The following is a 57,671-nucleotide window of genomic DNA, read 5'->3' as shown; positions in this document are numbered from 1 at the left end:
ATTCCCTGCGGTAATCATGCGCTGAATTCCCACTTCTGACTCAGTCAGGCTTTGGTATTCGGAATAATAAAAGATACTGACCTCGGTGACGATGCCGATCACCATGGTCATGCCCATCATCGCGGTGATGTTTAACTCGGTACTGGTCAGCCATAAGCCGACAAACACGGCCGCTACCGCCGACAAGGTAGTCAGCATCATCGACAGTGCCACATGAAAATGTTCATACAAATACAGTAACAAAACAAAAACCAGCGCCACCGCCGCGATAAACACGATAATCAGGTCATGAAACGCAATGCGTTGTTGTTCATATAAACCGCCCAGAACATAATAAACATCATGCGGCAACATGCCGGGTTGATCGAGTGTTTTAATGACGTCGGCAACGGTAGATCCCATGTCCCGTCCGCTAATACGCGCAGTGACGGCCACCATACGTTTTAAATTATCCCGAGCGATTTGCGCCTGCCCGGTCTCAGTGCTGATTTTTGCAATCCGTTTAAGAGGTACCCAATGGCCGTCTGGCGAGCGCATACGCAGATTGTCTAATGCCCGAATTGTTGAGCGCTCGGCCCGGGGGATCCAAACGCGCAGGTTGACCATCTTGGGGCCTTCCTGCAATTGCGTGGTAATGGTACCCTTCAGATAATTATTAAGCGTCTGTGTTACGGCATCCGGACTGAGTCCTTCCAGTGCGGCTTTATCACGCAATACACGGATATTCAACGCATCGCCGGCCGGAATGACGCCATTGTTAAGGTCAACGACGCCCGGTATTTTTTCCAGCTTTAGTGCGACTTTCGTCGCCAGTTCTTTTAATAACTGCCCATCATTAGAATACAGTTTGACTTCGATAGGTTGTGGAACCGCCGTTAAATCGCCGATGATATCTTCCATCAGTTTGGCCAGTTCAATGCTCAGTCCCGGGACTTGAATACCAACCTGTTCTCGAACGCTGTCCATCACTTCATCCAGACTGCGCCTGGGCAAAGGTTTTAAGCGCACGAAAAAGTCGCCTTCATTGGCTTCGGTCAGGAAGCCCCCCAAACTGTTGCCGGTGCGGCGAGAATACGTCTCCACCTCAGGCGTATTGTGTAGAACCTTTTCAACTTGTTTTAACAAGCGGTCCGTTTCCGATACCGACGTACCGGGCGCGGCCCGGTAATCGAGAATAAAGCCACCTTCATCCATCGACGGCATAAATCCTGAGCCGGTCTGCTGCCAGCCAAAGAAACCGGCGGCCAGCAGCGGAAGCAGTGCGGTCAATATCAGCCAAGGCCTTGACAACATCACTTGTAACAGCCCTTGATAGCGTTGATGAGACCAGCGGGTCAACGGGCCGTTTTCTTCCTGTTCGGTATCTTTTTGCGTCAGGGTATGAGAGGCCAGCAAGGGCACAGCCAGCCAGGCTATTATAAAAGAGATAAGCAGTGCTGAAGCCATGGTGATCGACAAGGCTTTGAAAAAACTGCCGCTGACGCCGGATAAAAAAGCCAACGGCGCAAAAATGATAATCGTCGATGCCGATGAGCCTGTTAGCGGTTTGCTGAATTCGTTGACGGCCAGATGAATCCGTTCCAGATAGGTCCCAGACGCTTCACGCATGCGGCGAATAATATGCTCAATCATGACAATCGAGTCATCGATAATCAACGCCACGGCGGCGGCCATGCCGCCCAAGGTCATGATATTAAAGCCAATCCCCAATAAATGAATGATTAATACGGTCGCGGATAAAGTCATGGGTACGGTAATGGCGGCAATCAAGGTGACCTTGATATTTCGTAAAAACACCAGCAAAGTAACAATGGCCAGCCCTAAGCCAATCAACAAGGCTTCTTTGACGCTCTGGGCAGAGGCTACAATCAAATCGCTTTGGTCGTACCATTTGGCGATTTTAATACCTGCAGGGAGCTTCTGTCTGATGAGTTCCAGTTGAGATTGTGCGTTGCGGGCAATTTCAACGGTGCTGCTGCCGGGTTGTTGATTAATTTGAAACAGGACGGCATCGCGACCCTCGGCGGTGATTCGTTGCCATTGCGGTGCGGTCGTTTTAACCACTTGTGCGACATCTTCAAGAAAGACCAGGCCATTTTGACCACTGCGTAAAATAGTCTGCGCAATCTGTTCCGAACTCTGCAACTGGGTATTGGCTAGTATCAAATAAAGCTTATAGTTTTGTTCCAGCCGGCCTACCGCCTGGATAACATTGGCTGTCGATAAGGCTTTGGCAATATCATCCAGACTTAAACCTAAGGCATTGATTCGCGCGGGATCGACCAGCACCTGGTATTCCGCAATTGCACCACCCAATACCGCCACTTTTGACACGCCGGGAATGGCCGACAGGATCGGTCTGATTTGATAGAGCGCCATATCCCGAAGTTCGACCAGGCTATGCTTGGTGGATGTCAGACTGTAACCCAGCACGGGGAATACCGTCGGATCCATGCGTCTGACGCCAAATGACAAGGTTGCAGGCAGCGTTGAACGAATTTGATTAATGGCCGACGCAACTTGCAGCGTGGCCGACACCATATCCACGCTCCAGCTAAAATTGATGGCGATATTAGCGCTGCCGCGACTGGTCGCAGAACGGACATTCAGTACACCCGGTACTGCGCGCACCGCTTCTTCCACCGGCCAGGTAACCTGAACGGCCATACGCTCGGCAGGCATGTCGCCGGCATCGAGATTGATGACCACTCGTGGGAAGGTCACCTGAGGAAACAAACTGACCGGCGTACTGCCAATGACAAAGAATCCGGCGATGGCGAATAGACCGAGTGCAAACAGAATGGAGCGACGGTGACAATGGCTCCATTCCGTCATGGTGAGACTCCTTTGTCGGGTTGGGTGCCCGGCACTACGGACACCGCCATGCCAGGTTCGAGTTCGTAGTTGCCTAACACAACGACGTCATCCTGATCCTTTAAATCCGTCGCAATCACTTCAACCTGCCTATCGTTTTCCAGGCCCACTTGTACCGGATGCTTAACGGCATGACCGTTTTCGACCGTAAACAGACTGTAGCCGCCATCATCGGGCAACACCGCCTGACGGGGAGCCAGTAAGGTATTGACCGTGGAGATAATAATCTGACCTTCAACAAAGTCGTTGATCAGCAAGGTCTGATTTAACGCTGGCCTGACAAAGACATTGAGCAAGCGGGTGGTCGGATCGATCTGATGGGTGATAATTTCAATACGGCCCTTAACCGGTTCTGAAACGGGCGTATTGACCGGCGTAATCAATACCTGTTGATCGACTTGCAGATGCTCGTAATCCTCCGGTTCGATGCCTAAGCGAACCATCCACTGGTTCTGGTCAACAAGTTGCAGCAACGGCATACCGGCAGAAACGATTTGTCCTTGTTGCACATTAACCAGATAGATAATACCGGCGTTTTCCGCCCTGATTTGCTGTTCTTTACCGATACCCTGGTCAAGCAGATTTTTGAGCATGACCTTAGCCTGTCCGACACGCAATCGGGAGCCCACCAAATCCTGTTTAGTCGCCAATTTCAGGCGTATGCGTTCTTGCAGCAGTTGATTTTCGCGTAATGCTGCCGCCAGTTCTCTTCGCGCCTGTTCAAGTTGCAACATAGCGCTCGCGCCCGGCTTTAAGGTCAGTAACAGATCGCCTTGCCGGACAATTTGGCCCTGATTGACCTGCATTTTATCGACCTGACTGGTATAGGGCACGCTAACCGTCTTCAACTTGTCCGGTAAAGGCAAAACCACGCCATAGGCGGTAAAGGTTTCTTTGATTTCTCCTTTTTCTAGTTTGACCGTTTCAACCTGGGCAACCGGCTCCGGTTCGGAAACCGGCGCGTCCGATCCGGTTAAATCGTGCGGCTTTGCCAACCCATAAAGCACAGCACTACCGATAACAAAAGTCAGCAATAAAACCGTCACGACGGTTATTTTAGAATAGGATTTCATCATTCTTTTTCATTAAAATCAGTGGCAACATGATAAAGCCCACTCGCTACCTCCAAAGCAATTCCCGCCTGCACTAACTGCAATTCCAAGGTCAGCAGGTCAATTTTCTTATCCGTCAGACTATTCCAGGCCACATAATAATTAAATACGTCAACCTGGCCGTTTTTGATACCTGTCTGATAGGCGTTAACCAGATTGGCCAAATCGGGAATGGCATGACGAACGGATTGAATTTGCTTGTTTATCGATGCGATAGTGACCAACAATTCGGCAATATCGGCCCTGGCTTGAAACAGCCGACTGGTATATTGATCGAACAGTTGTTGCCGCGTCGCCCGGCCAAGCGCGATTTGACCCTGATTCCGGTCGAATATGGGCACTGTCATCGAGACGCCAAAGCCCATGGTATATAAGTTGCTATTATCCCGGGCAGAATCAAAGCCGATACTGATTTTCGGAAATTGCTGCATTACCGCGATATGCAAGCGTTCTTCCTGGCTTTCATAGCCCCGTTTCAAGGCCATTAAATCCAGCCGACGGTTTTCGACGTTATATATTAAAGCGTCATAAGCCGGAGCGTTCATAGCGGAAACGAGTTCAATATCTTGCTGCAAATTGACCCCCTCATGGGGTTTAAGTCCCAAGGCTCGGTTCAGGCGTTGTTGCTGCTGTTTCATTTGTAATTTAAGGGCGAGCAAACGAATATCGACCCCATTTTTGGCGGACACGGCGGCGACCCGTTCAAGTTCTGTGACCAACCCCAGTTCAGCGGCTTCTTGCAAGCGCGCACGGTTATCTTCCAAACGCTGCGCCATTTCGGAGAGTAAAGCCTGTTGACGGGAGTAAACAATCAATTGATAAGCCGCTAATTTTGCCGCCTGGGCGATTTGCCATTCCTGCCAGGCGATTTGCAAATCGACGCCCTGTTGTTGTTTCCCTGCAGCTGTTATTTTGTTCTGCCGCCAAATCAGGGCCGTCGCCTCCCAGCTCAGACCGAGTCCAAAGGCGTTGTTCATATTCAGATCGGTGCCTCCGGAAGGCGCTGAAAAACTGTAGGAGACTTGCGGGTCAGGCAATAATCCGGCCTGTAAAAGTTGCGCGTTGGCAATGCCATGTTGATCTCTTGCGACGCGTAATTCCGGATTACGTAATACTGCCAGAATGGCCGCTTCATCCGGCGATAAACCGTCCTCCATATCAAATTTAACCGGTTCAAGCAGAGGATGCTTTATTTTTGCCGCCTGGATAGTGAGCTGTTCACGGGATGGCGTTTGCAGTTGCTGCTGAATAGAGTCCTCTGTCAATGGGAGTGGTTGATAATGAGCACAAGCGGAAAGTACAAGCGACAATGCAATGCGAATAGCCCAGTGATAAAAGCCAATACTTTTAAAAGGATACAACTGAAAGTTATTAGCTGCTTGCAAATAGCTAGGGGTCATAAAAAGTTTCTGTCTATAAGGATCGATGAAGAAATAACTTGGACGTAGGTGGGTTTAGCCTTAGCATAATCCGACATTCAAATCCTTATAGCTTAAGTGTATTTAAATTGAATTCTTTTTCTCCACGGCCTGATAATACAAGAGATTACCTTGCCGGAGTCTTTCCGTATCATTACCAAATGGTAAGATACCTGGTTTATAAAAGACGGTAATATCTCTATCATGCGGATTCTTTTAATTGAAGATGATAAACAGGCGGCGGCTTATCTGGTTAAGGGCTTGACTGAAAGCGGTCACATAGTTGATCACGCCGCTGACGGAGAGAAGGGTTTAGATCTGGCTTTAAGCGAAAACTATGATGTTCTGGTGATTGATCGAATGTTACCGAAAAGGGATGGTCTCTCGCTCATTCGTATGCTGCGTGCTGATGGGAGACATACTCCGATTCTGGTATTGAGTGCATTAGCTGAAGTCGACGATCGGGTCGAGGGCTTGCGTGCGGGCGGTGACGATTATCTGGTTAAACCCTATGCCTTTGCCGAATTACTGGCAAGACTGGATGCCCTGGTGCGTCGGCGTACTGAGGCTACGGCGCCAACGCATTTAAAAATAACGGATCTTGAATTAAATCTGCTCACTCACAAAGTCACCCGTGCAGGCCATCTGATTCGTTTGCAACCTATGGAATTACGACTGCTGGAATGTCTGATGCGGCATGCCGGTCAAATCGTCACGCGCACCATGTTGCTGGAACAGGTATGGGATTTGCATTTCGATCCTCAGACTAATGTTGTTGATACCCAAATAAGCCGTTTACGTTCCAAAATTGATAAGGATTTTGACAAACCGCTACTTCATACTCTCCGTGGGATCGGCTATAAACTTGATGCCTACACGGATGTAGGCGGATAAATGCTCCTCGCTCACTTCTCCTGCATTACCCTACTACACGCCGTCCATGGCGTTATGCATGATCTGCATTCAATACATCCCTGTGTTAGCAGGATGCGTAAGCTTTGAGCTCCCGTAGATTGTTCAACACATCCGCTATGCGTATTGCTTTGCGCTATGCCGGACTTTATGCGGTATTAATGACCCTGGGCTTGAGCATCTTGTACTGGACCAGTAGCGATTACGTTGATGAACAAATCAGCACAGGCTTGAAACAACGCATGCTTGAATTGTTGCGAATTGATAAGGAAAAAGGCCGCGATAACGTCATTCATACCCTCAACGCACAACAGACTATCGATGTTAAATACCGTCGCCATTTCTTGCTGCTGGATCCAAACCATAAAAAACTGACCGGTGATTTGGAAGAATGGCCGCCAAACTTAAATCGTTACGGAGAAGTCACCAATGTCTGGATTGAAGGCAGGCTCATTTCGGATCAAAGTAAAGAAGACGGTTATTGGCCTATGGTCGCAGCAACATTGACTGATGGCAGCAAGCTGTTGCTGGCTCAGAGCCTGGAACAGGCAGAGGAATTACAGGAGGTTATTCTCTATACCATCGTCATGATTCTACTGGTCTCGGTGAGTTTGGCATTGACCATGGGCTGGTTTATCGGGCGAACCTTGTTAGCGCGAATCGACAATATCAACACCACAGCCAAAGCGATTACCTCGGGCGACTTCTCCCGACGTGTGCCTTTAAGCGAGCGTAACGACGAGTTTGATGAACTCGCCGAACAGCTTAATCGCATGTTGATGCGCATTGAACAATTGCTGGCCGGCATGCGTCAGGTCACTGATAATATCGCCCATGACTTGCGCAAACCGCTGTCACGATTACGCAGTCGACTGGAAATTACCTTGCTGGAAGCACGCGATCCGATCGAATATCGGCAAGTCTTGAGCGAAACCATTGAAGATGCTGATGACTTGATTCGTACTTTTAATGCTTTGCTAGAAATCGCGCAAACAGAGGCTGGAAGCTTTCGTGGTGAATGGCAACCGGTCGACTTATCCACTTTGCTTGAGGGACTAGGTGAGCTTTATCAGGAGCTGGCTGAATCACAAGACAAGCACTTAACCATCAACGTGCAGCAAGGCCTTAGCGTAATGGGTAATCGGCATTTGCTGGCTCAGGCCATCAGCAACTTGCTGGATAATGCTATTAAATATACTCACGATAACGGACAAATTACTTTAGCGGCTGGACAGCAACCAGAAGGGCTTGTCGTGCTAATTAGCGATAACGGCCTCGGTATTCCAGCCGACAAGCACTCTTTGGTCTTGGAACGGTTTTCTCGCCTGGATGCAGCCCGTAGTACCTCCGGAAGCGGCTTGGGACTCAGTCTGGTTAAAGCGGTTATGGAATTGCATGTTGCTTCTGTTGGCTTGGAGGATAATCAGCCGGGCCTCAGGGTCCGGCTTCATTTTCAATAGAGCTGGCCTACTTAAAAGCCGTTGCCGAACAATCCGGCAAAGTCGCTATGCTTACTCCACTTAAAAAACTGGCGAATCTAACTCAATGGGTAAACAATAGCCGGCAAGCTGAATTTTAACCAATTAACAGGCGAAATAGTAAATTGCAAACAAAACATATTATTTTAATTATCATCCTATCTGCCATGTCGGGGCGTTCTGTGAATGCACAAGAAATAGAAAATAAAGTCAAAAATCTGCTGTCTCAAATGACACTCGAAGAAAAAGTAGGGCAAATGACGCAGGTCGATTTTTCGGTTATCGGCGATCCTAAAGAACAAAATGCCGAGGATCAGATCAATCCTGCCAAGTTGGAGGATGCGGTGTTAAAACACCATGTCGGCTCCATCCTTAATGCGCCTTTAAACCAGCAGGTAGGCTCCATTCTTCATCCGTCTTTTACGTCGGCTAACAATGCGCAATCCGTTGAGATATGGCGAAAATTGACGCGCACGGTGCAAGATGCTGCGGCAAGAACCCGGTTGAAAATCCCGGTCATTTACGGGATAGACGCGATTCATGGCGCGACTTACACGCAAAACTCGGTATTGTTTCCGCAGGCCATTAACATGGCGGCAACGTTCAATTCGGAACTGGCTTTCAAGGAAGGCGGGATTACCGCAAGGGAGGTGCGCGCTTCCGGTCTGCAATGGAATTTTTCCACGGTGATGGATATCGGCCGCCAACCGCTTTGGCCGCGCTTGTGGGAAACTTTCGGCGAAGATGTGCATTTGGCAACGGTGATGGGTGCGTCTTATATTAAAGGTCATCAGGGCGATAATTTTTCTGCGGTTGATAAAGCGCCAACTTGTTTGAAACATTATGTGGGTTACAGTTATCCGCTTAACGGCAAAGACCGGACACCGGCCTGGATAGGTGAAAGAATGCTGCGCGAATATTTTTTGCCGACGTTTGAAGCGGGTATAAAAGCCGGATCGCCGACGGTGATGGTTAATTCGGCGGAAGTTGACGGCATTCCCGGACACGCCAATCATCATTATCTGACCACGATTTTACGCGGAGAACTGGGCTTTAAAGGCTTTACCGTGTCCGACTGGGCCGACATCAAGCGGCTTTATACCCGCGACAAGATGGCCGCTAGCGAAAAAGAGGCGGTCAAAATGGCGGTGATGGCCGGTATCGACATGAGCATGGTGCCGTTCGATTTTTCTTTTTATGATTTGCTGATTGATTTGGTCAAATCAGGCGAGGTGCCGATGTCCCGTATCGATGAAGCCGTATCCAGGATACTGACGGTCAAGTATCAGGCCGGATTATTCGAGCCTAAACCCTTGCTGCCGGTGGCAGGTAATTTTGCCACGGCGGAAGCCATAGAGACCAATCGTCAGGCGGCACGGGAGTCGATTATTCTTGCCAAAAACGACCACAACATCCTGCCGCTTAAAAAAGACACCAATATTCTGGTGACCGGGCCTACCGCCAATTTGTTGAATGTGATGAATGGCGGCTGGACGATTACCTGGCAGGGCGATGCCGAGGATTTATATCCTCAAGAGAAACTGACGGTCTTGGAAGCCATACAGGAAAAATCCACCGGCAAAGTGACGTATATCGGAGGCGATGCTTTTGATGCACCCATCGATGTTCAACAGGTGGTTGAAGAAGCCAAAAATCACGATGTCATTTTGCTCAGCTTAGGAGAAAAACCTTATACGGAAACCGCGGGCAATATTGAGTCGTTAAACCTCGACCAGGCGCAAGTCGAGCTTGCCAATGCCGCGATTGCAACCGGAAAACCGGTGATTCTGCTTACCTTGGGCGGTCGTCCGCGCATTATTACCTCGATTGCAGAACGGGCTTCCGGCGTTATTTTGGGTTTCTTGCCGGGCATGGAAGGCGGTGAAGCCATTGCTGATATTTTATATGGCGACTATAACCCCAACGGCAAACTGCCTGTTTCCTATCCGCGCAACACCAATGGCATTACGCCGTATGATTACAAACCGATGGAGTCGTTTGAGGGAAATACTTATAACCCGCTGTATGCGTTTGGGCATGGTTTGAGCTATACCACCTTTGCAACCAGCGGCTTGAAGGCGGAAAAAGAAAAAATCCGCATGGGTGAAAATATCAATGTCACCGTTAATGTCAAAAACACCGGCGCGTTGACAGGCAAGGAAACGGTATTGCTTTATATTAATGATGTGGCGGCTTCGGTAACCCGTCCCAACAAACAACTCAAAGCGTTTAAAAAAGTCGAGTTGAATCCTGGTCAAACTGAAAGCGTAAGCTTTACCTTAACGCCGCATGATTTGTCGTTTATTGGCGTTGATCTTAAGCGGATTGTGGAGCTGGGAGATTTCAAGGTGATGGTTGGTAATGAAATAGTCGGTTTTACGGTGACCGAATAAAGTCATGACCAATACAACCGACACGACAAATAGTTCCGATCAAAACCCTTATCTTGGCTCACTAACCCTATTAACCTCGCTGTTTTTTATCTGGGGTTTTATAACCTGCTTGAATGATATTCTGATCCCGCATTTGAAAGCGGTGTTCACCTTAAATTACACCCAAGCCATGTTGGTTCAGTTTTGCTTTTTTACCGCCTATTTTGTCGTATCCGTTCCCAGCGGCTATTTAGTTAAAAAAATCGATTACAAAGGCGGCATCATTACCGGATTAGCCATAGCAGGTGTGGGCTGTTTGCTGTTTTATCCGGCCGCAAGTCTGCATTCCTATCCGTTATTTTTGGCGGCGTTCTTTGTGTTGGCCTCCGGCATTACTTTGTTGCAGGTTGCCGCAAATCCGTATGTCACCATTTTAGGCAAGCCGGAAACCGCCTCCAGCCGGTTGACACTGACGCAGGCATTCAATTCGCTGGGTACGACTATTGCCCCTTATCTTGGCGCGTTATTTATCCTTGCCACTGCTGTTAAAACGGCGGATGACATTGAGCTGCTTAACGCCGACCAGTTATCGGTTTATCAAGCCGCTCAAGCGGCGGCGGTGCAAATCCCTTATTTGTTGCTGGCGGCGGCTTTGTTTTTTATGGCTGTCGTTTTTGCCCTGATCAAATTACCCAAGATTGAAGCGACCGAAACGCAGGTTTCGGGTATTGATGGTATTCATGGTAGCGCCTGGAGCTACAGACATCTGGTACTGGGGGCAATCGGCATTTTTGTTTATGTCGGCGGGGAAGTGTCCATCGGCAGTTTTCTGATTAATTTTCTGGGCGAGCCTTCCATTGCCGGATTGGCAGAACGTGATGCCGGAAAGTACGTGTCGTTTTATTGGGGCGGCGCCATGATCGGGCGATTTATCGGCGCGGGAGTCATGCAAAAAATCCAGCCCGGCAAAGCGCTTACGGTTAGCGCGGTAACTGCGGCGCTGTTGGTTTTAATGACTATCTTTAGCAATGGACAGGTTGCGATGTGGACGATTCTTTCGGTCGGGCTATTTAACTCGATCATGTTTCCCACTATATTTTCACTCGCAGTTAGCGGCTTGGGCAAACACACCGGGCAGGGGTCCGGGATCTTGTGCGCGGCAATAGTCGGCGGCGCTATTCTTCCTGTCGTGCAAGGGCTATTCGCTGACCGGATCGGCATACAGCAGGCGTTTTTTATTCCGGTACTTTGCTATGGCTACATCGCTTATTACGGCTGGCGGGGTTGCAAATACAGTGCAGTGTTGCGTTTACCGGGCTAGGAATTGGGTGGATGGTATTAGGCGTGAAATAAAACAGGGCACCCGAAAGTGCCCTGAAAGAAATCGGATGAAGAGTTGCTTACATAAGTTTTCTTAATTCGGCAAAATCTTTAGCCGCTTGTGCTAGATGCTCTTTTGCCGCGTTTAAATCACCTGATTTAGAGGCAAGGCGTGCTTTTTTCAAATGACCATTAGCGCGTTGACGTCTAACGTCAAGAGTATCGCTCACCTCCACTTCTTTAACTAAATCAGCAGCCGTTCTGATTAAATCCATAACTTCTTCCTGAGTAGAGCCGCCTTCAATAGCCTGAGATGCTTCAGCAACTTTTGCCGATACATTATCAACAGCGACCTCAGCAGCGCCTGCTACAGCTATAGACGAAATGCCCGCAGTAGAAACGGCAATAAAAAGACTTAAGGTCATATTTTTTAAAAGTTTCATGGGTTGGAATCCTCGTGTTGTTTTATAGTTATAGTTATATTTATGAATAGATAGCGAATCGCTATCTATCGGTTTTTATTCTACCATGAAATAAATATGTGATTGCATCAAGTATCATTAGCTGCACCTGTGAAAAAGGTGGCAGTCTTGATATTCCAGGTTTGAATTGTGTTTAATCGATAAAAATCAATGACACATCAATCAACGGGGTCGGATCTCGTAGGAAAACTTATCATTTCTTCAAGATAAGTTAGCTCAGCATTGCAGTTAATTTGTTAATCGTAAGTAGAAAAAAGGCATCCGAAGATGCCTTTTTTAGTCTGCTTAGTCGTAGCTGTAATGCTTACGCAATTGCTTAACAACTTGCCAGTGGCTGTTCAGACCTGCCGGAAAAACAACCAGGTCGCCAGGCAAAATACGCACAGGTTCGCCGCCTTCCGGTGTTACCAAAATCTCGCCTTCCAGAATATACGCAGTTTCTGTTTCGTCAAAGTCGATTGGGAACTCGGATATTTCTTTTTCCCAAATCTCCCAACTTGCCACACCTAACTCTTTCAGACGTTCTTCACTGGGCTTATGTTCAATCGTAATTTTCGGCATGTGCTTCCTAAATGTAAAAGTAATCGGAGACTGATTTTAGCATTTTTCGGAAGAAACCAACATCATGCTTAAGCCAAGCGACTGGGTGGTAAGTATTTAGTCCCCTTTTAGAAAAATAGGGTTAGCAGAGATTTAATTAGGCGTAAGCTGGAATGAGACCATCCAAGCGCGTAGCGCGAGGTGGCGTTTCCGGGTAGCATCAATTCTGGAATATCATAAAAACTGCGGCAAATCACACACTTATTATGTGATTTGCCGGTTTTTTATTTTTTTAGAGTTCGTAAGTCTTCATAAATAGCCATAACTTTTTGATAAATAATTAAATATTATAGATGGTTTGATTATTGCTTTTCTTTTCGTGTTCCTTGCCAGCTAATGCCCGAAATTAGTTAGCCAGTAATGATCATTCAGTTATTTAACAATTAAGAAGAGAAAGAAAATATGAAAATATCTCAACGTTACGCTGCACCTTTGTTACTGGGGTTAGTTAGCACCTTACTGTCAACACACGCTGTTGCTATGGGTGGCATGGGCGGTGGATGTATGATGGACTGTACGACTACGCCAACGGTCATTGATCCGCCACGCGGGGCGGCATTCCAAGACCCTGTGACCATGCCCAATATTTCGACTACGCCCGGTATTGTCGAAGTCAATATGGAAGCCAAAGTTGCACCCATTAATATTAACGGGGTAACGGCTAATTTAATGACCTATAACGGTACTTATCCCGCACCGACTATTAAAGTAAAAAAAGGTGACCTATTAAAAGTTCACTTTAAAAACTCGTTGCCTTATACAGGCTTGAATATGATGGGAGATGCTCGCGATTTGACCAATCTGCATACGCACGGTTTGCATGTTTCCCCAGAAGGTAATTCAGATAATGGGATGCTCAGCTGGATGTCAGGTGATTTGTTCGATTATGAATATGACTTGTCCCTGCATCCCGGAGGCAACCTTAATTATTATCATCCACATCGTCACGGTAATACCGCTGAACAAATGTGGGGCGGTATGGCGGGCGCTTTGGAAGTTGCTGATGAAACAACGGCTTTAGCGGCTTATGAAACGCATATCATGGTGCTGAAAGACATTAGTTTGGACGGCGCAGCCCCTGCCGCGCATACCATGGATGATTTCATGAACGGCAAGGAAGGCAATGTCATGATGGTCAACGGCAAAGTGAATCCGGTGCTGAACATGAAACCCGGGCAGGTGCAACGCTGGAAAATCGTTAATGCCAGCAATGCACGGTTTTATAAATTGAGTTTGGGTAGCCATAACTTGCAGGTGATCGGGACAGACGGCGGCTTGCTGAATAAGCCTTATGCACAAAGCTCAATATTATTATCACCGGGTGAACGTGTTGATGTCATGGTCAAAGCATCAACTACCAAAGGCTATTACAAATTATTGTCCAATCCTTATGACCGCGGTATGAGCATGATGAGTGGTGGCGGCAGTCAACAAATTACCATGTTGACAGTCAACGTCACCGGTACGGCGGTAACTAATAGTATTCCTGCTACCATTAATGCTAATGCGGTAAGACTCGCTGTACCCGCAGGTACTCCGACGCGGCAGATTACCCTGAGTATGGGTATGATGGGGGACATGGAAGCTTATATTAATGGTATAGCGTTTTCGGAAACGAATGCTTATACCGCGCATTCCAGCGTGAACACCTATGAAATATGGGAAGTTTTCAATAACAGCATGATGGATCATCCTTTCCATCAGCATGTTAATCCGGCCCAGGTGATTTCGATTAGCGGCGGCGACAGCGCCTATAAATCGCTTTATACCACCAGTCCTGCATGGAAAGACACGGTCATTGTTCCTAAAGGCGGCAGCATTAAACTGCTCGTGCCTATTAAAGATTATACGGGAATGACCATGTTCCACTGCCATATTCTCGAACATGAAGATATTGGCATGATGGGGCTTTGGGATATTCGGTAATTCTTGATGGTTATGTCGTGGTCGATTTTTTTCGGATTCATGGAAAAATTATCCGTTCTTAATTAGTGCCACTACAAACCGCATCAATCGAGTAACGCGTAGGGTGCGGTTCGTTCCTCACAGCACCCTACGGCCCTGATTTTCTACTTCCCAATCCCTGCATAGCTATCTACACAAGTCATCATAGCCGGACGGGGCAACGCTCGTTCCCACGCTCCTGCTTGGGAATGCATAAAGGCATTGCCAAAGCAACGCGTTCGGCTTGTTCTTTACTATTGCGGCTATAAATTCCTTGCCGCAACCCATAAAATCCGAAAAGATATTTTCTTATATAAAGTCGGTCTTCCGACTACCGCCGGGCTTGTCCAACAACCGGTTCAGATTGTGGTTCGCTATCGCTCACACAATCTAACCTTATTCGTTAGAACTCGCCTTAAGCATGCTCACCAAAAGCAATTTGCCAGCGTTTATTCGGATTCCAGAATTTCACTTCACAAGGGTCAAAGTGCTCCGGCTTATAAGGAAAGTAGTTCTTTGCATGGCCTTTCAGCCAAGCATTCATGTCTTTGCATTCCTCTGTGCGTGGCTTGGCGAGAACATTCAGTAATGTTTCATATCCGGGAATGCCACCGCAATCCTCGGGCGGACAGGCTCGCTCTCCAGTGACGCACACGGGATATTTGACAGAGGATTCTTTGAGAAGGATACCTTCGAGCAAAACCTCGTGGCACCAGCCGTCCCCGAAATCGTATTCGTAAGCTGCGGCAACACCCGGAGTAACAAAGTACTCTGAGATTGGTACTTCCCACCCCGCTATAACACTACGGTCTGTCTCGGTATCTGGAATTCCTATTATGTCTACTTTGCGATTTCGCGGCTTTTTCACTCGAAACTCGTGCAGGTGATAGTCAAGCCACCCCATTGAGTCTTGGATTGCCACGTGCAAATCCCAGAAAGAGTAGTCGGCGGGCACCTGAATTCTTCTCCAGATGGGTGGGGTGACCTCCAGAAGCGTCACACGGAATTGATAGATTAACTTGTTGGCCATGAGGATTACCTGAAGAGTTCTAACGTAAAGCTAAGGGGCGGGCGCGATAGCGACCGTCCCGCTTGAGCGTAGGGTTAGCCACAGCATGACTGAATAAACTGGAAGGTTACTTCCCTTCAGGCTTAACATCATCGCCACCTTCCGACGGTTTCTTCCCAAAAACCCATTTAAAGATCGCGGCACCGGCGCCCCATACTACAGCACCAATGGCCAACAACGTTACCATGCCCAAGCTAGCTTGGACACTATGATCTCGTGCTATGGCCGTGGCTGGAACCAACAACAGAGCGAATAAAATTTTCATACTGGCTCCCCCCCCAAAAATTGTAAAGAATATCTATTGGAAATGTTTACAGCTATCTTGGTTAATTACAAAACCAAGAACAAAACGGTTGTCGATGTCATAGTATTCATATTTCCAATAAGCACCCCTATTGATAAGCTTTGCGATATCTGGGTGGGTACATAAGCCGTTAATTGAATTTCTAAAGTACTCGTCCTTCAGTTTTTCGACACTGCGGAGTTCAGATGATTTCATCATGAAGTGATAGCGAGCCAATATGGCCTTGCCAGAGGCTGTCATTGATGTCACTTGAATTTCATCGTTAACTCTCATTGGCAACCCCTTTTGTGTTGCATTTGCCATACCACGAAGCTCGTCTTCAACAGAGGCTGCTATGGCGACAAGTGGCGACAGCACAATAAGTGTTATCGCAATCGCTGTTCCTTTGAATATGTGCTTCATAGGTGAATCCTCCAAGTGGCTAACGTAGAAATAACGGGACGCGGTGAAGCGAATGAAGATTAAGCATAGATTATGTCCGCGTTCCCGTTGATTGACATGTTAGGGGTTTACATTTCCTGGCTGTGTATTATTGCTCACTGGTGCTGGTTTTATAGCTTGTTTAACAATGGATGGTGCGCTAGGCACGGCGACAGCGACTGGTGTTTTGTAGTTGCTGAGTTGTTGCACAGTATTAGCTGGGGCTACCTCATTGCTGGGTGGTGATGAGCGAATAAAACTGCCGATGAAAACGCCAGCCAAGCCAATGCAAGCACCGAGAACAATATTGCCGCGGTTGATTTTGGCTTGGTCTTTGGCGAGGTGCTTTTTAATTTCACGCTCAAAGATGGTAAACCTTGGAGAATCTTTTTTGGAAGCGGCCAGCTCAGTTGCAAGCTCAATAAACGACATATTTTTAAGATCGCTATCATAAGGAATGCCATGAATAACCTTGTTTACACCGGATTTAAAAGTATCTTCATAAGATTGGTTTTCTGTCGGCATATAACCCCTAACGTTAAGTAGACACCTAAGCAGGTGTATATTAAATTTCAATTGCAGGTGTATAACGCAACTCCTGCCACCCGTTAGGCAAGATACTATAAACATTGAATTGTTGATAGCACCTTTTTATGTAAATCAAAAATACACCTCGATCCCGTCGGGCCGGAATAGGATTAACCAACAACCCTGCCAATCAACTCCCCAAACTTAACCGTCTTTTCCGCTTTAAACTCGGCATCCCACTGCGCCTTATCCTTGCCGAATAAAACGATAATGGTGGAGCCCATATTAAACCGGCCCATTTCCTCGCCAATTTTCAAAGTAGGAGCATTATCGCCATACTGCCAGCTTTGCACCGAACTAATGCTAGGCGGCGTGACCACGCCGTGCCAGACGGTTTCTACGCTGGACACGAAGATTGCGCCGACCAGTATCAAGGCCATCGGGCCTGAATCCGTGTCAAAAATGGCGGCGACGCGCTCGTTTCTGGCGAATAATCCCGGAACAGAATTGACGGTTGCCTGGTTCACGCTGAACAAACGGCCGGGTATATGCACCATTTCCTTTAAGGTGCCGGTCAACGGCATGTGCAGGCGGTGATAGTCTTTGGGGGACAGGTAAATGGTGGTAAATATGCCGTTATTAAACGGTTCGGCGCGTTCTGCATCGCCGCCCAGCAAGTCGGTCGCGGTAAAATTTTTGCCTTTAGCCTGGAAAATTTTGCCGTCGGTAATGGCTCCGGCTTGGCTGACTGCACCGTCGGCAGGGCAGACGATCGCATTTCTTTCGGTGCTGAGCGGTCTAACGCCGGGTTTTAGTTCGCGGGTGAAAAACTTGTTAAAGCTAAGGTAGGCATTGATGTCCGGCTCCAGCGCTTCATCCATATTGACGCCGTAATGCCTGATAATCTGTTTGATAAACAGGTTTTTCCACACCTTGTTTTCGCAGTGAGTCAATTTGCTCATTATTTGGGACAGGGCATGATGGGGCAAAGTGTATTGGGGCAGGGTGGTCAGGGCTTCTTTGATGTTCATGGATTATGACTGTCGGGTGTTTTGCCGCTTAAGAAATACGCAAAGGCGATGACTTCGGCGACGGCAACATAAAGTTCATTGGGGATTTCATCACCTAACGGAATTTGAGCCAGAATTCTTGCCAGTTCCGGCTCGGTTTGCAGCGGTATTCCGTACTCTTTGGCGATGGCGAGAATTTGATCTGCGGTAAGACCTGAACCTTTGGCGACAACCTTGGGCGCGTTCTTGCCATCGTACTTTAACGCGACGGCAAGATCGGTGGTGTAGTAGGTCTTAGGCATGATGATTCAACCTGGAAAAATCATTTTGTCCACGAAAAAACACGAAAGGCACGAAAAGCACAATTTTGTTCGTGTTTTTTGTGGACGATGCTTTTTGGTGAATTCATTATCAAATGACTTAAGGCAGCGTAACCAGTTCCGGCGCTTGCCAATCCGGATTTCTGTGTTCTACGACGACGCTGGTGTAGATGCCGCCGCGCACGTTAAATTCGGCGCGGATACGCATAAAATTGGGCGCTATGGCTTTAACGATATCATCGAGGATTTCGTTAGTGACCGCTTCATGGAACGCGCCTTGATCCCGAAATGCCCACATATATAATTTAAGTGCTTTCAGTTCGACGCACAGTGCGCCGGGTACGTATTCGATCTGGATAGTGGCGAAATCCGGTTGGCCTGTTTTTGGGCACAAGCAGGTGAATTCGGGTACGTCAATGCGGATGGTATAGTCACGATTGGGGTTGGGATTGTCGAAAGTTTCCAGATCTTTGCTTGGTTGTGTAGTCATTTTTTGCTTATCTATAAAGGAGGTATGTACCAAAAGTAGGCGCGTTAGGCGAATAAATTCGATACTCGGTTAATTATCGTTAATAATAGGCGGCTATTTTAATTCAACTGTCGGGATATTCATACCAGTACTATGAAACTGGAAAAAATCAAGCTTTCGGGTTTCAAATCCTTTGTTGATACCACGGTCATACCGATTAGTGGTAATCTGACCGCGATTGTCGGGCCGAATGGCTGCGGCAAGTCCAATATTATTGACGCAGTGCGCTGGGTGATGGGCGAAAGTTCGGCCAAACATTTGCGCGGCGGCAGTATGGCTGATGTGATCTTTAACGGCTCATCGGGGCGCAAGCCGGTCAGTACGGCTTCCGTCGAGCTGGTTTTTAACAACACCGAAGGCAAGCTGGGCGGCGAATATTCGCAATACGATACCATCGCGATCAAGCGGCAGGTCAGTCGTGACGGTACCTCGGTGTTTATGCTGAACGGTTCGCGTTGCCGCCGTAAGGATATTACCGACATCTTTTTGGGTACCGGCTTAGGTTCGCGCAGTTATGCGATTATCGAGCAGGGCACCATTTCCCGCATGGTCGAAGCCAAGCCGGATGACTTAAGGGTTCATATCGAGGAAGCCGCGGGCGTATCCAAGTACAAGGAACGCCGTAGTGAAACCGAAACCCGGATGAGGCATACCCGCGAGAATCTGGAGCGGCTGGACGATTTGCGCGACGAAGTCGAAAAGCAAATCAAGCATCTGCAAAAGCAAGCTGAAAAAGCCGAAAAATATACCGGTCTTAAAAAACAGGAACGCCAATTCAAGGTAGAGTTGCTGGCGATGCGTTGGAATACGTATCATCAGGCCGCAAAGCAACTGGATGAAAAATTGCAGGCAGTGGCTCACGAACATAACCGCTTGTTTGTCGCGTTGCGTGACATCGATAGCAACATCGAAGCCAAACGCGAGGCATATAAGACTCAGCAACAGCAGACTAACAGCTCACAGGGCGATTATTACCAGATTGTCGCCGAAGTCAGCGGTCTTGAGCAGACTATCAAGCACAGCGAAAGCAGTCGCGAACAAACCGCAGTTGAAATTAACCGCTTACGCCAGCAGGCAGACCAGTCGTTAACAGAACTCGAAGCCGATGTGCAGCAATTGGAACAGATCAAAGAGGCTCTGTTTGAAGCGGAAGAAGCGCTAATTGTTGCCGAGGAACGGCAGGAAGACGTTTTATACGGCCAGCAGGAAGTGCAGCAGCAAAAAAGTGTCTGGCAGGCGCAGTGGGAAGCGTACCGGACGACCAGTGCCAGCTATAAAGAACAGGCCGAGGTGCAGCGGGTAAAAACCGTGCAGCTGGAAAACCAGAATCGCCAGCTGCAAATCCGTCTGGATAAGTTGCACGGCGAGCGTACTGAGTTGGCGTCCAACGATTTGCAAAGCGAGATCGAATCGCTGGATAGCGGCATCGAAATCATTGAGACGCAGCGCGAGGAGTTGCACCAGCAGCTTGAAGATCTGCATCAGCAGATACGCGAGCAGCGGCAGCAGATCAAACAATACCATGACGAACTGCATACGCGCCGCTCGGAAATGCAAAGCGTCAAAGGCAAAATCACCTCGCGGGAATTATTGCAGCAACATGCGATGGGTAAAGATAATAAATACCTGAGCGCATGGCTGGCGTCCGTGGATTTGGTCGAAAATCGGCGTCTTGCCGAGTTTCTGGACGTGCAAGCAGGCTGGGATACGTCGGTTGAAACGGTGTTGGGTAGTTATCTTGAAGCGATTTGCATTGAGAGCGCCGACCAGGTAATCCCTGGCTTGCAGCGCTTGACCGATGAATCGTTAACGCTGGTTGAGACCCAATCTGTGGCGGCGACGCAGGGCGCCCAGCAGGCAGAATGGGCGCCTTGCGTCGCCCCCACAAACTTGCTGGATAAGGTAAAGGCGCCGTGGGATTTGAGCAATCTGTTGTCTGGGGTTTACTGCGCCGATGATGCCGAAACGGCGAGAACTATATCCGCCAAACTCAAACCGCATGAATCGGTCATCACCCCGGACGGCACCTGGTTCGGCCCCGGCTGGATCAGAATTATCCGCGCCAAAGACAGTAAAACCGGCGTGTTGCAACGCGAAAAAGACTTGCGCCTGTTAAAGCAACGACAACAAGAACTGCATATCGACATTGAAACCTTTGAAGACCAACTGGAAATCGCCGAAACCGGCTTGAAAGACGCCGAAGTCACACGCGAATCGATACAGCAGCGGGACAACAGCCTGGGTGCTGAGCTGTCGGTAAAAAGCGCCGAATTCAGCGCGCAATCTGCTAGGCTGGAGCATCAACAACGCCGACTGGATCAGGTTTGTAATGATATTGATGAGTTAAGTCGCGAGACCGCTGACAATGCCGAGACTATCGCCGAAGCCCAATTGTTGCTTGAACAGGCCGAACAGATCATGGCCGAGCAGGAGCAAAAAAAGCAAACTCTGGACGTATTAAATCAGGACTTGCAATCCCGGCAACAGCGTATCGACCAGTCTGCCAATGAAATTCAACAGCAGGTTTACAGCCTCAAGTCGCAGATTGAATCGCTACGTTCTTCCGAAACCTTAACCGGCAAACAGCTGGAGCGTTTGCAGGTGCAACATCAACAATCGGCTGAACGGATCGCCGATCTGGAGCTTAATCTGCAACAAACGTTGACGCCGATGGCTGACGAAAAAAAGCAGCTGGAGCAGAGGGTTGTCGATAAGGAACAGTTGGAGACGCGATTGAAACAACATCGCCAGTTCCAGGAAGACCTTGAAGCTGAAATAACCGGGCTATCCGAAGAACATATCCGGACACAGCGCGCCTTGGAAAAGCAAAAAGAAGCGCTGGATACGATTCGTTTTGAATTGCAGGAAAGCAAGGTACGATCACAAACCGTCAACGAGCAGCTTAACGAAATCGATGCCGATGTCGAGACGGTGCTGCAAAGCTTGCCGGAACAGGCCGAAGAACAAAGCTGGAAAACAACGCTTGATGATTTATTGGCTCAAATCGAAAGATTAGGTACCATTAACCTGACCGCGATAGAGGAATACAAGGCGCAGTCCGAGCGGATGAATTTTCTGAATGAGCAACATGCCGATTTAATCGAGGCATTGCAAACGCTGGATCAGGCTATCAGCAAGATCGATAAAGAAAGTCGGCTGCGTTTTAGGGAAACATTCGATAAAATAAACACCGGTTTGCAGGAGAAATTTCCTAAATTATTTGGCGGCGGTCATGCTTATCTGGAATTGACCGATCAGGATGAATTGGAAGCGGGGGTCAATATTATTGCCAGACCTCCCGGTAAGAAAAACAGCTCCATACATTTGTTGTCCGGTGGAGAGAAAGCATTAACGGCTGTAGCCTTGGTGTTCTCGATATTCGAACTTAATCCGGCGCCGTTTTGTTTGCTGGACGAAGTCGATGCACCGCTCGATGACGCTAATGTTGGGCGGTTTTCAAAAATGGTCGAAGAGATGTCGGCATCGGTGCAGTTTTTGTATATTTCCCATAACAAAGTGACTATGGAAATTGCAAAACAGCTGGCAGGTGTTACTATGAAAGAGCCGGGCGTGTCCCGGATGGTCGCAGTTGATATTGAAGAAGCAGTGAGTCTGGCGGAAATCTAATGGATAAAGAAATATTAAGAATTGTAATTATTGCAACCGGCATGGTTGTCGTTATCGGCATGTTGGCTTGGGCTTTTATAAAGCATAAGCAAGCCCGGGAAGGCATGGAAATTTACGATGACGATGAGGTCGACTATGACGATGAACTGTCGGCTGCCGAAAGCCTTGGGGAAGACGACGATGATATGATCCCGCTGGCCGAGGCAAATAGCAGTATCGGCGCTTATCAGGCGCATGATAAATCGGAGCGATCTTATTATGAAGAAGATGACGATGATGATGACGATGATTATGATGATGATGACTACCGTGAGCGGAATAAGCCTGTAGAGCCGCCGTCACGCGCTGCCGCACCGGCGATTATTCAGTTCAGCATTATTACCAAGGCGGACGAGGATTTTAACGGCGCTGATTTGGTTGAAGCCTTTAAAATGGTCGGGCTTGAATACGGCAGTCTAAAAATATTCGAACGTCTGGATGAAAACCGTTTGGTCGATTATGGCGTGGCCTGTATTGTCGAGCCGGGCACTTTTCCGGATAAAGATTTAGATCAGTTTTACTGTCCCGGTATCGTATTTTTTATGCAGCCGGAAGCATTGGATGATGCACAGGCCGTTTTTGACGACTACGTAGAAACAATTCACTTGTTGGCTGATCAATTGGATGGTGTGATTCTTGATCATAGAAGACAGCCGCTGACCGATGCGACCGTTCAGGCTATTCGGCAGAGCTTGTGATTCGATGATGATAGGTTGGATTTGCTAAAACTAACCTACAAATTATGTGAGCGCGAATTTATTCGCGCTACCGTTATAGGGGCGCGAATAAATTCGCGCTCACTCATTCAGATTATTTAAATGCCATCCCTTAGCAAAACCCAGTTAAAGATTCTTAAGCAAGCCGGCCTGGAATCGACCCACTTATCCCCTGAGCGTATCGCTCAAATCGCCACACAGTCCGACCCCAAGCAACTGATCGATGATCAGCTGCTTGAGTTTTTGCAGGTCTGCAATGCCCTGTACCGTAGCGGTGAACCGTTTATTTCCGATGCGGATTATGACTTCATTTTCCTGGCAGAACTGCAAAAACGCCACCCGCAGCATCCGTATTTAGAAACGGTCGAACCGGAAGTCGGTTTTATCGGCAAGACCATCGTGTTGCCGGAACCTATGCTCTCGACGGACAAAACCTACAGCAAAAGCGGCATTGAAAAATGGCTGTCGCGACTGGAAAAAGCCGCTGAAGATTGTAACGTGGATTTTTCCACCCTGATAATCCGGGCCACGCCCAAGCTGGACGGCTATGCGGCGTATGATGACGGAAAACTACTGTACACGCGCGGCGACGGCCGCAAAGGCACTGACATCAGCCGGGTTTTCGAACGCGGTTTGAAGGTCGGCGGCAACGGTAAACGAGGGCAGGGTGCAGGCGAGATCGTAGTCAGTCAAACTTACTTCAGCAATCATCTGGCCGATTATTTTGAGAATTCCCGGAATTTTCAGGCCAGTATCATTAAAGAAAAAGACCTGGAACAACACGCTTTAGACGCGATACAAAATCATGCGGCGATTTTCTTTCCGTTCTCCCAGTTGCCCGCTTGGCAAGGCACGGCGGCCGAAGTGCTGGCCGATTTCGACCCTATCATCGAAACAGTCTACACGTTAGTCGATTATGACGTGGATGGCGTCGTTTTCGAGCTGGTCGGCAATGACCCATTGAAACAGTACCTAGGTGCAACGCGGCACCACCACCGCTGGCAGATTGCCTATAAAAGCAATGTGGAAACCGCCGAAGTGATCGTGCTGAAAGTCACCCCGCAAACTTCCCGTTCCGGGCGGGTTAATCCGGTTGCCGAGCTTACGCCGACCAAACTCAGCGGCGCGGTGATTTCCAGGGCGACGGCGCATCATTACGGCATGGTCAAGGAGCTGGGCATCGGTGTCGGCACGTTGATTGAGTTAACGCGCTCGGGCATGGTGATACCCAAAATCGAGCGGGTCATCACGCCGGCAACGCCGCAGATTCCCGAGCATTGCCCCAGTTGCGGCAGCGAATTGGTTTGGGACGGCGATTATCTTTATTGCCTGAACACCACAAAATGCCCCGCGCAGATTGAAAACACCATCGAGCATTTTTTCAGAACCCTGGCGAATGTCGACGGTTTCGGGCAAAAAACCGTGGAAAAACTGCACGCGTCCGGCATCAACTCGGTTTATGCCGTTTATCAGCTGGACATGAAGCAATTGCAGGACATGGGCTTTGGCGACAAAACCGCGCAAAACCTGCTGGAGCAATTGCAACGCAGCAAAACCGAAGCGATCGAAGACTGGCGCTTTCTGGGTGCTTTCGGCATTTACCGAATGGGACTGGGCAATTGCGAACGCCTGCTGCAACATCATCATCTGATCGATATTTTCAAGCTGACTATTGAAGACGTAATGAATATCGAAGGTTTTGCCGAGAAAACCAGTGCCGCCGTGGTTGAGTGTCTGGCAAAAGTCAAAGCCGATTTCAGGCAAATCTACGATCTGGGTTTTAATTTGATCACAACGCCGTTAATCGCCGAGCAGCAGCAAAATATCAGCCCGATTACCGGCAAAACCATCGTCTTTACCGGCACCATGATCCACGGCAAACGCGATGACATGAGCAAGGAAGCCAAACGTCTGGGCGCAAAAGTGGGCGCATCAGTCACCGGAAAAACCGATTTCCTGGTTACCGGTTCCGATGTGGGCGCCGCAAAAATCGCTGCCGCTACGGAAAAGGGCGTGCAGGTGATCAGCGAAGAGGAATATTTGGCGTTGTTAGGTGTGTAAGTTTTTGGGGGTTGATATAGTGTCGCGTTTGTTTGTACGGCATGTCCTGTTACTGTAAAGTTGGCTTAATAAAAACAAATACACGATGGATTTATGAAGAATATACGACAATTGGATTTTTTATACGGCAATCGATGTCGTATATATTACGTTACGCTCTCTCAGTCCCGAAATACTAACCGATGATCCTGTGCAAAAAGACGCTCGAATGTCTTCGAGAAATGATCAATGAAAAAACAGAATATCGTTCCGGCCCCAAGCTGGTTCAATTTTTCAGCGAGCTTGGGTTCAATGATTCATATGGCCAAGGCTTTCCGTCGCGATGGGTCTTCACTGATGAAAGATTGGCAAGAATCAACGGAACACCCACCCTCGATCAATGCATCAAAAACACCTTTGCCCCTGTTAACTTCGTCGGTCGAGTTCTAGAGTTAGACCTCTTAATCAAGGAGTTCAATCAATATCTTGCATTCGACAAGTGGAAGGTTATTCGGAAAGAAGCAGACGTAACTTTTCACAAGCTTGAGAAGATCGAAATCGGACCGGATGTGACAAAAGAAATCGAGAACGAGTTTCTGAGTCGCGAGTTTACTAATGTCGATATCAAAGCACTCGCATTAGAAAGTTCTATCACCGATGTACTACAGTACAGAATCAAGGAAATTGAACGGTGCTTTAGTTCTGACTCTCCACTAGCTGTAATCCTCCTGGCAGGAAGTGCACTAGAAGGAATTTTCCTTGGCTTGGCGATTCAACATCCAAAGCAATTTAATTCCGCCAAATCATCGCCAAAAGACAACAATTCCAAGGTGAGGCCGTTTCACGAGTGGACTCTTAGCAGTTTCATTGATGTTACTAAAGAGCTGGGGTTGATACAGCATGACACGCACAAGTTTAGTCATTCATTGAGAGACTTTAGAAACTACATACATCCTTTCGAGCAAATGAGCTCTGGCTTCTCACCACGGGAACATACGGCAAAGATATGTCTGCAGGTATTGAAAGCGGTCATACATGAGATTGGTGACAATCTTGCCAAAATTCGGGCATAACTCAGCAGTTATGTAGGTTGGGCATGCTGTTTATGCCCAACATTACGATATTTCAATGACGGCAGATTTCGGGTTTGACCACGGCAATCCCACCACCGGATACCAAAATGTTGGGCAACGAAAAGCTGTTGCTCAACCTACGCGACTTACGTTTTTACGATGCCTGAACCAAGCATCGGGTTAGCGATAGCGTAACCCGACAAAAGCATACATTTTACTGTCTATGTCGGGTTACGTTATCTCGCTACGCTCAATAAGCTAACCCGACCTACATGGCTACGGATCTATGTATAATCGGTACAAACGAGGAGATATTAACGTGACTGAATTATATGAAATCTTACAGCAGCAAAAAGCCTGCATTCTGGATATTGCCAAACATTACCACGCAGTTAACATCCGGGTGTTTGGCTCTGTTATACGCGGCGAAGAACGCGAAGACAGCGATATAGATTTATTGGTTGATTTTTTGCCCGGCACAACGCTTTTAGATCAGGTCGGCCTGATTGATGCGCTATCGACCGCACTGGGTCGCAAGGTCGATATAGTCAGCGAGCGTGCATTGAATAAACACTTGCGTCAGCGGGTTTTGCAAGAAGCTGTTCCGCTATGAAAGATCGGTTTATCTTCATTGCAGCGGCACTGGAGAGCATCGAGTTGATTCAGTCTTATACCGAAGGTTACGATTTAACAGGTTTTTTGGCCGATAGAAAAACGCAGGATGCAGTGATTCGCAACCTGGAAATCATCGGTCAGGCGCTTAAAGATTTTGGCATTGAAACGTTGTCGGCTGAACAACCTAACATGCCGTGGCGAGAAATAGCCGGGATGCGTAATGTTTTAGCGCATGAGTATTTGGGCGTTGATGCTGTGATGGTCTGGGAGACGGTGCAAGCTCATCTCGACACATTGCAACAAGCACTCGAAACAATAATGGAACAACCAAAATGATTGAGAGGGAGCCTGTGAAATCCAGGGCTTCGTTGCTCAGATCACCCCGTATTTCGTAAGCTACACACGGGCTACGTTTGAAATTAACCCCAGCGCCCGGTCAATTTCCTCAAACGTATTATAAAAATGCGGCGAAAAGCGTATGCCACCGCCGCGCAAGGCGCAAACCACGCCGTTGTCCTGCAAATATTTATACAACACCTCGTTTGCAAGCGTCCGGTGTTTAAAGACAACAATGCCGGACTTCAGCCGACTTTGCTTCGCCGACAATAAAACCAGCTGCCCGTTTTTATCAATCGCATCCACTAAATAGTCGGACTTTTCTAAAACCTGCGCTTCGACCGCGGCCATGCCGGTTTCCAGCAACAACGACAAGCTGGCGGAAAAAGCATGGATGCCCAGCATATTTGGGCTGCCGCATTCAAAACGGCGGGCGGTGGGGTGAACTTCCCACGGCTGGTTCTCGTAATTATGGAGGTCCTTCATCATATGCCAGCCGTACTGGGTCAGTTTCAGCTTGTCTCTGGCCTCGGGCGTGGTGTAGAAAACGCCCAAGCCTTCGGGGCCGAACATCCACTTATGGCCATCGGCCATCACAAAATCCGCCTGACAAGCCTGCATGTCAAACTGCACCGCACCCAGGCTCTGGATCGCGTCGATGCAAAACAGGATACCGCGCTGCTTGCAGAATTCGCCGATCCGCTCCAAGTCCATACGCAGTCCTGAGGCGAATTGTATGGAACTGATGGTCAGTAGACGCGTGTTGTCATCTACCAGTGCAAATAAAGCGTCCTCAGGCGTGTTGGCGCTTTGCAGATCGGCCTGACGAAATTCCACGCCCTGATCGGCCAAGGATTCCCACGGCAGTCTGTTGGAGGGGAATTCCTCGTTGCTGGACACGATATTGTCGCCGGGCTGCCAGGTCAAACCGTAGGCGACAAAGGACAATGCTTCCGAGGTGTTTTTAACCAGCGCAATATCGTCGGCGGAGGAGGCGTTTAACAAAGCCTGCAATTGGGTGCGTAATTCGGCCTCCTTGTGCAGCCAGTCCAGGTAGAAGTGCGAGCCGTAACGGGTGTTTTGTTCGGCAAACTTGATTACCGCTTCGCCGGTTCTTTTAGGCCAGGGACCTACGGCGGCATGGTTAAGATAAATTAATTCGTCGGTCAGGGGGAATTCGGGGTGTTTCATAGTATCAATTTAAGGCGTGGTTTTAGGCGACGAGTCGGTAAGCAGCATAATACGTGCAGTCAGCTTTTTTGCAAGCGCGTTGATGCCTCGTTGCGTCACTTTGGGGTCAGTGCCTTTGAGTTCAATGGGAAAGTCTCCTGCGAGGTTTTGGGTCTTTACATCGACCAAGTGTGCCATTAAATAGGAATACAGAAAACTGTGTTTGCTGTGCTGTCCAACTACTACCCAGTCGGTGCCGGGCTGCTTGCCCAGCTTGGCGGCTACGTCATTAAAATTAAACAGATAGCCCTTGCCTGCTGTTGCGGCGTTCTGGTCATTCAAGCTGATTTGAACAATTTCATAATCGCCCAGTTGGCTGATGGCCTGCTCAAGCAAGGGTTTCATGGCGGCGGTGTGGGTCAACTCCTTCGGCAGATTCGGTAATAAAGTGTCATCGAGTAATTCAAAGTTTAAGACGGCAATGCGGGGATCCGCATTAACCGGATCACTAAAAGCCAGATAAACCAAAAGTATTAAGCCGATAAGTTTCATGATATTTGCTCCCGTTAAATCTAAAATCGTAGTTGCGCATTCCAAATGGGGAGAGTGTGAAAGCCGTTCATGCTTCGACAGGCTCAGCACGAACGGCTTTCACAATCTCCTGCTGCTTAAATATGCACTACGCAATTATCGGCCAGGAAGCTGATGTCTGCATATTGGCACACGCCTTCTTCATGCTGAAATAGACTGACAGCAATCAGCCAGACGTTAACGATGTTGCCCGGCATTGCTCCGCCTATCGCGTTGACGTAGTCTTGGTAAACGTCCCGATCTTCATTAAACCATTCGCCCAAGCCTTGCGAGCCGGAGCGGATCACGACATGGGTTTCGCGGTGAGTCCAGGTCGGTATCGGGCAGCGATAGACCGTTTCCGGCGGCAGTTCGGCGCTCCAGTAATAGGTGATGTCTTGGCCGTTATCGAATTCGACCGCGATGCTTAAATAGTCGTGGGTTGGCAGGGTATCTTCACGCACGGATGAGGGCAAGACGTCCATTTTCCACGACCAGCGCAAGCGGGTATCCGGTTTAAAAGGCAGGGAAACCTGTTTTACCAACAGGCCGCCGTCATTGTGGGTATGACAGCAGATGGCCGATTCTTTCAACGGCACTGCACGGGACTGGTAAACTTCCGCGGGTCCGGTAAACCACAGATAATCCCAACCTTTTGGCGATATAACCGGCGAAACCAAGCGGTCGATTTCCATTGCGATCAGGTTGTTTGCATCCCCACATTCGGCAAGCCTTTTTAGGCCGTCCAAGGTATCGGCCTGCCAGCGGATATAAGCAGCACGGCAAGGTTGCCGGTGACCATGTCGTACACTTCATCCGGGGTTGCCAATTCGCCGGTTTTGCCGGCCCATTCCCCAGGAAAATAGCTGGCCAGGTAAAGCCGACCCGGTTGCTCTGCGGTGAAACTATGGCTGTCGCGGGTGCCGCGAAATATCTCGCCATCCTGGCCGATACGAAACCAAAGCTGGAAGTTGGGTTCCAGGGTGATCGGCAGGTCTTTAAACCGGGTTTGCCCGGCTGCGAAAGAGGTTAAGTTATCACCGGCTTCAACATCAAGGCCGGTATCGAACCAGGGCTTTTGCTCGGATGGAAGATCAAAAAAGCGATGCTCGTAAATAACATCCTTAGCAACATTGCCCAGAAATTGGGTAAAGCCCGATTTAAATTCAATAACATTCATAGCGTGTTCCTTGTCGGTAAAGTTCATAAAAACCAGCTGGACCGATTATAATCGGATCATTACACACAAATCTTGTATGAACTGGCTATGCTGAAACTTTATCCTGCTTATATGCGCTTGTTCATCTGGCGAGGCCGGTCGCTTTATTTCGGCCCGTCGGTGCATCTGGACGCGCACGCTTATGCAACGGTGGTATTGCATGTGGGCATCTACCGGTCTTTCAGGATAAAAATCGCTAACGACGCGTGGCAAAGCTGCCGCTGTGCGATTGTTCCGGCCGGTACTCCGCATGAGCTTGATTTTGAAGGCGGCATACACGGCAAATTATTCATTGAACGGGACAGTTCCGACTATCTGTATTTCCAGCGCCGGTTCGCTTGCCCGGAACAATCCCCGACATTATTTCAGGATGACGAACTGATCGATGAACTGCGCTGGCTGTATGAAATGGATCCCGATAAAACCGTGATCGAAAGCTGTCTGGACAATTTGTTGCGCTGTGACGGAGACTTGAATCTAGTGCTCGATCCGCGCATACAGACCGCTATCGACCTGATCTGCGACGAGCCGGATTGCAATTTCTCACAAGAGTATCTGGCCGATAGGGCCGATCTTTCACCGTCCCGGTTTTTGCATTTGTTTAAACAGTATACCGATGTTCCCTATCGGCGTTTCAGGACATGGAAGCGGCTGTTTTTAGCACTGGAAAGTTTAAACGCCGTAGATAATATGACCATAGCCGCTCTGGATGCCGGATTTTCCGATGCGACCCATTTCAGCCACAGCTTTCGCGATAACTTTGGCATAAACCCGGCTTACGTATTCCGGGGAATCAATCGTTTTGAGGTTTGAGCGCTCAACTTATCGGGATTATTCGGCGATAATACCCGCTTGATTATAATAATAAACAACAGGAAGAAAACTTTATGTCCGCGTGGTTAGCCTCATCCTTTTTATCGAAAGACCGAATTATTGCGAAACCGGGTTTTAACCGTTGGCTGGTGGCTCCGGCTGCGCTGGCGGTGCATCTGTGTATCGGTCAGGTTTACGCATTCAGTGTTTTTAATTTGCCGTTGACCAAGGTGCTGGGCGTGACCGAGTCGTTACCGGATGACTGGAAACTGACCACTTTGGGCTGGATATTCAGCCTGGCTATCGTGTTTTTAGGGCTGTCGGCTGCATTCGCCGGAAAATGGCTGGAGCAAGTCGGGCCGCGCGTGACGATGTTTTGTGCGGCGCTTTGCTTTAGCGGCGGTTTTTTTATCGCGGCGCTCGGCATAGAGCTGCATGCAATCTGGCTGATCTATTTGGGTTACGGCGTGTTGGGCGGCATCGGTTTGGGACTGGGCTATGTGTCGCCGGTGTCGACATTGATCAAATGGTTTCCTGATCGGCGCGGCATGGCGACCGGTTTGGCCATCATGGGTTTTGGCGGCGGCGCGATGATTGGCGCACCGTTAAGTGTGTTGTTGATGAAGCATTTCTCGTCGCCGACCTCGGTCGGCGTTGCCGAAACATTTATGACCTTGGGCAGTATTTATCTGGTTTTTATGATGGTTGGCGCTTTCAGCATCCGTTTGCCGGAAGACGGCTGGTTGCCGGCCAACTTTCAGCCGGACATGCGCAAAAAAAAGTTGATCACGGACAAGCATGTGCATGTCGAGCAGGTGCTTAAGACGCCGCAGTTTTATCTGCTGTGGCTGGTGTTATGCCTGAATGTGACAGCCGGAATCGGGGTACTGGGACAGGCTTCGGCGATGAGCCAGGAGATGTTCAAGGATCAAATTACGCCTGAAAAAGCCGCCGCGTTTGTCGGTATGCTCAGTTTATTCAACATGGGCGGGCGTTTTTTCTGGTCCACGCTGTCCGATTATCTGGGCAGAAAAAACGTTTATTTCACCTTTTTCATGCTGGGCTGCGTACTTTATTCGATCGTGCCTTATACCGGACGGATGAATAATGTGTTGCTGTTTATGGGCTGTTACGCGGTGATTATAAGCATGTACGGCGGCGGTTTCTCGACCATACCGGCCTATCTGGCCGATATTTTCGGTACCAAATACGTCGGCGCGATCCATGGCCTGTTGTTAACCGCCTGGGCCACGGCGGGGGTTGCAGGGCCGGTACTGGTGAATTATCTCAGGGAAAGCCAGATTGCGCAGGGTGTGCCCAAAGCCGATGCCTATAACATGACCATGCAGATCATGGCCGGATTGTTGCTGGTGGGATTTTTTTGTAATCTGGGCATCAAGGCTGTCGATGAAAAACATCATCTCAAGCATGATGAAGTCAATGATGAGTTTGATGTAGCGTAGCAGGAGTGCAAGCTTTGCTTGCACCGCAGGCTAAGCCTGCACTCCAGAAACCGTTATACTCGTTCTTCACGTTTTGTTGTTCTAATGCCTGGTTTGGCGGGCTTTCCTGAGAGGTTGTGAAAAATTCGTTTTTAGCATAGATCTAAAAATAACCACGAAGAACACGAAGTTTTTAATGCATTGAATGATTGCTGTTATTTTCTCCGTGTCCTTCGTGTTCTTCGTGGTAAAACATTTTTTCAGCTCGATGTGGATAATACTTTCACAGTTTCTGAGATCAAGAATTAAAAACCGGAATAGCGAGCTACACCATCCCCTTAAGCCGATAAAGCAAGTCCAAAGCCTGCCTGGGACTGAGTTCATCAGGGTTCATATCTTCCAGCAAACCGACAGCCGGATGACACTCTTTCGAGGAAAACAGATCCAGCTGGTTAACGCCGATTTCCGCCTGTTGTTCACTATAGGCATGGTCTTCCAGATGCCGCAATTTGGCCTTGGCCTTGTCAATCACCGATCGCGGCACACCCGCCAGAGAGGCTACCTGCAAGCCGTAACTTTGGCTGGCCGGGCCGTCCTTAACCGAATGTAAAAATATAATTTTGTCGCCATGCTCCATCGCATCCAAATGCACGTTATGGATGGTTTTTTGTTCGTCCGGCAGCGTGGTCAGCTCAAAATAATGCGTCGCAAACAGCGTAAACGCCTGGGTTTCCTTAGCCAGATAATCGGCGCAGGCCCAAGCCAGCGACAGGCCGTCAAAGGTGCTGGTGCCGCGACCGATCTCATCCATCAAGATCAGACTTTTCGAGGTCGCGTTATGCAGAATATTGGCGGTTTCCGACATTTCCACCATAAACGTAGAGCGGCCGCTGGACAGGTCATCGGACGCGCCGATACGGGTGAAAATCTTGTCGACAGGGCCGCAGCTTAAGGTTTTGGCCGGGACATAGCAGCCGATATGGGCGATTAATACGATCAGCGCGGCCTGGCGCATGTAAGTCGATTTACCGCCCATGTTCGGGCCGGTGATGACCAGCATCCGGCGCAGGCTGGAAAACGACAAATCATTGGGTACAAACGGAATGTCCGAAACCTGCTCAACGACCAGATGCCGACCCGCTTCTATCGTTATGCCGGGATTGTCGACCAGCGTCGGTTGCGATAAATTCAAGGTTTCGGCACGTTCGGCAAAGTTGACCAAGACATCCAGCTCGGCCAAGGCGGCGGCGCATTGCTGCAACGGGATTAAGGATACGCCGATGATGTTCAGCAATTCCTCGTACAAGGCTTTTTCAAAAGACAGCGATTTTTCCTTGGCGCTGAGCACCTTGTCTTCAAATGATTTCAACTCCTCGGTAATGTAGCGTTCTGCGCCTTTTAAGGTCTGCTTGCGGGTGTAGTGCGCAGGGACTTTTTCCGCATGCAGGTTGGAAATCTCAATATAGTAACCGTGTACCCGGTTGTATTTAACCTTCAGCGTGCTGATGCCGGTCGCCGCTTTTTCCCGATTCTCCATATCAAGCAGAAACTGATCGGCGTTCTGGCTCAAGTTGCGCAACTCGTCCAGTTCCTGATGGTAGCCGGGCGCAATTACGCCGCCGTCGCGGATCAGTACCGGCGGATTGTCGATGATCGCCGCTTGCAGCAGCTTTAGCATTTCCGGCTGTTCGCCGATCTGTCCGCATAAAGCTGCAAGCTGCGGGTTGTCGCCGCCGGAAAGCGCCTGCTGCAACGCGGGCAACACCGCCAGGGTGTTGCGCAATACCAGCAAATCTCTGGGCCGCGCCGATTTTAAGGCGATACGGGAGCTGATCCGTTCAATATCACCAACCTGTCGCAGCTGGGTTTGGCTGTCGCGATACAACAAGACATTCAGCAGGGTGTCGATGCAGGCATAGCGGTTGTTCAGAATGTCGTGATCGCGTAAGGGCCGGTTGATCCAGCGCCTTAAACAACGGCTGCCCATCGCCGTGGCGGTTTTATCCAGCACCCCGAACAGCGTGTATTGCAGCTGCCCGGAAGGGTGAAAATCCAGTTCAAGATTACGGCGGCTGGATGCATCCAGCAAAATGCTGTCGTCGCTGCTTTCGGTGCGTATGCCCTGAATATGCGGCAGCGCGCTTTGCTGGGTGTCTTTAACATATTGCAGCAAACCGCCGGCCGCGGCGATCGCGGCAGGCATGTTTTCGCAGCCGTAGCCTTTCAAATCAAGGGTGTTGAACTGCTTTAACACCAGTTGCCTGGCGCTTTCCGCTTCAAAATGCCAGGGCGGTCTTCTGCACAAACCGCTATGCTGCTTTAAGCTTGCAGGCAACGGCCAGTCTTCGCTGAACAGCAGTTCGGCAGGGTTAAGGCGGCCGATTTCGCTCAATAGCTGATCAATGGATTCAACCTGCTGCAACACAAAACGGCCGCTGGTTAAATCCAGGCTGGCGATGCCGTGTTGCGCGTTTGGGAACGAGCATACCGCGACCAGCAGGTTATCCTTGCGGTCTTCGAGCAAGGCTTCGTCGGTGACCGTGCCGGGGGTGACGATGCGTACCACCTTGCGTTCGACCGGGCCTTTGGACGTTGCTGGATCGCCGATTTGTTCGCACAGCGCGACCGATTCGCCATGCCGTAACAGCTTGGCAAGATAGCCTTCGGCCGCGTGATGAGGAATGCCCGCCATAGGAATCGGCAAACCGGCCGATTGCCCCCGGCTGGTCAGTGTAATATCCAGCAGTTGCGAGGCTTTTTTGGCGTCATCGAAAAACAGTTCGTAAAAGTCCCCCATGCGGTAGAACAACAAGGTATCGGGATGTTCGGCTTTGATGCGGTGAAATTGCATCATCATCGGGGTGTGCTGGTCGATGGTTTTTTGTTTTATACTCATCAGTCTATTTTATCCGAAGTCGCACGAGGTCACATCATGGAGTCTGAATTATTTAAACTGGCAGAACAGCTGGGCCGTTTATTAAAGGCTAGCGGCAAAACAATAGCCACAGCCGAGTCCTGCACCGGCGGCTGGATTGCCCAAACGATTACCGAGATTCCGGGTAGCTCAGCCTGGTTCGACCGGGGCTTTGTCACCTACAGCAATGCCGCCAAAGTGCAAATGCTTGGCATCAGTGTGCAACTATTGGAAGACTACGGTGCGGTGAGTGCCGAAGCTGCAACGGAAATGGCGGCGGGTGCCCTGACCCACAGCAATGCCGATATTGCGGTTGCGGTGACCGGCATAGCCGGACCCGATGGCGGAACCCAGGAGAAACCGGTCGGCACTGTATTTATCGCCTGGGCACATAAAAGCGGAGCAGCCAAGGTGGTCAAAAAGCAATTTTCAGGCAACCGGCGACAAATAAGAGCGCAAACGGTGAAAAGCGCTATCGAGGGGATGTGGTTGTTTTATTAAGCATCGGAGCATGGCGATTAGAAAAATCATCAGCGGTCACCGAAAGCTTGACTTGAAATTATCGCAGGTAATCTTTTTTGAGCAGGTGCATAATCGAAAACTCGTTTTTTTTCAATTTGTTAAAAAGGCTGTTTAAGGGTGGCTTAAGCGACTAATGAGAAGTTATCTGATCATCAAGTAACTACGCCTCCATTTATCTTTAAAACTGTTCACTTAACTAAGAAAGGATCCTCAAGGAATGATACTACCGACAACCCCGTTACAAGCTGCTTGGAATTGGAGCTTATCTTCCCTTTATAAACAAAACCGGGTAAAAAAAATAAGTGACACGGAAAGTAGCACGCACTACCCCATCAAATTGTTACGTTACTGGTTCATGTATCACTTAATTAAAGAAGAACAACTTCGACTGGGGCGACCTCTGCGCGTCTGTGAAATTGGTGTGGATAGAGGGCAAATGCGCCGTTACATGCAGGATGCGGGATTTACTGATATCGCTTGCTGGGAAGCAGTAGATTATAAATTACAACCAGAACTGATGGAGTCCGGCTATACCAAACAGATACAAGCGAATGTTGACTTGCCTGACTTCAATTTGGCAGAAAAATACGACGTAATCATCGTACTGCATCTACTAGAGCACTTATTTAAGCCCGAACAATTGGTCTCAAAACTTTCGCCTGCATTGGTTTCGAGTGGCGTTTTAATCGGCGGCTTTCCGACTGTTCCGCAACTGCTACAAGCCTATCGACAAAAAAAAATTCGTCTGACCGCCGCCAATTTTGGGCATGTCAGCACGTTTTCACCGCAACGTGTGAAAAATATGGCGAAAAGTTGCGGGCTAAGTCTGAACTTTCTTTCAGGAACTTACTTTCTACGTAAGCGAAATTTTTCTTTGGAAAACTTTAAAGGCTGGGTACGCGTAAACTTATTTTGGGGGATGCTTTTCCCCGCACTCGGCGCCGAAATTTACTGGTTAATGCGTAAGTAATCGTGTTTTTCAACGCGGTAGGATGAGTAGACCCCATGCATTAAGTAGGTAGGCAAAAATTTTTTAACAAAATGAAAAAATTGTCTCCTTATTTACCATGAAGAACACGAAGATCACGAAGAAAAATAGTTAACTTCATGTCCTTCATGCTCTTCGTGGTTACTAAAAATGTTAAAAGACTTTTAAACGACTACTTAATTGGTGGCCGAATACCCTCCTACCGGGCTTGTCTTGAACCCGTTAAGCGATCAAACAACGCATGCACCAGCAATGCGCCGAGTATCAGTAAGGTGCCTGTTACTACTTTGATGGTCAACGGTTCATGATTAACGGCATGGCCTAATAACAGGGCCATTACCGGCGAAACCAGGGTAACCAGTGCAACTTTGGCGGTGCTCTGATTGAGCAGTAAATAGTAATAAAGCACAAAGCCGAATGTCGTGGCTATTGCGCCCAGATAGACAATGGCGGCCAGACTGACCGGCGAAATTTCAGTCGGCCAATGTCCGTCAAATACCGCCCAGGTCATCAGGTAAAGCGGCAGGGATAACAACAGTCCGCCGGTTACCTGGGACAAAGCCGGTATTTCTGCATCAATGCGTTTGACCCAAACCGAACTGACAGCCTGCAAAAATGTCGACACCAATACGCCGATGATACCCAGCACTGCGGCATGACCTATTTGCAATGCCGAGCCGAACAGCGTCCACAAACCGCTAATGCCCAGAACATACGCCAGCAGGTTGCCAATGGTTAAGCTCCGCTCTCCTAGCCAGATTGCCGCCAATAAAGCCATCATCAGCGGCAAAAGACCAAATAACACCGAAATCCAGCCGGAAGGGATAAACTGCGCCGCCCAATAAACTGCGAGCATCGAGGCGTAGATTTGCACGGCCACAGCGAGGTAGGTCTTCAGTGCCTTGCGATGCCAGAGTAGGCGTTGTTTCGATAGACCCAGCATCAATAAAATGCAGACCGTACCAATCGCCATCCGACTGGTCACCGCGAACAGAAACCCCGGTCCTTCGCCGCTCCATTTGATAGCCAGCGGTGTCGTTGCCCAAAGTAGAACAATACTGATGTAGGCCAGATAGATGCGCATTGATTTGAATCGGGTAGGAGAGAGTTGAATAAAAAAGAACCACTTATATTCGCCTTATCCGAATCTGATGCAAGCGTCTATGGTGTAGAGCAGGGCATAATGGCGACAGAATAGCCGTCAATGGATAACTTACTTGACCGGCGCTAATTCAAAAATAATCAATTCCGCTGTATCGTCGCCGACGTTTTCTACCGACATCAGTTCGCCCGTTTCCCAAAAAACTTCACCGGCAGAGTAGGTAGCGGCTTTGCCGTGCTCGACGACTTTTAGCGTGCCCTTGACCACATAACGCGGCCCCGGTCCTTGATGAGTATGCCAAGGTGTTTTAAAGCCCAATGGAAACGCGACCCGTATTATTTTGGTGTCAATGTTCGGGCTGGGAAGTTCCAGTTTTTTTTCTAATAGCACGGTTCTATCCAGGCCGGTTTTTTGTTGGGCTGAAACAGTTGGTATGTTGCCAAAGGAGAGCGCTGTCAGCGTTGCCAGCATACATCCTGTCGATTTGATGGTTGGTATTTTTAACATGTGTCGGCCTCACGATTTTCTGTTTTAGGGGGATAGCTGTTAGCTTTTTAACAGCCGTTTACATTGTAAGTATACGCTACCGTCATTTTTTCTAATGGCAGAAATTCTACAAATACACGCAGAATATGTACAGCCTGATAACGCTTTGTCCGACTTGCCGAATTATAGAGATGATATGATTGCAGCTCTGAATTTTTTAATGACCGGCATTTAAAACACAACATCGACCCCACCATGAATACTGACAACATCACTCAAGTAAAAAATTACCTGCTTAACCTGCAAGACCAAATCTGTGCGGCGCTCGAATCGGTAGAGCCTGAAGCTCGGTTTATTGAAGATCTTTGGGACAGGGTTGAAGGTGGCGGTGGCAGAACCCGCGTATTGGCTGGTGGCCTGGCTATCGAACAGGGCGGCGTTAATTTTTCGCATGTCTCCGGTTTTAAGCTGCCGCCTTCGGCAACGGCTAAACGTCCGGAACTTGCCGAGCGGCAATTTCAGGCGATGGGCGTGTCGCTGGTTATCCATCCCAACAACCCTTATGTGCCGACCTCGCACGCCAATGTGCGGTTTTTAATCGCGGAAAAACCGGGCGAACCGACTATCTGGTGGTTCGGCGGCGGCTTTGATTTAACGCCGTTTTATCCGTTTAAAGAAGATGTGCTGCACTGGCATCAAACCGCCCGCGCCGCCTGTCAGCCTTTCGGCGAGGACATTTACCCGACTTACAAGAAATGGTGCGACGAGTATTTTTTTCTCAAACACCGAAATGAAACCCGTGGCGTAGGCGGGCTGTTTTTTGATGATTTGAACGAATGGGGGTTTGATAAGTCCTTTGCTTTTATGCAAAGCGTCGGCAATCATTATATTGATGCTTATCTGCCGATCATACAAAAACGCAAGGACACGGCTTATGGCGATAGGGAACGTGATTTCCAGCTGTACCGCAGGGGGCGTTATGTTGAATTTAATCTGGTTTATGATCGCGGCACCTTGTTTGGCCTGCAATCCGGCGGTCGTACCGAATCGATTTTAATGTCCATGCCCCCGGTAGCTCACTGGAAATACAACTGGCAGCCAGAACCGGGCAGTGCGGAAGCCAAGCTTTATGACGGCTATTTAAAGCCGCAAAACTGGCTGGGTGATTGAACTTAAAACGGCGGTTTGTCCACGAAAGACACGAAAAGCACGAAAAGCACGAAAAGCACGAAAGTCTCCATAACACGATTCTTTCGGTTGTTTTTTTTTCGTGTCTTTCGTGCTTTTCGTGGATAAATTGATTTTTTGTGGTTTTAATTGGATGTTTGTATGTCGCCTAGGGTTTCTGGCTTTTCATTTACGCTTGCCTGAGGCTACATTGAAACCTATAATTGAGAATTTTTTTAATGGGCAGCAGCTTGTGGCCTGTATTCTTTAATAAATATTAAAAATAAACGCAATGACTAGCCACATTATGCCAACGTATGGGCGCTTACCTATTACTTTCGAACGGGGCGAGGGTGCCTGGTTGTTTGATCAAAACAATAATCGCTACCTGGATGCGCTATCCGGTATCGCTGTGTGCAGTTTAGGTCATGCCCATCCTGCGGTGCATCAAGCCATCTGCAAACAAAGCGAAAAGCTGCTGCATACGTCAAACCTGTACGGTATCGCCGTTCAAGAGCAACTGGCCGACCGGTTGACCGAAAAAAGCGGTATGGATAACGTGTTTTTTTGCAATTCCGGTGCGGAAGCCAATGAAGCTGCGATCAAGCTGGCGCGCAAATACGGTCACCAGCAAGGCATAGATAATCCGGCGATTATCGTCATGGAAAGAAGTTTTCATGGCCGTACGCTGGCAACGCTGAGCGCTACCGGCAACGCTAAAATACAGCAAGGTTTTGCGCCGTTGGTTGAAGGCTTTATTCGCGTACCCTATAACGACATTAGCGCCATCGAACAAGCGGTTTTGCAAAATAGCAATGTCGTCGCTGTTTTGCTTGAACCGATACAGGGGGAGGGCGGCGTCAATATTCCCGCTGCCGATTACCTTAACCAGGTACGCAGTTTGTGCGACCGGCATAACTTGCTGATGATGCTCGATGAAATTCAGACCGGCGTAGGCCGTACCGGCAAGTTTCTCGCTTTCCAGCACAACGCGATACTGCCCGATGTCTGCACTCTGGCTAAAGCCTTGGGCAACGGCGTGCCGATCGGTGCCTGCCTTGCCCGAGGCAAAGCGGCCACGGTATTCACCGCAGGCAATCACGGCTCTACCTTTGGCGGCAATCCGTTATCCTGTAGCGCAGCTTTAGCCGTATTGGCGACGCTGGACGCCGAAAACCTGATCGAGCAGGCGGCACAAAAAGGCGATGCGATCAGCTCGGCGTTTAAAGAAAAGTTACGCGGCAATGCGCAGGTTGTCGATATTCGGCACAAAGGCATGATGATCGGCATCGAACTCGACAGCCCATGTGCTGAGTTAGTGCAGGCTGCGTTGCACAATAATTTATTGATTAATGTCACCAGTGAAAAAACCATTCGTTTGCTGCCGCCATTCATTATTAATGACCAACAAATCACTCAACTCGTAGAAACTTTATCGACGCTTATTAATAAGCATACAAACTCCCTATGAATCCTAGACATTTCATCAGCCTGCTTGACTTATCCGGCGACGAATTTCGCCGCTTGATCAACAGAGGCATCGTTCTAAAAAATAACCGCGATCCTGATTACCAGCCGTTGAAAGGCCAGGTATTGGCGATGATTTTTGAAAAATCGTCGACGCGCACCCGTATTTCATTTGAATCCGGCATGAGTCACTTCGGCGGCAGCGCGTTGTTTTTATCGCCCAGAGATACCCAGCTGGGCCGCGGCGAGCCCCTGCAAGATAGCGCCAGAGTTATCTCCAGCATGGTTGACGGCATCATGCTCAGAACCGATAAGCACGAAACCGTGACCACATTCGCTCAATATTCGAGTGTTCCGGTGATCAACGGCTTGACCGATTTGCAGCACCCCTGCCAATTGCTGGCAGACATGCAGACCTATTTTGAACATCGCGGCGACATTAAAGGCAAAACAGTGACCTGGATCGGCGACGGCAATAATATGTGTCATTCCTATATTCATGCGGCAATGGTGCTGGACTTCAACTTGAATATCGCCTGCCCAAAAGGGTATCAACCGTTAGCAGAGATAGTTGACGCCGCCGGCGAACGCATCCGTTTCTTTGATACAGCGTTGGCTGCAGCCCAAAATTCAGATCTGGTGGTCACCGACGTCTGGGCCAGCATGGGGCAGGAAGAAGAGCAAAAACTACGCGAATTGGCTTTTAAAGATTATCAGGTCAATACCGACGTGATGAAAGCGGCGCATAGTGATGCCTTGTTTATGCACTGTTTGCCCGCTCATCGAGGTGAGGAAGTCAGTGCCGAAGTGATTGACGGCTCTCAAAGCGTTATCTTCGATGAAGCTGAAAATCGCCTGCATGCGCAAAAATCACTATTGGAATTTCTCCTGTGCAAAAAAGCACGTTAGAATTGACCATAGTTGCATCGGTTTTCTACTGATTTCGATACTTCCACCATCCACGGCAGTCGGTCGCATTGGTTCTTGACCAATTGCGACACTTCCACCATCCATGGCAGACGTCATACGACCAACAATAGAGATTCAAGTGAAAAAAATACTCAGCTCGTTTTTTATCCTACTGGTAACTTTTGGTTCAGCACAGGCTAAAACTGTTTATGTTACCGATACGTTGAATTTGACACTCAGGAGTGAAGCAAATAATAAAAGTAAAGTTGTAAAATTGCTCCCGACCGGCACCCCGTTGACGATCATAGACGAAAGTAACGGTTTTTATCATATTCGTATGAATGACGGCACAGAAGGCTACATGCCAATCCGTAATACCATGAAGGAGCCGCCCAGCCGTTCTCAGCTCGATATTGTCAGCAAAGATCTGGCGGCGATGCAGTCCGAAAATGCCACGCTTAAGGCTGAGTTATCGACAATAAAAGAGTCCATTACTCCGGGAACATCTCTTGAGAAATCCTTGGAAACAGAGCGGGATCAGTTAATCAGGGAACTCAGTGAGTTGAATAAAACCGCTGCCAGTGCTGTGGAACTGAAAAACCAGCGTGATGAACTTCAGGAACGCGTAGTGAATGTTGAGCGGGAATTACAGCAATTCAAGCTTGAAAATCATGCGTTGCAAGATACTGCCAGCCAAGACTGGTTTTTATACGGCGGCCTGCTCGCTCTTATCGGTGTTATTTTGGGCTTTATCTTACCTAAACTCAGCTGGCGCCGCAGCAGAACCAGCAGCTGGGATTCGTATTAATTATTTATTAAGGCAAAAGACTAAGGGCAAAAAAGCCCGGTTCCTTCGCCTTTCGCCTTTCGCCCTTAGCCTTTATTTTAATTATGAGTGACAAAAATACCCGTACTTTCTCTTCTTTAGTCGTTGACGGCATGGAGCGCGCACCGAGTCGCGCGATGTTGCATGCCGTCGGCTTTAACAATGAAGATTTCAAAAAACCGCAAATAGGCATTGCTTCCACCTGGAGCATGGTCACGCCTTGTAACATGCATATCAACAAGCTGGCCGATGCGGCAGCGGTTGGCGTTAACAATGCCGACGGTAAAGCCGTCATCTTTAACACCATCACCATTTCCGACGGCATTTCGATGGGTACCGAGGGCATGAAATACTCGCTAGTGTCCCGCGAAGTGATTGCCGACTCGATTGAAACCGTGGTCGGTTGCCAGGGTTTTGACGGCGTTGTCGCGATCGGCGGCTGCGACAAAAACATGCCGGGCTGCATGATTGCCTTGGCGCGGTTAAATCGTCCGGCGGTGTTTGTGTACGGCGGCACCATCATGCCCGGCTGCCACAAAGACAAAAAACTGGATGTGGTTTCGGTATTCGAAGCGGTCGGCGCCAGAGCCAACAACCAGATCGACGATGCCGAGCTGGCTGAAATTGAAGCCAAAGCCATTCCGGGAGCGGGTTCCTGCGGCGGCATGTATACCGCCAACACGATGGCGTCAGCCATTGAAGCGCTGGGCATGAGTTTACCCAACAGCTCGGCTCAGGCCGCCATTTCCAACGACAAACGCCTGGATTGCGAACGCGCCGGCGCTGCGGTTTTGGAGCTGTTGAAAAAGGACATCAAGCCCAGAGACATCATGACCAAAGCCGCCTTCGAGAATGCGATCACTGTCGTGATAGCGCTGGGCGGCTCGACCAATGCGGTACTGCACATCCTGGCGATGGCAAATTCAACCGGTGTGGATATTACCCTGGATGACTTTACCCGCATCGGCAAACATGTGCCGATGCTGGCTGATTTAAAGCCCAGCGGTCGTTACCTGATGACCGAATTGATCGAAATCGGCGGTATTCAACCGTTGATGAAAATCCTGCTGGATAAAGGCTTGCTGCACGGTGATTGCTTAACCGTTACCGGCCTTACGCTGGCGGAAAATCTGGCTGATGTAAAGCCGTATCCTGAAGACCAGGATGTCATTCATTCTTTGGATAATCCGATCAAGAAAGACAGTCATTTGGTGGTGATGTACGGCAATCTGGCTTTGGAAGGCGCAGTCGCCAAAATCACCGGCAAGGAAGGGCTGGTGTTTACCGGCACAGCCAGAGTATTCGATGCCGAAGAACAGGCGTTGAAAAGCATTTTAAACGGCGATATCGTCAAAGGCGATGTGATTGTTATCCGCTACGAAGGCCCCAAAGGCGGCCCCGGCATGCGGGAAATGCTTACTCCTACCTCGGCAGTCATGGGCAAAGGCTTGGGCAAGGAAGTCGCGTTGATTACCGACGGCCGGTTTTCCGGCGGCACCCACGGTTTCGTCGTCGGGCACATCACGCCTGAAGCCTATGTCGGCGGCGCACTGGCGATAGTCGAGAATGGCGATACCATCACCATAGACGCAGAAAACAACGAACTGAAACTGCATGTCAACGAGCATGAAATCGCCCGTCGCCTGGAAAAATGGACACAACCAGCGCCGCGCTATACCCGTGGCGTGTTGGCAAAATATGCCAAGCTGGTGAGTTCGGCTTCGCTGGGTGCGGTAACGGATAATCTGGATTGATGTAGGGTACGCTGTACGTACCTTTTAGACATTCACCATGAAGAATACGAAGAAAAGAGCAGTAGGAAGTCCATCGTTTAATACGCTGGTTCCCAAGCTCCAGCTTGGGAACCCAGATGGCGAAGCTCTAGCTTCGCGAGACAGGAAGCTAGAGCTTCCAATACTGAATTCCCAAGCTAGAGCTTGGGAACTAGCATCAGGAGTGAGCCATGACCACCATTACTTTCGATACGCACAGTTTTGTGAAAAAGCTCAAAGCGGTAGGCTTTACCGAAGAGCAGGCCGAAGTATTCGCCAGCGAACAAGCACGCCTGATTGAAGATAAACTGGCAACCAAAAACGACTTGGTCGAACTGGAAAATAACTTACGCCGGGATATGCGCGAGCTAGAATACAGAATTATCATCAAATTGGGTGGCTTGATGGCGGCATCGATTGCAGTTGTCGCTACGTTGGTTAAGCTGCTTTAAGTTTGTAACTCGAACGATGCGCTTCGTACCTCAGCACATCCTACGGCACTGAAATGAAGGCGTGGAAAAATGATCAAACATCTACCTATTTGGTTGATAACCCTTGTTTTAGTTGCTTTTACACTGGCTGTCGTCCTTATATATTCATACTTTTTCAGTTTCCCATTTTCCCTGTCAAAGGGAGATAAATGGCAAGAAGTATGGGGACAGTTCGGTGATTATGTCGGCGGTATTCTTAACCCCTTATTTTCTTTAACTACGATTTTTGCTTTGCTTTACACGATAATACTGCAAAGTAAGGAGCTGCGTGAATCTACCGAGCAACTGAGATTATCGGCAGAGGCGTTTCAAAAACAAAATACGGTGTTAGAGAAACAACAATTTGAGACTACATTTTTTCAAATGCTGACATTGTTTAATGAGATTATCAATTCAATCGAAACTACGGCCCCTATTTCTCCCTATGAGGATGTAGAAGATGTAAAGGGAGAAACCATTCGATTACCAAATAGATATGATGCGGATACAGAGGTAATCAAAGGTCGTAAATGCTTCAATGAATTTTATGAAAGACTCAAACTAATATATCGCCGCGACCACGGGTCTCTGTCTCCACTCTCAGAAAAAGAAGAAATTAAACAAATTAATGAACTCTATGATTGGTTTTATTCAGAACATCAATACGAGTTCGGCCACTATTTTAGGATGCTATACAACATTATTAAATTTGTAAAAAATAGTAATGTCACCGATAAACACTTTTATACAAACATTGTCAGGGCTCAACTATCTAGTCAGGAACTTCTCCTTTTGTTCTACAATGCACTAAGCGATTTGGGTAACGAAAAGTTCAAACCCTTAATTGAAGAGTTTGCATTACTCAAAACTATTCCGAAAAATGAATTATTGCAATCTGCAACGCATCCAAAATTGTATACCAACACTGCTTATGTCAATTCAGTCCTGTAGGGCACACCCTACGGATGTTGTTATGTTGAGTTATTTATCGCCGGACAGAGCTTGGTGGTTGAAACAATGTCATTTATGAAGCACATTCACCAATAAAATAACCATGGAACCACAAAAATCATTCGTCAGCTGGTTTAGGGATTCATCCCCTTACATTCATGCCCATCGCAACAAAACCTTTGTTATTTTCTTTGGTGGCGAAGCGGTGCTGGCTGATGATTTCGATCATCACGTCCACGATTTTGCCTTACTCAACAGTCTAGGCATACGCCTGGTTTTGGTTCACGGCATACGCCCGCAGATCGACCAGCGGCTCGCTAAGCTGGACGTTCCCGCCCGCTTTCATAACAACTTGCGCATTACCGACGATGTAGCTTTGCAATGCGTCAAAGAAGCAGCCGGATTGGTCCGCGTCGAAATTGAAGCCCTGTTATCGATGGGACTGGCTAACTCGCCGATGGCGGGAGCCAAGATCAAGGTGGCCTCAGGCAATTTTGTGATCGCCAAACCGATAGGCGTGATTGACGGCATTGATTACTGCCATACCGGCGAGGTTCGCCGTATCGACAGCGCGGCCATTCATCAGCAACTCGATCAGGACAATGTGGTGTTGATTTCGCCGGTTGGTTATTCGCCGAGCGGCGAAGTCTTCAATCTGTCGGCCGAACAAGTCGCCACCGCGGTTTCGATTGCGTTAAAAGCGGAAAAACTGGTTTTATTGACCGAACAAGGCTGCTGCAATCCCGACAACGGCGAACAAATCCAGCAAATGACCACTGCCGAAGCCGACGCTTTCTTGCAGCAACACCCGGACATATCCACGGATATCGGCTTGCCGCTCAAAGCCGCGATGCAAAGCTGCCAATTCGGCATCGACCGCGTGCATTTGATTGACAGAACCATCGACGGCGCGCTGTTGCTTGAATTGTTCAGCCGTGACGGCATCGGCACGCTGATCAGCTCGACGGCGTTTGAGGAATTGCGCCCGGCCACGCTGAACGACATAGGCGGCATTCTGGAATTGATCAAGCCGCTGGAGCAACAAGGCAAGTTAGCCAAACGCACCAGGGAAAAAATCGAAATGGAAATCGCCGACTATATCGTTATCGAACGCGACGGCCTGATTATCGGCTGCACCGCCTTGCACCCGGATGTGCAAGGCGGGTTCGGCGCGATTGCCTGTCTTGCCGTGCATTCCGATTATCAAGGCTCGGCCAGAGGCAATCGCATGCTTGAATATGTCTACCGTAGGGCAGCAGAGCTCAAGCTTAAAAAGCTATTCGTGTTGTCTACGCAAACCATGCACTGGTTTATTGAGCGGGGATTTTTATCATCGGATATTAGCGATCTTCCCGATCAGCTCAAGGCCTTATATAACCCGCAAAGAAACTCTAAAATTCTTTGCAAAGAAATGGCATAGCATTTTGTTATGAACAATAACCCCGCTTGTCTATCAATCCTGCAACTGTCTGATTTGCATATTTTGGCTGCGCCGGAAGATAAGCTGCTGGGCATTAATACCGAGCATTATTTCCACGCCTGCCTTGAACAGGCCTTTGCCGAAAAACGGCATTTCGATTTGATTCTGCTGACCGGCGACTTGGCTCAGGATCCTTGCGCTGCAAGCTACCGGCGCATCTTAAACAGTCTTGAGGTGTATGAAATGCCATGTATCTGCCTGCCCGGCAATCATGACGATTATGAGTTGATGCAGCAGGTATTTAATGCTGACAGCATTAATTGCCGCAAACAGGTTTTTCTGGATAACTGGCAGCTGATTAGCCTGAACAGCCAGATACCTGGAAAACCCGGCGGTCATCTGTCAAATGAGGAATTGGCGTTTCTTGAAAACTGCTTAAGTGAAAACCCAAACTGCTACGCGCTTATTGCCGTCCATCATCATTGCCTGGAGACTAAAAGCTCTTGGATGGATACCATGATCATAGACAACAGTCGGGAATTATGGACGATAGTAGACAAATACCCGCAAGTAAAAGCGATAACCACCGGCCATATCCATCAGATTTTGGATATAAAGACAGCGAGCCTTCGGGTATTGGGTGTGCCATCAACCTGTTTTCAATTTGTGCCCGGAAGCACTGAGTTCGCTGTAAACGACACGGCTCCGGGTTATCGGTTGATAGAGCTGTATGCAGATGGCCGGGTTGAATCCGAGGTCATTCGTTTAGCCGAGCCGTTGGCTGGGCTGCAAACAAATCTGCATGAATATTAACAGCAGGTTCCAGCTAAAAACACTCTACCTCTTGCGCCTTCTGCCTTTCACCGGTTCAATTTCCTTAGCTAAATACCCGGCAGCATTAACCGGGATGGTCTCGGCGGTCAGAATAACACCCAACTCGCTCATCGCTTTTAAATAAACCTTACGCTTGAAATATACCACATCCTTAAGCGGTTCCCAGTAATCCACCCAACGCCAGTCATCAAATTCCGGTTTGGGGCACTGATCAAAACGCACATTGGATTCATGCGTTACCAAGCGCAACATATACCAGATTTGCTTCTGGCCTATGCACAGGGGGAGTGAGTTCTTGCGTATATAGCGCTCAGGCAGCTGGTATCTCAGCCAATAGCGCGTACGGCCAAGTACCTCGACGTGCTGCTCTTGCAGTCCTGTTTCTTCGCACAACTCCCGATACATCGCGGTTTCTGGGTCTTCATTCGGATTAATCCCGCCTTGCGGGAATTGCCATGAGTTTACACCCATTCGTTTTGCCCAAAACACGCGACCCTCGTCATTGCAAAGGATGATCCCGACGTTGGGCCGGTATCCTTTAGAGTCAATCATGTTAAAACCTGTGTTTTTACCTTTCCTAGTTCTTTAATCTTGCTAATGGTAAAATTATAAAAAATAGGTCAGTAATGTAAATTAATGACTGCATTGTTCCATAAATAAAGTGCATACGCCATAGGGTACAGCTCTTTTTAATGACTTGAGACAGGATTAACCGTGAGCCTAGCGATTTTTGATTTGGATAACACGCTGATTGCCGATGACAGCGACTACTTATGGGGGCAGTTTCTGGTAGATCAGGGCATCGTTGATAAAAGTTACTATGAAAGCGCCAACGCCAAGTTTTACGATGACTACAAACAAGGTACCTTGGATATTGCCCAGTTTCTCCGCTTTTCGCTAAAACCTTTAGCGGACAATAACCCCGAGCAACTCTATCAGTGGCGGGCGCAATTTATAGAACAAGCCATCAGGCCTCTGCTGTTAACGCCGGCGCAACAGCTGATCGACAAACATAGAAACCGGGGCGATACCTTATTGGTTATCACTGCAACCAACCGCTTTGTAACCGAGCCGATAGTCCAGCTCTACGGCATTGAAAACTTGCTGGCGACCACGCCGGAATTTATCGACGGTCGATACACCGGCGGTTTTAACGGCATTCCTTGTTTTCGCGAAGGCAAGGTTAAGTTATTGGAGGCATGGTTAACAGACTCAAGCGAAACCATGCAGGATAGCTGGTTTTACAGCGATTCCCATAACGACTTGCCGCTGCTTAAATTGGTGGATCATCCCGTTGCAGTCGATCCTGATGAAAAACTGGCTGAATTTGCCGATGCGGCTAACTGGCCGATTATCAGTCTAAGAAACGGGCAATGTCCGACGCATCATTTTCAAAAATAGGAATCCGGCGAAAGGCGAAGGACGAAGGGCAAAAAAAACTTGCATTAAGGCTTAATTGTTTTTTCAATTTTAGCCCTTAGCCCTTAGCCCTTAGCCCTTAGCCCTTAGCCCTTAGCCCTTAGCCCTTAGCCTTAAACCTTGAGCCCAGCACCTTTTGCTTTTCGACTTTACCCTTTTATTCTATGACTATCATGACTTTCCCAACCATTGAATCTTTTGTCGGCAATACGCCTCTAGTCAGACTGCAACGCTTGCCTGACATTACCAGTAATACCATTCTGGTTAAACTGGAAGGCAATAATCCGGCGGGTTCGGTCAAAGACCGCCCGGCGCTCAGTATGATTAAACATGCCGAGGAAAGAGGCGAGATCAAACCCGGCGACCGCTTGATTGAAGCGACCAGCGGCAACACCGGTATTGCGCTGGCGATGGCGGCGGCAATCAAAGGTTATAAAATGACCTTGATTATGCCGGATAACATGAGCGAAGAGCGCCGTGCTTCGATGAAAGCTTACGGTGCCGAGATTATTCTTACGCCTGCGGCAGGCAGCATGGAAGCGGCGATTGATTTGTCCAGGGAAATGGAAGCTGCCGGCAAAGGCAGGGTGCTGGATCAGTTTTCCAATCCCGACAATCCGCGCGCTCATTATGAAGGCACCGGGCCTGAAATCTGGCGCGATACGCAGGGAACAATAACCCATTTTGTCAGCTCCATGGGCACGACCGGCACCATTATGGGAACGTCAAAATTCCTGAAAGAACAAAACAGCGATATTCAGGTCATCGGCGTGCAGCCGGAAGGCGAGTCTAAAATACCCGGCATCCGGCGCTGGCCCAAGGAATATTTGCCGACAATCTATCAGGCCGAGCGGGTTGACAGGATTATCGATGTCGATCAGATTTCAGCTGAAAACGTCACCCGCGCTTTGGCGGCCCAAGAAGGTATTTTTGCCGGAATCTCATCCGGTGGCGCTGTTCATGCGGCATTGAGATTGTCTGGGGAAGTTGAAAATGCGGTGATTGTGGTGATTATCTGCGACCGTGGCGATCGGTATTTATCCACGGGGGTTTTTCCGGGGTAATGTTGTTGGTGTATGTGGGAGCGGTTTTAGCCGCGACAATCGTGGCTAAAGCCGCTCCCACAAAGATAATGATTAGGCTCGTCCCGATCATCATCTTTGTCTTAACAATGCCCACCGCCCATGCGCTGGATAGTGTAGCGCTTGATGTCGGAACCCTTACAGGGTCGCAATGGCGATTAGAAAACATCAATATCACTCTGACCGACCTTGCGCAAAGTCCGCAAAAACTGGCCTTAACGATTGCCCGGTTAAGCCTGCCTAAACCGTTCAATGACCTCAATCTGGTCAATATCCGTTGTACGGCTTTCACCTGGCAAAACAAGGAACTGTTGTGTAAACAGGGCAGGGCAAAAATGCGTTCAAAACATTGGCAGTCGCCAGCCGCCAATTTTTCATTTCAGGTCACGGAAAAACACAGTTCGTTCAAACTAAGCGGTTTGCAGCTGGCCGGTGGAAACATAGCCGTTGAAGGCGAAGAGCGGGGCGAGCACTGGCAGTTGCAGATTAACGCCAAGGCTGTAGATGGCAAGTTGATTCAACAGCTGATGCCGCAGGAAATATTCAAACTGCAAGCCGGTAAACTCGATGTTAAGTTAACGGCATCCGGCAGTCATGAGTCGGTGAACAAGCTTGCATTAACTGTCGGACTTAATGGCCTGACCGGGCAAACCCAAGACGGTCGGTTGGCTACTGAGGCGTTAATGGCGGCAGCAACGCTGAATGCCCAAAATAATAACGGCGTGTGGCAATGGCAAACTTATGTTGAATTTAACGGCGGCGCGCTGTATTTGGAGCCGTTGTATCTGGAAGCGGCCGGGCAACATAGTGTTTTGGATGCACGGGGCGACTGGGACGCATCAAACCAACGCGTCGAAATCCACTCGGCAAGTTACCAGCAATCAAATGTCGGCGCATTAAGCGGCAGCGCAACCATTCAATATAAGGATGGCATAAGCCTTGATAAGGCTCGGCTCTCGTTGAACAGCGACAATTTGCAGGATTTTTCTGCAATCTATCTGAAACCGTTTTTTGAGCAGACGGTATTGCAAGGCGTTACGCTCGCAGGCCATTTAACAGCCGATTTTTCTATCAACCAACAAGCCTTAACCGCGTTGGTGGCAAGCTTTAATCATCTTGATATTAAAGATGAAGCAGGTCGCGGCGAAGTTCAGGGCGGCGCAGGTCGGCTTAACTGGTCGAGCGATGAAACCTTTAGCCAGTCCTCGGAAATAGCCTGGCAACAACTGCGAGTGCGTGCCTTGCCGATAGGCCCATCCAGGCTTTCGTTTCTGGGCAGGGCTGGTGATATCAAACTGCTAAAAAAGACCCGCCTGCCTTTTTTGGGCGGTGCAATCGCTGTCAATCACTTCAGCTTTCAGGCAAAAAAACAACAAGAACCCGAAGTGTCTTTTGAGGGTGACGTAAGCAATGTGTCGCTTGAGCAATTATCCCTGGCCCTGAACTGGGCGCCGTTATCGGGAACTATCAGCGGTCAAATTCCCCGGGTCGAGTACAGCAATAAAACCCTGAGTCTGGGCGGTGAATTGATCGTCAAGGTTTTCGACGGTGAAATTAAGATCAGCAACCTGGCCTCGTCGGGATTGTTTACCGATTTCCCCAAGTTCCATAGCGATCTGGAAATTGACAACCTTGATCTGGATCAGCTAACCAGCAAGTTTGAATTTGGCGGCATTACCGGCAAGTTATCGGGCTATGTCCGCCAGTTGTATATGGAAAACTGGCAGCCGGTCACTTTTTACGCCTGGCTGGGGACGCCGGATGACGATGACTCTCGGCACAGGATCAGTCAGAAGGCGGTAAAAAACATCGCCAATATCGGAGGCGGTGGCGCGGCGGATATACTGTCCCAGAGTTTCTTAAGCTTTTTTGAAACTTTCGGCTACGACAAACTGGGTCTGGGATGCTATTTACATGACGGCGTGTGTCAGCTGATGGGCGTAGAGGCCACAGAATCCGGCTACGCCATTATCACCCCCGGCGGCCTGCCGCGAATCAATGTGATCGGCTATAACCCACGCGTTGACTGGAATGTATTGATGGAAAGGTTAAAGCGAATTACGACCTCGGATGAAGTGATTGTTGAGTAGTTACGAATAGTCGAGATTTCATCGCTCTAATTTTTGTTATTACCGACAGCGGTCTGCCGCGAATCGATGCGATCGGCTATAATCTCCATGTTGACTGGAATGTATTGATGGTACGGAGAGTCGGCATCAATCCAAGTAATTATTGAATAACCGGGAGTCCGTTATGAGAAAAATATCAGTATTAAGCGCGTTATTGTTGACTGCCTGTGTCACCATCAACATTTATTTTCCGGCTGCCGCCGCAGAAAAAGCGGCAGATGAAATCATCAAAGACATTCAAGGTATCACGCCGCAAAAAACAGAACCTAAGGCCAGTTTGCCGGATTGGCAGGTGAGTATGTATCAGTTGATTGATGCGGCGATCAATGTGGTGGTGTCCCCGGTTCAGGCCGCTGAAGCCGACCTGAACATCGATAGCGCTGAAATCAGACGGTTGCGCGCCACTATGGAAAGCCGCTTTCCCAGTCTGCAACCGTTGTATGCGGCAGGATTTATCGGCATACAGGCGGACGGTCTGCTGGCGGTCAGGGATGCTGCAAGCGTACCGCTTAAAGACAGGAATCAGGTCAATAAACTGGTCGCCGCAGAAAATGCCGATCGGCAAAGTCTTTATCAGGCGATTGCCAATGCCAACGGTCATCCCGATTGGGCGGCGCAAATCAAATCAACCTTTGCCGCTCGCTGGGTGAGTAATGCTCAATCAGGCTGGTGGTATCAATCTTCAGGAAGTTGGAAACAAAAATAAACATGGCAAATAGAAGAAGAGCAAAAAAGAAGTTACCGGAAACGCTGGTTAACGTGACTATAGAATCCCTGGCCCATGACGGGCGAGGGGTGGCGCATGTCGACGGCAAAGTGATATTTATCGATGAGGCGTTGCCGGGCGAAGAAGTGGAGTTTATTTATACCGAAAGCCGCAAGGATTATGCGGAAGGCAAGGTGGTCAAACTGTTCAGTCGCTCCGCCGACCGGGTCGATGCGTTGTGCGCGCATTACGGCGTGTGCGGCGGTTGCAGTTTTCAGCATGTCGAATCATCTGCGCAAATCAGAATCAAGCAGGAATTGCTGATTGATCAGTTTAAACGCATCGGCAAGGTTGAAATTCCCGAGCTTTGGCAGCCACTGGAAGGACCGCATTGGGGTTATCGTCGCAAAGCACGGATGGGCGTTAAATACGTCGAGAAAAAAAACCGGGTGCTGGTGGGTTTCAGGGAAAGACGGCATCCGTATCTGGCTGAAATCGAAAGCTGCGTGGTGATGCATCCTATCGTCGGTACCAAACTGATGGACTTGTCGGAAATGATCGGCGGTTTGACCATCAAAGACAAGATTCCGCAGATCGAAGTGGCTATCGGCGATGACCAATGCGTGCTGGCGTTTCGGGTGCTGGAGTCGCCGACCGATGCCGATAAGGAACGGATGCGCGGCTTTGCTCATGAACATAACATATCGCTGTGCCTGCAATCCAAAGGCCCGGATACCATCGTGCCGCTGGATGGCGAACCGGAATTGATACCGACCTATGCGCTGCCGGATCAGGGCTTGGAGTTTAAATTCAAACCGGCGATGTTTACCCAGGTTAATTATGAAATTAACAAGCAAATGATCAACCGGGTGCTGGAGACCTTGGCGTTGAATGAAAACGACTCGGTGCTGGATCTGTTCTGCGGTCTGGGCAACTTTACCTTGCCGATGGCAAAATTTGCAGGAAGCGTGGTCGGTGTGGAAGGCGACCAGCCTTTGGTCAATCATGCCAAAGAAAATGCCCGGCATAACGGCATAGAAAACGTCGAATTTTATGCGGCCGATTTAAGCAAGGATATTTCTGATCAGCCCTGGGCTAATCGGAAATACAACAAAATTATGCTCGACCCGTCCAGAGCGGGGGCTTCCGATGTCTTGCAGCATTTTAAAAAATGGCAGCCCGAGCAGATTGTTTATGTGTCTTGTAACCCATCGACGTTGGCGCGTGACGCCGGGATATTGGTTAATGAACTGGGCTATAAACTGGTCAAAGCCGGGGTAATGGATATGTTTCCGCAAACCGGGCATGTGGAGTCGATGGCTTTGTTTGAGAAATAAAAAAGTGGGATTTAAAGGCTCGGTAATTTTCTCGTTCCCACCCGCCGCACCACTGCCATTAAGTTAAGGGTTTAATATATTGTGGGCGCGAATTTATTCGCGCCCACGGCATTCAGCCATAACATCTGGAAAGTTGGCCTGTTTAGCCGAGCAAGGCTTGGTATTAGTCGGTAGCGTCCAGTATTTTTAATATCTCTTCGCATATTTGTTCTTGTCTGACAGGGTCTGTGATGGGGTGTGATTGGTTGTCGGTGATGTAAAACATGTCTTCAGCCCGGCTGCCTATAGTGGTTATTTTTGCGCTGTGTAAATGAATGTCTTGTTGCACGAATGCGCGACCTATTTTCGATAAAAGCCCTGCATGATCCGTGGTGATAAGTTCTAAAATCGTATGCCTGTTTAAAGGATCTGCATGAAATTGAATGCGGGTAGGGATAGGAAAATGTTTGGCTTGCCTTGATTGGCGATGAATGTTTTTGTGTGTTTTTACTTCGTGATGCAACAGATTGTGACGTAGCGCGGTACAAATATGCACTTCCCTGAATAGTTCATTGATGGGTTCCCCCGATTGTTCAAGAACCAGAAAACTGTTAAGCACGTAGTCATCGGTCGTGGTCATGATTCTCGCATCGAGAATGGTCAGTCCCAGTTGGTCGAGTGTGGCTGTGCTCAGCGAAAAAATAGCCTCTTCATTTTTTGTGTAAACAAAGACTTCCGCACTGCCGCGTTGGGTTTGCGGGCGCAGCAGAACCAGTGGTAGCTCATCTTCTTTGGATGAGACTATGGCGATGGTATGCCAGGCTATTTCATCGGCCGAATACCTTAAAAAATAATCATCACCGGCATGTAGCCAAAATCTGAGCATAGTGGGTTCGAATATGCCGAGTTTGATCAGTTCGTCTTTTGCTTCTTTTTTATTTTCGAGTAGACGGTCAGTCAAGGTTACGGGGTTTTGCAGGCCTTTGTGCAAGGTGCTGTAGGTCACCGAATAAAGCTCTTTTAATAGGGCATCTTTCCATGCATTCCACAGTTCAGGGTTGGTGGCGCGAATATCGGCCACGGTCAGCAGATATAAGTGATTCAGGTATTCGGTGCTGCCGACGGTCTGGGCGAATTGATGGATAATATCTGGGTCGCTGATGTCTTTTCGTTGTGCAGTCATCGACATGACTAAATGATTGCGAACCAGCCAGCAGATCAGATTGGTGTCATGCGGGGAAAGATCGTGCTGAATGCAGAATTCTCTGGCGATTTGTTCGCCAATGGCGGAATGATCGCCGCTCCTGCCTTTGGCTATGTCATGAAATAGACCGGCAAGATACAGTATTTCCGGTTTTGAAATCAGCAGAAAAATATCATTGCAGAAAGGCAGTTCATCGAGATGTTTTTCCAAGGCAAAGCGGCGTAAATTGCGAATCACAAAAAGAGTGTGTTCGTCTACCGTGTAAATGTGAAACAAATCGTACTGCATACGGGCGACAATATTGGCAAAGCAAGGGATATAGGCGGCCAAAATCCCGTAGCGATTCATGCGCCTTAATTGATCGGTAATGCCTCGTGGTTGGCGAAATGCTTCTATAAAAAGACGATTGGCGGCTTTGTTATGCCGAAAGGAGTCGTCGATTAAATGCAGGCTTTTACGAATCAAACGTATGGTCGTTGCCCTGACGCCTTTGATCGATGAATTCTGTTCCAGAACTAAAAAGAGTTCCAGCAATGCCAGCGGATGTCGCTCGAAAAGGTCGTCATCAACGGCTTCAAGGTAACCGTTGATGACGACGAATTTGTCGTTAAGCGGGATGGGTTTATAAGCAACTTCTCCGGAAACGAAGCGTTCATTAAATAACTGCAACAGCATTTCATTGAGGCGTTCGAGTCCAAGTACGGTTTTGAAATAAAACTGCATGAACTGTTCGACATCCTGATTGTATTCCTGGTGCTCGGTACTGAAGCCGAATTGTTGGGCAAGATCGCGCTGGTAGTCGAAAATCAGCCGGTCTTCGCAGCGGTTGGTCAAAAGGTGCAGCGCATAGCGAATCCGCCAGAGTACTTCAAGCGCGGCAACCAGTTCCAAATATTCGGACTCGGGCAGGAAGCCGTATTTAATCAGCTCTTTGATCGATGAGGCGTTGTAATGGCGTTTGAACACCCAGGAGATGACTTGCCTGTCGCGCAATCCTCCCGGCCCTTCTTTGATGTTGGGTTCAAGATTATAGGCGGTATCATGAAATTTGGCGTAACGCTGTCGCTGCTCTTGCATTTTGGCCGCAAAAAACTGGTCTGACGGCCAGATTTTATCCGAGGTGGTTTGTTGTCTTAACACTTTGCGTAGTGTGACATTGCCGGTAATCAGGCGGCTTTCCATCAGGCTGGTCATGATGGTTTGGTCGGCTACAGCGGCTTCGACGCATTGTTTGACGGTACGGACGCTTTGTCCCAGTTTTAAGCCGATGTCCCAGAGAAAGGTAAAGAAATTTGATAAAGCTTCCTGGTAGGGACCGGTGTCTTCGGAATCCAGCAGTACGACTATATCAATGTCGGAATAGGGGAATAATTCTTTTCTGCCGTAACCGCCAACGGCGCATAGCGCAAGTTGGCTGGCGTGTTCGCCGAGAAAATGTTGCCAGCAGCAGCGTAACACCTCATCAATAAAATCGGATTTCTCTTTAAGCAAATTAGAAACCGATTTGTGAGGGTTAAACTTTTGCCGAAGTTCAGTGTCTTTTTGCTTTAGCAGCTGTTTGACTTGTAGCAGATTGTTCTTTTCGGCAAAAATCGATGGATGCATGCTAATTGCCGAACCTTTAAGGTGTTTGCT

50 protein-coding genes (1 of these 50 only partly in view) are annotated in these 57,671 nt (G+C 48.7%); 29 read left to right on the top strand and 21 right to left on the bottom strand.

What is annotated here, in order from left to right; all coding sequences use genetic code 11:
* The 3 genes in view from RW114_RS03700 to RW114_RS03690 are tightly spaced (each overlapping or abutting the next) and all read right to left on the bottom strand, a layout consistent with a single transcriptional unit that may run on beyond the window.
* Positions 1–2,835, bottom strand: partial view of an efflux RND transporter permease subunit gene (locus tag RW114_RS03700; protein WP_340121362.1) — the 5' portion only. It extends 222 nt beyond the left edge of the window; 2,835 of the gene's 3,057 nt are visible here — the first part of the coding sequence; it begins with the start codon at positions 2,833–2,835; its stop codon lies beyond the left edge, outside the window.
* Positions 2,832–3,950 (bottom strand): efflux RND transporter periplasmic adaptor subunit, encoded by a 1,119-nt coding sequence (locus RW114_RS03695; RefSeq protein WP_340121361.1) that lies wholly within the window; start codon positions 3,948–3,950, stop codon positions 2,832–2,834. Before RW114_RS03695 ends, RW114_RS03700 begins: the two co-directional genes overlap by 4 nt.
* On the bottom strand, positions 3,947–5,386 hold the full coding sequence (locus RW114_RS03690; protein WP_340121360.1) for a TolC family protein: 1,440 nt from the start codon (positions 5,384–5,386) through the stop codon (positions 3,947–3,949). Before RW114_RS03690 ends, RW114_RS03695 begins: the two co-directional genes overlap by 4 nt.
* A 222-nt stretch (positions 5,387–5,608) precedes the next feature.
* Here RW114_RS03690 and RW114_RS03685 point away from each other — a divergent pair, with 222 nt between their 5' ends.
* From RW114_RS03685 to fucP, 4 genes are all read left to right on the top strand, one after another.
* Entirely contained in the window at positions 5,609–6,298 is a 690-nt protein-coding gene (locus RW114_RS03685; protein WP_340121359.1) for a winged helix-turn-helix domain-containing protein, read from the top strand.
* Positions 6,299–6,417: 119 nt separating this feature from the next.
* A complete protein-coding gene (locus tag RW114_RS03680; RefSeq protein ID WP_340121358.1) occupies positions 6,418–7,776 on the top strand; it encodes a sensor histidine kinase in 1,359 nt (452 codons plus the stop codon).
* Positions 7,777–7,976: 200 nt separating this feature from the next.
* Positions 7,977–10,187, top strand: a complete 2,211-nt coding sequence (locus RW114_RS03675; RefSeq protein WP_340121357.1) for a glycoside hydrolase family 3 N-terminal domain-containing protein — start codon at positions 7,977–7,979, stop codon at positions 10,185–10,187.
* A 4-nt stretch (positions 10,188–10,191) separates the two neighbouring features.
* Positions 10,192–11,487 (top strand): L-fucose:H+ symporter permease, encoded by a 1,296-nt coding sequence (fucP, locus tag RW114_RS03670; protein ID WP_340121356.1) that lies wholly within the window; start codon positions 10,192–10,194, stop codon positions 11,485–11,487.
* Between the two features lie 79 nt (positions 11,488–11,566).
* Here the strand turns inward: fucP and RW114_RS03665 are convergent, their stop codons facing one another.
* Together RW114_RS03665 and RW114_RS03660 are read right to left on the bottom strand one after the other, a co-directional pair.
* Positions 11,567–11,929, bottom strand: coding sequence for a hypothetical protein (locus RW114_RS03665; RefSeq protein WP_340121355.1), 363 nt, complete (start codon positions 11,927–11,929; stop codon positions 11,567–11,569).
* A 324-nt stretch (positions 11,930–12,253) separates the two neighbouring features.
* Positions 12,254–12,529, bottom strand: a complete 276-nt coding sequence (locus RW114_RS03660; protein WP_340121354.1) for a cupin domain-containing protein — start codon at positions 12,527–12,529, stop codon at positions 12,254–12,256.
* A gap of 441 nt (positions 12,530–12,970) precedes the next feature.
* Between RW114_RS03660 and RW114_RS03655 the strand changes: the two genes are divergently transcribed.
* Positions 12,971–14,494: a multicopper oxidase family protein gene (locus RW114_RS03655; RefSeq protein ID WP_340121353.1), complete on the top strand. Its 1,524-nt coding sequence runs from the start codon at positions 12,971–12,973 to the stop codon at positions 14,492–14,494.
* A 433-nt stretch (positions 14,495–14,927) separates the two neighbouring features.
* Here RW114_RS03655 and RW114_RS03650 read toward each other — a convergent pair whose 3' ends face one another.
* From RW114_RS03650 to queF, 7 genes are all read right to left on the bottom strand, one after another.
* On the bottom strand, positions 14,928–15,542 hold the full coding sequence (locus RW114_RS03650; RefSeq protein ID WP_340121352.1) for a plasmid pRiA4b ORF-3 family protein: 615 nt from the start codon (positions 15,540–15,542) through the stop codon (positions 14,928–14,930).
* A 106-nt stretch (positions 15,543–15,648) separates the two neighbouring features.
* Positions 15,649–15,846, bottom strand: coding sequence for a hypothetical protein (locus RW114_RS03645; RefSeq protein ID WP_340121351.1), 198 nt, complete (start codon positions 15,844–15,846; stop codon positions 15,649–15,651).
* Between the two features lie 33 nt (positions 15,847–15,879).
* Positions 15,880–16,287 (bottom strand): hypothetical protein, encoded by a 408-nt coding sequence (locus tag RW114_RS03640; RefSeq protein WP_340121350.1) that lies wholly within the window; start codon positions 16,285–16,287, stop codon positions 15,880–15,882.
* Positions 16,288–16,386: 99 nt separating this feature from the next.
* Positions 16,387–16,830 (bottom strand): hypothetical protein, encoded by a 444-nt coding sequence (locus RW114_RS03635; RefSeq protein ID WP_340121349.1) that lies wholly within the window; start codon positions 16,828–16,830, stop codon positions 16,387–16,389.
* Positions 16,831–17,003: 173 nt separating this feature from the next.
* Positions 17,004–17,864: an archaetidylserine decarboxylase gene (gene asd / locus RW114_RS03630; RefSeq protein WP_340121348.1), complete on the bottom strand. Its 861-nt coding sequence runs from the start codon at positions 17,862–17,864 to the stop codon at positions 17,004–17,006.
* Positions 17,861–18,145, bottom strand: a complete 285-nt coding sequence (locus tag RW114_RS03625) for an EscU/YscU/HrcU family type III secretion system export apparatus switch protein (RefSeq protein ID WP_340121347.1) — start codon at positions 18,143–18,145, stop codon at positions 17,861–17,863. The genes asd and RW114_RS03625 overlap by 4 nt, the downstream gene beginning before the upstream one ends.
* A gap of 118 nt (positions 18,146–18,263) precedes the next feature.
* On the bottom strand, positions 18,264–18,653 hold the full coding sequence (queF, locus tag RW114_RS03620; RefSeq protein ID WP_340121346.1) for a preQ(1) synthase: 390 nt from the start codon (positions 18,651–18,653) through the stop codon (positions 18,264–18,266).
* Positions 18,654–18,785: 132 nt separating this feature from the next.
* On the opposite strand from queF, the gene smc reads away from it, so the two are divergent.
* The 6 genes from smc (at position 18,786) to RW114_RS03590 (ending at position 27,138) form a co-directional block, all read left to right on the top strand.
* Positions 18,786–22,319 (top strand): chromosome segregation protein SMC, encoded by a 3,534-nt coding sequence (gene smc / locus RW114_RS03615; protein WP_340121345.1) that lies wholly within the window; start codon positions 18,786–18,788, stop codon positions 22,317–22,319.
* Entirely contained in the window at positions 22,319–23,056 is a 738-nt protein-coding gene (locus RW114_RS03610) for a cell division protein ZipA C-terminal FtsZ-binding domain-containing protein (RefSeq protein ID WP_340121344.1), read from the top strand. The genes smc and RW114_RS03610 overlap by 1 nt, the downstream gene beginning before the upstream one ends.
* A gap of 120 nt (positions 23,057–23,176) precedes the next feature.
* On the top strand, positions 23,177–25,135 hold the full coding sequence (locus tag RW114_RS03605; protein ID WP_340121343.1) for a helix-hairpin-helix domain-containing protein: 1,959 nt from the start codon (positions 23,177–23,179) through the stop codon (positions 25,133–25,135).
* A gap of 221 nt (positions 25,136–25,356) precedes the next feature.
* A complete protein-coding gene (locus RW114_RS03600) occupies positions 25,357–26,187 on the top strand; it encodes a hypothetical protein (protein WP_340121342.1) in 831 nt (276 codons plus the stop codon).
* A 319-nt stretch (positions 26,188–26,506) separates the two neighbouring features.
* Positions 26,507–26,800 (top strand): nucleotidyltransferase family protein, encoded by a 294-nt coding sequence (locus RW114_RS03595; protein ID WP_340121341.1) that lies wholly within the window; start codon positions 26,507–26,509, stop codon positions 26,798–26,800.
* Entirely contained in the window at positions 26,797–27,138 is a 342-nt protein-coding gene (locus tag RW114_RS03590) for a HepT-like ribonuclease domain-containing protein (RefSeq protein ID WP_340121340.1), read from the top strand. Before RW114_RS03595 ends, RW114_RS03590 begins: the two co-directional genes overlap by 4 nt.
* Before the next feature lie 60 nt (positions 27,139–27,198).
* On the opposite strand, the gene RW114_RS03585 is transcribed toward RW114_RS03590, so the two are convergent.
* From RW114_RS03585 to RW114_RS03570, 4 genes are all read right to left on the bottom strand, one after another.
* The gene (locus RW114_RS03585; protein WP_340121339.1) at positions 27,199–28,329 is read right to left on the bottom strand and encodes an aminotransferase class V-fold PLP-dependent enzyme; all 1,131 of its coding nucleotides are present in this window, start codon (positions 28,327–28,329) and stop codon (positions 27,199–27,201) included.
* 9 nt (positions 28,330–28,338) lie between these two features.
* Positions 28,339–28,860 (bottom strand): DUF2380 domain-containing protein, encoded by a 522-nt coding sequence (locus RW114_RS03580; RefSeq protein WP_340121338.1) that lies wholly within the window; start codon positions 28,858–28,860, stop codon positions 28,339–28,341.
* A 116-nt stretch (positions 28,861–28,976) separates the two neighbouring features.
* Positions 28,977–29,627 carry a DUF3047 domain-containing protein gene (locus RW114_RS03575; protein ID WP_340121337.1) on the bottom strand — a complete coding sequence of 217 codons (651 nt, stop codon included), beginning with the start codon at positions 29,625–29,627 and terminating at the stop codon, positions 28,977–28,979.
* Complete coding sequence (locus RW114_RS03570) at positions 29,615–30,058, bottom strand: hypothetical protein (RefSeq protein ID WP_340121336.1); 444 nt, start codon at positions 30,056–30,058, stop codon at positions 29,615–29,617. The genes RW114_RS03575 and RW114_RS03570 overlap by 13 nt, the downstream gene beginning before the upstream one ends.
* 87 nt (positions 30,059–30,145) lie before the next feature.
* Between RW114_RS03570 and RW114_RS03565 the strand changes: the two genes are divergently transcribed.
* Together RW114_RS03565 and RW114_RS03560 are read left to right on the top strand one after the other, a co-directional pair.
* Complete coding sequence (locus tag RW114_RS03565; protein ID WP_340121335.1) at positions 30,146–30,910, top strand: AraC family transcriptional regulator; 765 nt, start codon at positions 30,146–30,148, stop codon at positions 30,908–30,910.
* A 74-nt stretch (positions 30,911–30,984) separates the two neighbouring features.
* Positions 30,985–32,373 carry an L-lactate MFS transporter gene (locus RW114_RS03560; protein WP_340121334.1) on the top strand — a complete coding sequence of 463 codons (1,389 nt, stop codon included), beginning with the start codon at positions 30,985–30,987 and terminating at the stop codon, positions 32,371–32,373.
* 304 nt (positions 32,374–32,677) lie between these two features.
* Here the strand turns inward: RW114_RS03560 and mutS are convergent, their stop codons facing one another.
* Positions 32,678–35,248, bottom strand: a complete 2,571-nt coding sequence (gene mutS, locus RW114_RS03555) for a DNA mismatch repair protein MutS (RefSeq protein WP_340121333.1) — start codon at positions 35,246–35,248, stop codon at positions 32,678–32,680.
* 36 nt (positions 35,249–35,284) lie between these two features.
* On the opposite strand from mutS, the gene RW114_RS03550 reads away from it, so the two are divergent.
* Positions 35,285–35,767, top strand: coding sequence for a CinA family protein (locus tag RW114_RS03550; protein WP_340121332.1), 483 nt, complete (start codon positions 35,285–35,287; stop codon positions 35,765–35,767).
* 238 nt (positions 35,768–36,005) lie between these two features.
* A complete protein-coding gene (locus RW114_RS03545; protein WP_340121331.1) occupies positions 36,006–36,758 on the top strand; it encodes a class I SAM-dependent methyltransferase in 753 nt (250 codons plus the stop codon).
* Between the two features lie 217 nt (positions 36,759–36,975).
* Here RW114_RS03545 and RW114_RS03540 read toward each other — a convergent pair whose 3' ends face one another.
* Together RW114_RS03540 and RW114_RS03535 are read right to left on the bottom strand one after the other, a co-directional pair.
* On the bottom strand, positions 36,976–37,860 hold the full coding sequence (locus RW114_RS03540; protein WP_340121330.1) for a DMT family transporter: 885 nt from the start codon (positions 37,858–37,860) through the stop codon (positions 36,976–36,978).
* 129 nt (positions 37,861–37,989) lie between these two features.
* The gene (locus RW114_RS03535) at positions 37,990–38,385 is read right to left on the bottom strand and encodes a cupin domain-containing protein (protein WP_340121329.1); all 396 of its coding nucleotides are present in this window, start codon (positions 38,383–38,385) and stop codon (positions 37,990–37,992) included.
* A 234-nt stretch (positions 38,386–38,619) separates the two neighbouring features.
* On the opposite strand from RW114_RS03535, the gene hemF reads away from it, so the two are divergent.
* The 9 genes from hemF (at position 38,620) to cpdA (ending at position 48,159) form a co-directional block, all read left to right on the top strand.
* Positions 38,620–39,534 carry an oxygen-dependent coproporphyrinogen oxidase gene (gene hemF, locus RW114_RS03530; protein WP_340121328.1) on the top strand — a complete coding sequence of 305 codons (915 nt, stop codon included), beginning with the start codon at positions 38,620–38,622 and terminating at the stop codon, positions 39,532–39,534.
* Positions 39,535–39,823: 289 nt separating this feature from the next.
* The gene (locus tag RW114_RS03525) at positions 39,824–41,002 is read left to right on the top strand and encodes an aspartate aminotransferase family protein (protein WP_340121327.1); all 1,179 of its coding nucleotides are present in this window, start codon (positions 39,824–39,826) and stop codon (positions 41,000–41,002) included.
* Entirely contained in the window at positions 40,999–41,907 is a 909-nt protein-coding gene (argF, locus tag RW114_RS03520) for an ornithine carbamoyltransferase (RefSeq protein ID WP_340121326.1), read from the top strand. Before RW114_RS03525 ends, argF begins: the two co-directional genes overlap by 4 nt.
* A 139-nt stretch (positions 41,908–42,046) precedes the next feature.
* Positions 42,047–42,715, top strand: coding sequence for a TIGR04211 family SH3 domain-containing protein (locus tag RW114_RS03515; RefSeq protein WP_340121325.1), 669 nt, complete (start codon positions 42,047–42,049; stop codon positions 42,713–42,715).
* A gap of 83 nt (positions 42,716–42,798) precedes the next feature.
* Positions 42,799–44,487 carry a dihydroxy-acid dehydratase gene (gene ilvD / locus RW114_RS03510; RefSeq protein WP_340121324.1) on the top strand — a complete coding sequence of 563 codons (1,689 nt, stop codon included), beginning with the start codon at positions 42,799–42,801 and terminating at the stop codon, positions 44,485–44,487.
* Positions 44,488–44,696: 209 nt separating this feature from the next.
* Positions 44,697–44,957 (top strand): CCDC90 family protein, encoded by a 261-nt coding sequence (locus RW114_RS03505; protein ID WP_340121323.1) that lies wholly within the window; start codon positions 44,697–44,699, stop codon positions 44,955–44,957.
* A gap of 69 nt (positions 44,958–45,026) precedes the next feature.
* Complete coding sequence (locus tag RW114_RS03500; RefSeq protein WP_340121322.1) at positions 45,027–45,926, top strand: putative phage abortive infection protein; 900 nt, start codon at positions 45,027–45,029, stop codon at positions 45,924–45,926.
* A 103-nt stretch (positions 45,927–46,029) separates the two neighbouring features.
* Positions 46,030–47,346, top strand: a complete 1,317-nt coding sequence (gene argA / locus RW114_RS03495; RefSeq protein ID WP_340121321.1) for an amino-acid N-acetyltransferase — start codon at positions 46,030–46,032, stop codon at positions 47,344–47,346.
* Between the two features lie 9 nt (positions 47,347–47,355).
* Positions 47,356–48,159, top strand: coding sequence for a 3',5'-cyclic-AMP phosphodiesterase (cpdA, locus tag RW114_RS03490; RefSeq protein WP_340121320.1), 804 nt, complete (start codon positions 47,356–47,358; stop codon positions 48,157–48,159).
* A gap of 24 nt (positions 48,160–48,183) precedes the next feature.
* Here cpdA and RW114_RS03485 read toward each other — a convergent pair whose 3' ends face one another.
* Positions 48,184–48,732, bottom strand: a complete 549-nt coding sequence (locus tag RW114_RS03485; protein WP_340121319.1) for an RNA pyrophosphohydrolase — start codon at positions 48,730–48,732, stop codon at positions 48,184–48,186.
* Between the two features lie 162 nt (positions 48,733–48,894).
* On the opposite strand from RW114_RS03485, the gene RW114_RS03480 reads away from it, so the two are divergent.
* From RW114_RS03480 to rlmD, 5 genes are all read left to right on the top strand, one after another.
* A complete protein-coding gene (locus tag RW114_RS03480; RefSeq protein WP_340121318.1) occupies positions 48,895–49,581 on the top strand; it encodes a histidinol-phosphatase in 687 nt (228 codons plus the stop codon).
* A 191-nt stretch (positions 49,582–49,772) separates the two neighbouring features.
* Complete coding sequence (cysM, locus tag RW114_RS03475) at positions 49,773–50,663, top strand: cysteine synthase CysM (RefSeq protein WP_422614781.1); 891 nt, start codon at positions 49,773–49,775, stop codon at positions 50,661–50,663.
* A gap of 107 nt (positions 50,664–50,770) precedes the next feature.
* Positions 50,771–52,771: a C4-dicarboxylate ABC transporter gene (locus tag RW114_RS03470; RefSeq protein WP_340121316.1), complete on the top strand. Its 2,001-nt coding sequence runs from the start codon at positions 50,771–50,773 to the stop codon at positions 52,769–52,771.
* A gap of 163 nt (positions 52,772–52,934) precedes the next feature.
* On the top strand, positions 52,935–53,516 hold the full coding sequence (locus tag RW114_RS03465; RefSeq protein WP_340121315.1) for a YdbL family probable chaperone protein: 582 nt from the start codon (positions 52,935–52,937) through the stop codon (positions 53,514–53,516).
* A 2-nt stretch (positions 53,517–53,518) separates the two neighbouring features.
* On the top strand, positions 53,519–54,853 hold the full coding sequence (gene rlmD, locus RW114_RS03460; RefSeq protein WP_340121314.1) for a 23S rRNA (uracil(1939)-C(5))-methyltransferase RlmD: 1,335 nt from the start codon (positions 53,519–53,521) through the stop codon (positions 54,851–54,853).
* 163 nt (positions 54,854–55,016) lie between these two features.
* Here rlmD and glnD read toward each other — a convergent pair whose 3' ends face one another.
* Positions 55,017–57,641 (bottom strand): [protein-PII] uridylyltransferase, encoded by a 2,625-nt coding sequence (gene glnD, locus RW114_RS03455; RefSeq protein WP_340121313.1) that lies wholly within the window; start codon positions 57,639–57,641, stop codon positions 55,017–55,019.
* Between the last annotated feature and the right edge of the window lie 30 nt (positions 57,642–57,671).

Source organism: Methylobacter svalbardensis (assembly GCF_037671525.1).
Classification (GTDB): domain Bacteria; phylum Pseudomonadota; class Gammaproteobacteria; order Methylococcales; family Methylomonadaceae; genus Methylobacter_A; species Methylobacter_A svalbardensis.
This window is presented reverse-complemented; position numbering and strand designations above follow the sequence as displayed.

What these genes read in the sequence shown, in the direction of transcription:
- RW114_RS03545 (WP_340121331.1), top strand. Translation starts at nt 36,006, where the DNA reads ATGATACTACCGACAACCCCGTTACAAGCTGCTTGGAATTGGAGCTTA.
- cpdA (WP_340121320.1), top strand. Translation starts at nt 47,356, where the DNA reads ATGAACAATAACCCCGCTTGTCTATCAATCCTGCAACTGTCTGATTTG.
- RW114_RS03570 (WP_340121336.1), bottom strand. Translation starts at nt 30,058, where the DNA reads ATGAATGTTATTGAATTTAAATCGGGCTTTACCCAATTTCTGGGCAAT.
- hemF (WP_340121328.1), top strand. Translation starts at nt 38,620, where the DNA reads ATGAATACTGACAACATCACTCAAGTAAAAAATTACCTGCTTAACCTG.
- mutS (WP_340121333.1), bottom strand. Translation starts at nt 35,248, where the DNA reads ATGAGTATAAAACAAAAAACCATCGACCAGCACACCCCGATGATGATG.
- ilvD (WP_340121324.1), top strand. Translation starts at nt 42,799, where the DNA reads ATGAGTGACAAAAATACCCGTACTTTCTCTTCTTTAGTCGTTGACGGC.
- RW114_RS03590 (WP_340121340.1), top strand. Translation starts at nt 26,797, where the DNA reads ATGAAAGATCGGTTTATCTTCATTGCAGCGGCACTGGAGAGCATCGAG.
- argF (WP_340121326.1), top strand. Translation starts at nt 40,999, where the DNA reads ATGAATCCTAGACATTTCATCAGCCTGCTTGACTTATCCGGCGACGAA.
- RW114_RS03500 (WP_340121322.1), top strand. Translation starts at nt 45,027, where the DNA reads ATGATCAAACATCTACCTATTTGGTTGATAACCCTTGTTTTAGTTGCT.
- RW114_RS03525 (WP_340121327.1), top strand. Translation starts at nt 39,824, where the DNA reads ATGACTAGCCACATTATGCCAACGTATGGGCGCTTACCTATTACTTTC.
- RW114_RS03600 (WP_340121342.1), top strand. Translation starts at nt 25,357, where the DNA reads ATGATCAATGAAAAAACAGAATATCGTTCCGGCCCCAAGCTGGTTCAA.
- RW114_RS03540 (WP_340121330.1), bottom strand. Translation starts at nt 37,860, where the DNA reads ATGCGCATCTATCTGGCCTACATCAGTATTGTTCTACTTTGGGCAACG.
- RW114_RS03640 (WP_340121350.1), bottom strand. Translation starts at nt 16,287, where the DNA reads ATGAAGCACATATTCAAAGGAACAGCGATTGCGATAACACTTATTGTG.
- RW114_RS03505 (WP_340121323.1), top strand. Translation starts at nt 44,697, where the DNA reads ATGACCACCATTACTTTCGATACGCACAGTTTTGTGAAAAAGCTCAAA.
- RW114_RS03550 (WP_340121332.1), top strand. Translation starts at nt 35,285, where the DNA reads ATGGAGTCTGAATTATTTAAACTGGCAGAACAGCTGGGCCGTTTATTA.
- RW114_RS03485 (WP_340121319.1), bottom strand. Translation starts at nt 48,732, where the DNA reads ATGATTGACTCTAAAGGATACCGGCCCAACGTCGGGATCATCCTTTGC.
- RW114_RS03535 (WP_340121329.1), bottom strand. Translation starts at nt 38,385, where the DNA reads ATGTTAAAAATACCAACCATCAAATCGACAGGATGTATGCTGGCAACG.
- RW114_RS03635 (WP_340121349.1), bottom strand. Translation starts at nt 16,830, where the DNA reads ATGCCGACAGAAAACCAATCTTATGAAGATACTTTTAAATCCGGTGTA.
- RW114_RS03655 (WP_340121353.1), top strand. Translation starts at nt 12,971, where the DNA reads ATGAAAATATCTCAACGTTACGCTGCACCTTTGTTACTGGGGTTAGTT.
- RW114_RS03660 (WP_340121354.1), bottom strand. Translation starts at nt 12,529, where the DNA reads ATGCCGAAAATTACGATTGAACATAAGCCCAGTGAAGAACGTCTGAAA.
- RW114_RS03625 (WP_340121347.1), bottom strand. Translation starts at nt 18,145, where the DNA reads ATGCCTAAGACCTACTACACCACCGATCTTGCCGTCGCGTTAAAGTAC.
- cysM (WP_422614781.1), top strand. Translation starts at nt 49,773, where the DNA reads ATGACTTTCCCAACCATTGAATCTTTTGTCGGCAATACGCCTCTAGTC.
- smc (WP_340121345.1), top strand. Translation starts at nt 18,786, where the DNA reads ATGAAACTGGAAAAAATCAAGCTTTCGGGTTTCAAATCCTTTGTTGAT.
- RW114_RS03695 (WP_340121361.1), bottom strand. Translation starts at nt 3,950, where the DNA reads ATGATGAAATCCTATTCTAAAATAACCGTCGTGACGGTTTTATTGCTG.
- glnD (WP_340121313.1), bottom strand. Translation starts at nt 57,641, where the DNA reads ATGCATCCATCGATTTTTGCCGAAAAGAACAATCTGCTACAAGTCAAA.
- argA (WP_340121321.1), top strand. Translation starts at nt 46,030, where the DNA reads ATGGAACCACAAAAATCATTCGTCAGCTGGTTTAGGGATTCATCCCCT.
- RW114_RS03665 (WP_340121355.1), bottom strand. Translation starts at nt 11,929, where the DNA reads ATGAAACTTTTAAAAAATATGACCTTAAGTCTTTTTATTGCCGTTTCT.
- RW114_RS03650 (WP_340121352.1), bottom strand. Translation starts at nt 15,542, where the DNA reads ATGGCCAACAAGTTAATCTATCAATTCCGTGTGACGCTTCTGGAGGTC.
- rlmD (WP_340121314.1), top strand. Translation starts at nt 53,519, where the DNA reads ATGGCAAATAGAAGAAGAGCAAAAAAGAAGTTACCGGAAACGCTGGTT.
- RW114_RS03605 (WP_340121343.1), top strand. Translation starts at nt 23,177, where the DNA reads ATGCCATCCCTTAGCAAAACCCAGTTAAAGATTCTTAAGCAAGCCGGC.
- queF (WP_340121346.1), bottom strand. Translation starts at nt 18,653, where the DNA reads ATGACTACACAACCAAGCAAAGATCTGGAAACTTTCGACAATCCCAAC.
- RW114_RS03610 (WP_340121344.1), top strand. Translation starts at nt 22,319, where the DNA reads ATGGATAAAGAAATATTAAGAATTGTAATTATTGCAACCGGCATGGTT.
- RW114_RS03565 (WP_340121335.1), top strand. Translation starts at nt 30,146, where the DNA reads ATGCTGAAACTTTATCCTGCTTATATGCGCTTGTTCATCTGGCGAGGC.
- RW114_RS03580 (WP_340121338.1), bottom strand. Translation starts at nt 28,860, where the DNA reads ATGAAACTTATCGGCTTAATACTTTTGGTTTATCTGGCTTTTAGTGAT.
- RW114_RS03465 (WP_340121315.1), top strand. Translation starts at nt 52,935, where the DNA reads ATGAGAAAAATATCAGTATTAAGCGCGTTATTGTTGACTGCCTGTGTC.
- RW114_RS03470 (WP_340121316.1), top strand. Translation starts at nt 50,771, where the DNA reads ATGCCCACCGCCCATGCGCTGGATAGTGTAGCGCTTGATGTCGGAACC.
- fucP (WP_340121356.1), top strand. Translation starts at nt 10,192, where the DNA reads ATGACCAATACAACCGACACGACAAATAGTTCCGATCAAAACCCTTAT.
- RW114_RS03645 (WP_340121351.1), bottom strand. Translation starts at nt 15,846, where the DNA reads ATGAAAATTTTATTCGCTCTGTTGTTGGTTCCAGCCACGGCCATAGCA.
- RW114_RS03685 (WP_340121359.1), top strand. Translation starts at nt 5,609, where the DNA reads ATGCGGATTCTTTTAATTGAAGATGATAAACAGGCGGCGGCTTATCTG.
- RW114_RS03690 (WP_340121360.1), bottom strand. Translation starts at nt 5,386, where the DNA reads ATGACCCCTAGCTATTTGCAAGCAGCTAATAACTTTCAGTTGTATCCT.
- RW114_RS03585 (WP_340121339.1), bottom strand. Translation starts at nt 28,329, where the DNA reads ATGAAACACCCCGAATTCCCCCTGACCGACGAATTAATTTATCTTAAC.
- RW114_RS03560 (WP_340121334.1), top strand. Translation starts at nt 30,985, where the DNA reads ATGTCCGCGTGGTTAGCCTCATCCTTTTTATCGAAAGACCGAATTATT.
- asd (WP_340121348.1), bottom strand. Translation starts at nt 17,864, where the DNA reads ATGAACATCAAAGAAGCCCTGACCACCCTGCCCCAATACACTTTGCCC.